The following is a 54,583-nucleotide window of genomic DNA, read 5'->3' as shown; positions in this document are numbered from 1 at the left end:
CTGGTCGAGGCGATGCTCGCGCTGCCGTCCGCCGACCTGGTGCTCGACGGCGAGGTCATCGCGCTGCGCCCCGACGGCCGTCCCGAGCCGTTCCAGGTGACCGCGAGCAGGGTCAGCAGCAAGACCGACGTTCCCAAGCTGCGCGCGCGGACGCCGCTCAGCGTGTTCTTCTTCGACGCGCTCCGGGTCGACGGCGCCGACCTGCTCGACCTGCCGTACGCCGAGCGCCAGGAGAGGCTGGCCGCCACCGTCCCCGCCGAGCTGCTCACCCCCCGCCTGGTCACCGGCGACCTGCCGGCCGCCGGGTCGTTCTTCACCGAGGTCGTACGGCGGGGCCACGAGGGCCTGGTCGCCAAGTCCCTCACCTCGGCCTACGCGGCCGGGCGGCGCGGCGCCGGCTGGATCAAGATCAAGCCGCGGCACACCCTCGACCTGGTGGTCCTGGCCGCCGAGTGGGGCCACGGACGGCGCGAGGGCAAGCTGTCGAACCTCCATCTGGGCGCGCGCGACCCTGACAGCGGCGAGTTCGTCATGCTGGGCAAGACGTTCAAGGGGCTGACCGACGAACTGCTCGCCTGGCAGACCGAGCGCTTCCTGGAGATCGCCGACGGTCCCACCGACGGCTGGACGGTCGCGCTCCGCCCCGAGCTGGTGGTGGAGATCGCCTTCGACGGGGTGCAGCGCTCGCCCCGGTATCCAGGCGGCATGGCGCTGCGGTTCGCCCGCGTGCTGCGCTACCGGCCGGACAAGAGGGCGGAGGAAGCCGACACGGTCGAGACGGTCCGCTCGCTGATGCTGTAGGGGCGCGGGCTCACGGGGATTCGCGACGAACTTCTGGCGACCGCCGTGGCCCGGATGCGCCGGGGCACGCCGCCACCGCCGTTCACCACGGCATCGCCGTCGGTCATCACGCCATCGGCGCCGGGCCGGTGGCCGGCCGCCCGCGTCACTGAAGCCGCTTCCGCTCCAGCCGCGCCTTGTCCATGTCGGTCAGCACCACGACGCCCTGGTCGCCTGACACAGCGCCCTCGGGCGGTCAGTGTGACGGGATGCGAGAACGGGCCACCTCATCAGGGCGTCGGTCGCCACGGGTGTCGTGTCCGCCGAGTGATCCCGCTGGGTCAGCGGGTCGATGCCGCACAGGGCGCAGAGCACCGCGTCCGGCGAACGGCAGGGATCGAGCAGGAGCCGCCTGACCGCCTGGTGGTCGTAGGCGTTGCGGTAGTAGCCCTCACCCGACTCCCGGTCGTACAGATGCCGGTCCCGCCACGGCTTCTTGAAGTCGTCAAGGGTCGCCCGCAGCACAGGGCGTCCCGCTCCACTGATCCGCTCCGCCAGCTCGTGTCCGAAGCTCGTCTTGCCAGAGGCGGTGAAGCCGTCGATCCCGACCAGCAGCCTGCCGTGGCCGAGGGACAGGATCCGCTGGGCGATCTGCTCGACGAGCGCGTCCCGCTCGGGAGACAGCCGAGGCGGGCGCGGCTGCTGCCACGTCGAGACCGACCGATGCACCTCTGCCCTCGGCGATCCCACCGTTCACCCTGATCGCTCCAGGATCACGAGTCACGAGCGGGACCGAGAGATCGACGTTAAACCGTTCGCAGTCGGCCACAGCCGCCGCCATGATGTGCTGATGCCCCCGAAGACCGCCTATCACGACGCGCTTGGAGACTACTTCGCCGAGCACGCCGGCATCAGCCCATACAACGCCTATACCGATCGGCCCGCGACGCTGGAACTCGCCGGTGACGTCGCCGGCTCGAAGGTCCTCGACGTCGGCTGCGGGGCGGGGCACTACGTGGCCGAACTCCTGGCGCGCGGCGCCCAGGTGGTCGGCGTCGACGGCAGCGGCACACTGCTGGGTCACGCGCGGGCACGGGTGGGTGAACAGGCCGAGCTCCTGCTCCAGGACCTGGAGGAGCCGCTCGACTTCGCCGATGACGCGTCGTTCGACGGCGCCGTCTGCGCGCTGGTGCTGCACCACGTCGCTCGTCGCGCGCAGTTGCTGCGTGAACTGCGCCGGGTGCTGCGGCCAGGAGGATGGCTCGTGGTCTCGACGACCCACCCGGCCGCCGACTGGCGCCATTTCGGCGGCTCCTACTATGCCGATGACTGGGTCGAGCTTCCCCTGCAAGACAGCGGGTTGTCGATCCGCTTCCAGCGGATGCCGGTGGAGACGTTCCTGGGCGAGCTGCTGGCCGCCGGGTTCGTCCTGGAACGGCTCGTCGAGCCGCGCCCGGTGCCCGGCCTGCGAGAGGTCGACGAGGCGGCCTACTGGAAGCTGCAGCAGGCGCCGTCCTTCCTCGCCGTGCGACTTCGCCGTCCTTGACGCACGGGGGACTTGGGCGTCCCGGGCCCCACAGGGACCTGAGCGTCCTTGCCAGAGAAGGCCTGAGCGTCCTTGCCAGACGGGGCCCTGAGCGTCCCTGGCCGCAGGAGGGCTTGGGCGGCCTCGGCCACGGCGGGGCTTGGGCGCCCTTGGCCACAGCGGGGCCTGGGCGTTTTGGCCACGGCGGGGGTGACCGGCGTGGTCCCGGCCGGATCGGGCTGCTCGGCCCTGCCTGGCACTGGTGAGTCGGCAGGACGCGGTTCCGAGTGGATGACGTCGGGCCGTACGGAGCCATCAACCCTTGGGTCCGGCCATGCACCAAAGATCATTTTTGGGATGATGGAGGGATGTCTCGTCCGCGAATCCGCGTCGCCGCCTACGTGATCCGCTACCGGTCCACCCCGGAACTCCTTGTCTTCGATCACGTCGGCGCGCCCGACGCCGGCACCCAGGTGCCGGCGGGAGGGGTCCGGCCTGGCGAAAGCCTGGAGCAGGCCGTCCTTCGAGAAGTCGAGGAGGAGACCGGCTTGACCGCGGTTTCCGTCGTCCGGCCCATCGCGGTGGATGACAGGCCGCGTGCCGATGACGGGCAGCCGCGGCGAACGACGTTCTTCCACCTCACCGCCCGTCCGGACAGCGCTGATGCCTGGCACCACCGCGTTCGCGCTGACGGCGAGGACGCCGGCCTTGAGTTCGCGTGCCGCTTCGTCCCACTACCTCCGGCAGGACCGTTGGCCGACGCGCAGGACGCGTGGCTGAGTCGCGTCGACTGACGAAGCCGACCTGGCCCCGGTGACGGTGTGACGTTCGTGGTGGCGAGCCACGCTCATCAGAGATGTCCGTGTCCGCGCGTCATTGTCGAGAGCGTCCGAGGGGACGGATTCCGGAATAATGGCCGCAATCATGCCCCGCTACCTCTACCTCACGCGCCACGGTGAGGCCACTCCTGACGAACAGGCCCTCACCGCGAACGGCCGCCGCCAGGCCGCGTTGCTCGGCGAGCGGCTCCGTGACGTCCCTTTCTCCGCCATCCATCACGGCCCGCTCCCCCGGGCCGCGCAGACCGCCCGTCTGATCGGCGAGCATCTTCCCGGCGTGCCCCTGCGCCCGTCGGAGGCCGCTGGGGACTACGTCCCCTACCGGCCGGACAAGAACGAGCTGCCGCCCGAGGCCGCCGAGCGTTACCTGGGCTTTCTGGAGCAGTTCCCCGCGGACGAGGGCGACGACCTTGCCGCGCACGCCCTGCGCGTCTTCACGGGTCCGGTGACGGAGGGGACCCGCCACGAACTGGTCGTCACGCACAACTTCCTCATCGGCTGGCTCGTCCGTGCCGCCCTCGATGCGCCGAAGTGGCGCTGGCTCGGGCTCAACCACTGCAACGCCGCGCTGACCGTCATCCGGTACGCGCCCGACCGCCCCGCCTCCGTCCTCTTCTACAACGACATGGGGCACCTGCCCGCCGAACTGCGCTGGACAGGTCTGCCGCCCGAGCTGCGCGTGTAAGCCCCGACCAGGGTGCGACCCCTTGGCGCGGGGTGCCCGGGTGCGGGCCGGGATCGCACAGGATCTCCCGGATCTTCTCGGCGGTCCCGGCCCAGACGAGCGTTGGGCGGGTTCGTCCAGGTGTCGCTCTCCTCCTGCCCTGGACGCTCTACCGGTAGGAAGGCCTGAACGACACTCCTCGAAAGCGCGCGGGCCGAGGGTGTCGTGCCGCAGGTCGGCATGTGCGCCTGCCACCGGCTTCCTTGGGTGACGACACCGGCCTTCGGACCCGCACAAGTCCAGCAGTGGATCGGCCTCAACGGGATGGCCCCATACTGCTGGTTCCAGTGGCCCGCCGCGCCGGACGCCGCACGCGATCACGGGCCCCCGATGGCGTCACGATCATGAGGGCTCTGCGGTGCTGCTCGACGGAGCACCGCCGCCTTCAGGCGGACGGAGAAGGGCGTCTCGGTGAACCAGGACGATGAACGCTCGGCCCTGAAGGTATGTCGCGGCCCGTTACCTGATCGATCCGCACGACACCTGGGCTTCGACGACCTGGAGACCACTTCCGGCCCCCTCCCGTGAAGGGCGGCTGTCGTGACGTCGGTGCGTGACGTCGGTGCGTTCGTCCGCGGACTGGCGCAGGGACGGGTCTGCGACTCGCCTTCCACCCTTCACCGACCGCGTGCGGTGCCCGCCGTTGCCGACAAAACCCAAGATCAAGGGCGTAGTGTCGATCGTCGGCAACCTTTCCATGGGCAAAGTGAGATATTTCACGGTATGTCCCATTAAATTGCCTTTACGCGCTCTTTGTCACGTAAGTTCGGGTCCATCGCGAGGCGTCACACGTCTCCCTCCAGGATCGGCCGACGCGCGTCCCCCATCCCTCACCCGTCTGGCCGGTCCCTGTCCTGTCCCCGATCTAGGACCGTGGTTTCCCTTGGGTCAGCATTCGAGCAAGCCGTCCCGCACGCGCCCGTTGGGCCGTCTCATGGCCCCCGGCAAGCGTCGCTGGACGACCACCGTCGCGGCGGGCGCCGCCGTCCTGGCCGCCGCCTCGACCACCGCCTGGGCCGCCGTCTCGACCGGCGACGCCCCGCAGACCTCCGCCACCGGCCTCGCCGCCGCGGACACCCGGCAGGCAGCGGCCACCCCGCAGGCCACCGCCACCTCGCAGGCCACCGCCACCGCAGCTCCGACGCTCAAGTCGCCCGGGACCAGCGCCTCGGCCACGGCGTCCGCCTCGCCGTCCGGGTCGCCACTGGTCGCCACCCCCGCCGCTCCCTCGTCGGCGGCGGTGTCAGGAGAGGGTTCCCGCCCTGCGGTGCCCGCGGACCGCGCGCCTGTCTCCGCCCAGGACCGCGCATCGTCCGCGGACGGCGAGAAGAACAGCACCGCCAAGCAGGCCACCTCGGTCGAGTCCGCGAAGGTCGCCACCAGGTCGAAGGCCCGCGTGATCGCTTCGGGCAGGTGCGGCGCCTCGTTCTACGACGAGCCCCAGATGACGGCCAGCGGCGAGCGGTTCAACCCCTCGGCGATGACCGCGGCGCACAAGTCGCTGCCGCTGGGCAGCAAGGTCCGCGTCATCAACCCCTCGAACGGCAAGGACGTCGTCGTGCGGATCAACGACCGCGGGCCGTACACCGGCGGACGCTGCCTCGACCTGTCCGAGGCCGCCTTCTCGGCCATCGGGAACACGGGGTCGGGCGTGATGACCGTCAAATACCAGGTTCTCGCGCGCTAGCGGTCTGCCCGCTCGGACACCGACTCGCGGCCGGGTCCCGCCGGACGGCGCACCATCGCCTCATTCCCCACCGGCGGCACCCGGCCGCGCCCCCTGTCCGACCTCCGTCCATCCGACCTCCGTCCATCCGGCCTCCGTCCATCCGGCCCCGGTCCATCCGGCCTCCGTCCATCCGGCCCCGGTCCATCCGGCCTCCGTCCATCCGGCCCCGGTCCATCCGGCCTCCGATCATCCCGCCTCCGGCCTCTGATCATCCCCTTCGACCATCCGGGCCAGGACGACCCCGAGAGGACGTCGCGGCGGTGGCCGCGGTGGACCTGAGGGTCCTTGTCACTCACCCTCACGCGCATGCACGGCGGCCGCCCCTGGTGACCGCGTCTCCGGTCGAGACGACGATCTCGGCGTGGTCGCTCTGGCTCGTACCCGCCTGGCGCGTCAACCAGTTGGCCGACTGTCCACCGTCCCCGCCCGCACGTCCAACGTCGTCCCCCGGGACCCTTCCACGCGCGACGGCCCCCGCGGTCGGACACCCTCACCCGGCCGACAGCCCCGCCCTCGGACACCCCCACCCGGCCGACAGCCCCGCCCTCGGACCCCTCACACACAGAGCTGCCGTGCCCCGTGACACGCCGCCGCCTACGCCTGGCGGCCGTCGGGCTGCTGGGCCTGGCCGTCACGTCACTTCCCCTGGCACATCCGACTGCCCCGCCCCGTGACACCCGCGTCTGACTGCCCCCGTCCGCGTGCATGCTCGACGCCCTCACGCCCCTGGACGTCTCACAGCACTCGGCTGTCTCTCCTCGCGCGCACCCTCCACATGCCGACCGCCCCCAGCGTCCGTGTGACTCGCTCGACACCACCCCGATGGCTCTTACGTCCGGCTGTGCCTTGCTGGGCACCCTCCACACGCCCACTGGCCCGCGTCCACATACGCCCCTGCGTCACTGCGTCCGGCCAGCCGTGTCTCCCCCGTTCACGCTGCACACGCCGACCGCCTCACCCCGAGCGTCCGCATGCTTCCCTGGCGTCACCCCTCATGGTCCTTGCGTCCGGCCGTCCCCCTGGCCACCGGATCGGCCCCGCGTCCATGCCTGGTCCGCGCCGGGTTCAGGGCCGGGTTCAGAGCCGGGTTCAGAGCCGGGTTGAGGGCCGGGTTCAGAGCGGCGCGTCCCTACTGGATCACTACTTCACGAGGCGGACCGTCAGCGGGTAGCGGAAGTCGTTCTCCGCCAGCGAGGACACCCCGCCGACGATCGCCAGGACGAACGCGGCCACCCAGATCACCGGCAGCAGGACGATCCCCACGATCGTGAACGGCAGCAGGAGCGTCGCGCCGAGCAAGGTCAGGTGGAAGTTCAGCGCCTCGACCGCGTGCTGCCGGATGTACGGCGAGGTCTTGCCACCCGCGAGCAGCATGATCAGCGGGCCGATGACGATCAGGCCGGGCAGGGCGAGCAGGTGAGCCGCGGCGCCCCCGAGGCGTTCGTTGCTGTCGGCCGGAACACCGTGCGGTCGGGGCGCCGGACGCGGAACGGCCCTGGTCGGCACGGCGATCGACTGCCAGTGGCGTTGCGGGCCGTACAGCTCGGTCATGATGGGCATGAGGTCGCCATGGGTGCGCGCGGTCATGGCCCGGTCGAGGCGCTCCTCGAACTCGTACTTGTCGAACCGTCCCTCGGCGTACGCGGCTTTGACGTGTTCGACGACATGCTCGCGGTCCTCGTGGGTAACGCGCATCTCCATCGGCGGCACCTTGCCGTGCCCCCTGTATGCCGGCGCTGGGGAATGTGCCGATGCCATGGCTGTCGTGCCTTTCGTCGATGGGCGTTCCGATGCCATCGTGCTCTTCGCGCTTCCAGAGATCCATCGGGAGAAACCCCGATCTCTCCCCGATAACACCCCGACGCAGACGAGCGCCGAACGATATAAAAAGGATCCATGAGATGGCGAGATCGCTACGGCTTGCGGCGCTGGCGGGGAAACAAGGTCGCGAAGTTCGACCGTGAAGCGACCGACGCCGATATCGAGGCGCTCATCGCTTTCGCCAAGTCTCGGCGCGGGGTGGAATTCTTCGTCGAACCCGAGACTTTCGCCACCGACACGACCGCTGTCGCCATCGCCGATGACGGCGAGTGGACCCGGCGCCGGGTGGGCTCGCCGCAGGTGATCCGCAAGGTGGCGCGTGACCTGGCGCTGCCCGTGTACGACGTCCAGCTGACCGGATACCCGCCCCGCATGCGGGCCTACAACGAGCGCCGCAAGCGCGAAGACCTGGACTGACGCCGTCCGGTGCACACCGCTCCGAGCGGTGGCTGACGCAGGCGCCTACCGGCGCCACGCCGCACCACAAACTGACGCATGCACGGACCAGTACGACACCGCACCACAAACTGACGCATGAGCGGACCAGCGCCACGCCGCCCCACAAGCTGACGCGTTCGTGGACCAGCGCCACGCCGCACCACAAGCTACGCGAACCAGCGCCACGCCCAACCACAAGCTGACACATACGCAGACCAGTGCCACCCTGCGCCACGGGCTGACGCATACGCGGACCAGTGCCACGCCGCACCACGAGCCGACGTAACCTACCGGATGCCGCTCCCGCTGCCGGATCGGCTGACAGAGCCCTTCTGATGGCGCCGGTCCGAGCCCGGGCCGGCCCGACCGCTCGTCGGCGTCGCGCCCGCGCCGGGTGAACTTCCATGCCGCCGGCCGCATCGAGGGTCGCTCCCCGGTAGGCCCGGACCCCGAACCATGCTGCCGGGGATGGCGATCCTGTAAGCCGGCGTGTACGGCTCGCCGCCGAACGGCCGGTCCCGTCCCTGCGCACGCCGGGCACCCAGAGGGTCCGCGCCGCGAAGGCACTGCCGATCCCCAGGTCCGGCCCGGCCCCGATCTCCGGCCATGAACACCTCCTCTCACGCTGACCCCACCTGCCCGTGAAGGGTCCCCTCGCGACGCCCGAAGCTCGACCCCCCCCGCGGCATCGTGCCGGCCAGCGCCCATCGCCGCATCTCCCATCGTGAGACCCTCTTGGCGCGAGGTCCTCGCGTGGCATTTGAGGACTCCTCCCGTGGCATCGGGGTCGGCAGCCATCCGGACATGGCAGGGCGTGCGGCGGGCACCGCCGGTGGCCGTCGCCGTCGCCGTCGCCGTGACCGTGACCGTGACCGTCGCCGTGACCGTGACCGTGACCGTCGCCGTGACCGTGACCGTGACCGTCGCCGTGACCGTGACCGTGACCGTCGCCGTGGCCGTGACCGTGCCCGTCGCCGTGACCGTCGCCGTGGCCGTGCCCGTGACCGTGGCCGTGCCCGTGCCCGTCGCCGTGCCCGTGCCCGTCGCCGTGACCGTGGCCGTGCCCGTGCCCGTCGCCGTGACCGTGACCGTCGCCGTGACCGTGACCGTCGTCGGTGTGCCGGTCTCGTCGAGGGGCGTGCCGTACGGGGCTACGGGGGCCAGGACGACGCCGCCTACCACCGCATCGGCCCGCCCGTGCTGCCACGCATGAGAACTCCACGTTACGAAGGGGTTGCGATCATCATGCCTCAGGGTGTTAAAAGACTACCAACTGATAGGTAGTTTTTGTTCGACGTCCTCACCCCCAGGGGGATCCATGCCGGTTTCCAGGCGCACGGCCGCCATCGCCGCCCTCACCGCCCTCACCCTCCTTGGCACGGCCTGTTCGGGCGGCGGTTCGGCCACCGCGCCCGCCGGCGAACGTGTGCTGACCCTGTCCGCCGCCGCCGACGTGTCGAGCTGGGACCCCGCCATGGGTGCGGGCGGCAACTCGGTTCTCTACCTGCAGGCCGTCTACTCCTCGCTCACGACCCTCAACCCCGACCTGACGATCACGCCCGGGCTGGCCACCGGCTGGACGTACGACAAGGGCAAGACCACGCTCACCATGAAGCTCCGCGCCGACGTCGTCTTCTCCGACGGCTCGAAGCTCGACGCCGCCGCCGTGAAGGCGAACCTCGACCGGGGTCGCGCCACCACCGGCCCCACCCAGTCAGCGCTGGCCTCGATCTCGTCCGTCGACGTCACCGACCCGGCCGAGATCGTGCTGAAGCTCAACAAGCCCGACCCCGGCCTGCTGTTCAACCTGAGCCTGGTGCCCGGCATGATCGCCAGCCCGAAGGCGTTCGCCACGCTCAAGACCCAGCCGATCGGCAGCGGGCCGTACCTGCTCGACCTCGCCGCGACTACGCGCGGCTCCTCCTACACCTTCACGCGCAATCCGACGTACAAGCTTCCCATCACGTACGGCTTCGACAAGCTGCAGGTCAAGGCGCTGCCCGACACCAACGCCATGCTCACGGCGGCCACCAGCGGCCAGGTCGACTCGGGCGGCATCCCCATGTCGGGGCTGAAAGCCGCGAAGGCGGCGGGCCTGCAGTTCAAGGAGATGACCGGGCTCATCCTCGGCATGTGGATGGTCGACCGTGCGGGCAAGCTCGCCCCGCCGCTGGCGAAGGTGAAGGTCAGGCAGGCCATCAACTACGGCCTCGACGCCGAGGGCATCCTCAGGTCGGTCGGCGGCGGGTCCGGCAAGCGGACGACGCAGATGTTCGCGGCGGGCTCCCCTGCCTTCGTCGAGGCGCTCAACTCGAGGTACCCCTACGACCCGGCGAAGGCGAAGCGGCTGCTGGCCGAGGCCGGATACCCGAACGGCTTCACGCTCACGATGCCCAGCGAGAACGCCTACGTGCCGACTCTCTACCCGGTCGTCGCCCAGCAGCTCGCCCAGATCGGGATCAAGGTCGTCTACAAGCCGGTGTCCACCAACCTGATCACCCAGCAGTACCTGGCGGGCACCTACCCGGCGTTCATGTACACCTACACCGCCACCCAGAACTGGATCGACGCCTCCCTGTTCCTCGCGGCGGGCGGGGTGTTCAACCCCTTCCACGTCGACGATCCGGCGATCTCGAAGCTGATGCGGCGGATCTCCGTCGCCGACGAGGCCGAGCAGGCGGCGCTGTTCAAGGAGCTGAACACCTACGTCGTCGAGCAGGCCTGGTTCGCCCCGCTGTACTCCTCGACGAGCCTGCTGGTCTGGGACAAGAGCAAGGTGAAGATCGACGTGCCCGACACCCAGCTCTTCGTCTTCCTCCGCGACTACCAGCCGGCGGTCTGACCGATGCGCGCGCTGCTGGTGCGCCGGCTGGTCGCGGCGGGAGTCCTGCTCGTCGTGATCACCGCGCTGACCTTCGTCCTCACCAGCCTGGTGCCCGACCCCACGCGACAACTGGTCGGCGTGACGGCCACCGCCGAGCAGTTGCTGGCCAAGCGCCACGAGCTGGGGCTGCACCGGCCGGTGGGCGAGCGCTACCTGGCCTGGCTCGGCGCCGCCGCCCGCGGGGACCTCGGGGTGTCGTGGTTCACCGGCGTGCCCGTGACCGACACGATCGTGGCGAGACTGCCGATCACCGCGTCGCTGGCCGTGCTGGCCACGCTGGTCTCGGCGATCCTCGGCATCACGTACGGCATGCTCGCCGCCATCCGCGGCGGCTGGGTGGACAGGACGGTCCAGGTGCTGGCGAGCCTCGGCTTCGCCGTACCGGGCATGTGGATCGCGCTGCTGCTCGTCATCGTGTTCGCGGTGAACCTGCCATGGCTGCCGGCCACCGGTTACGTGCCGATCAGCCAGGGCCCCGTGCAGTGGATCAGGTCGCTGGTCCTGCCGGTCACCGCCATCGCGATCGGGTCGGTGGCGGCGATCGCGGCGCAGACCCGCAGCGCGGTGGCGACCGTCCTCGCGCAGGACTACGTGCGCACACTGCGCAGCCGCGGGCTGCCGCGCAGGCGGTTGCTGTTGCGGCACGTGCTGCGCAACGCGGCGCCGACCGCGCTGACGGTCGTCAGCCTGCAGTTCATCGGCCTGTTCGGCGGTGCGATCGTGGTCGAGCAGGTCTTCGCGATCCAAGGTCTCGGCAGCCTCGCTTCCGCCAGCTCCAGTAGGTCGGACATTCCCGTCGTGCTCGGTGTCGTCGTGGTCGGCGTCGTCGTCGTGCTCGCCGTCAACCTGGTCGTCGACCTGCTGGTCGGCTGGCTCGACCCGAGGGTGAGGACTCGATGAGGCGCCTGCTGCGCCGGCCCGGCGCGCTGCTGTCGGCCGCCTTCCTGCTGCTGGTCTGCGTGGCCGCGGCGGCGGCCGACCTGCTCGCCCCCTACACCGCCGATTTCGTGGACCTGCCCGCCGTGCTCGCCCCGCCGAGCGGCGCGCATCCGATGGGCGGCGACGGCTCCGGCAGGGACGTGCTGAGCCGGCTGCTGTTCGGCGCCCGCGACACGCTGATCGGGGCGCTGCTGGCCACCGCCGTCGCGCTCGTGGCCGGTGTGACGGCGGGCATGTTCGCCGGGTACTTCGCGCGCTGGGTGGACGCCGTGGCCAGTTGGGTCTTCAGCCTGATGATGGCGCTGCCGGCCATCATCGTGGTGCTGGCGTTCGTCGCCGTGGTCGGGCCCGGGCTGGTGAGGATGATGGCCTTCGTCGGGTTCCTGGCGTCCCCTTCCATCTATCGGCTGGTGCGTGCCGTCACCCAGCGGGTGCGGGGCGAGCTCTACATCGACGCGGCCAAGGTGTCCGGCCTGTCGCATCTGCGTATCGTGCGCCGGCACGTGCTGTCGGTGGTCAGGTCGGCCGTCGTCGTGCAGGCGCCCCTGCTGTTCGGCGCGGCGATCCTGATCCAGGCGGGCATCGACTTCCTCGGCCTCGGCGAGCCGGGCGCGGCGAGCTGGGGCGCCATGCTGAACGACGCCGCGACCAACGTGTTCACCGCGCCGTGGTTGTCGATCTGGCCGGGGGCGGCCATCGCGCTCACCGTCCTGGCGGTCAACCTGCTCGGCAACGCCGTACGGGACGACTTGGAACCGCCCCAGCCGCGCGCCGCCGCGCCCCGGACCTCGGCGCCGCCCGCTCCTTCCGTGGACGCCCTGCTGACGGTCACCGACCTGACCGTCGCTCACGGGCCGGTCACGGTCGTCGACCGGGTCTCGCTGGCGGTACGGCCGGGCGAGGTGCTCGGGCTGGTCGGCGAGTCGGGGTCGGGAAAGACACAGACCGTGCTGGCCGCTCTCGGACTGCTGCCGGGCACGGGACGGATCACCGCCGGCGGAGTCGTGTTCGATGGCGCCGAGCTGACCGGAATGCCGGAGCGGGCGCTCAACCGGCTCAGGGGCAGGCGCATCGGGTACGTGTCGCAGGAGCCCATGTCGAACCTGGACCCGAGCTTCCGGGTCGGCAGCCAGCTCATCGAGCCGATCGTCGTCCACCTGGGGCTGTCGAGGCGTGAGGCGAGGCAACGCGCGCTCTCCCTGCTGGCCAGGGTGGGCATCGCGGACCCGGCGCGGATATACCGGTCCTTCCCGCACGAGATCTCCGGTGGTACGGCGCAGCGGGTGCTGATCGCGGCCGCCGTGTCGTGCGATCCCGACCTGCTGATCGCCGACGAGCCGACGACCGCGCTGGACGTCACCGTGCAGGCGGAGGTGCTCGACCTGCTGAGGTCCTTGCAGCGGGAGCGCGGGATGGCGGTGCTGATCGTCACCCATGATCTCGGCGTGGTGGCGGACATGTGCGACCGGGTGGCGGTCATGCGGAACGGGCGGCTGGTGGAGACGGCTCCGGTCGGCCGGCTGTTCGCGGCGCCCGCCGAGCCGTACACGGCGGCGCTGCTGGCCGCCAACCCGCACAACGCGGCTCCCCGGCGGCCACGTTTGGGGCTGGTCAGCGGGCCGGGCCGGGCGCTGGAGCTTGGACGTTCCGGCGCCGGTGACGGCGCGGACGCCGGTCGCGGGGACGCGACGCTCGCCGGCGCCGTGAACGGGATCCGGCAAGCCGGCCGGCCGCAGGTGGCCGCCGAACCAGAGGACGCATTCCGGGCTGAGAGCGGGGACGTCGTCCCGTCCGGCGGGTTCGCCCGGCCGCGGGTGATCGAAGGGCCGCGAAACGCGACTGCCCCGTTGCTCGAGGTGGACCGATTGTGCGTGGACTTCCCGCAGCGGGGCCGGCGCACCCCGCCCCTGCGGGTGTTGCGCGAGGTGAGCCTCGCCCTCACCGCGGGAGAGACGCTCGGCCTGGTCGGCGAGTCGGGATCGGGGAAGACCACGCTCGGCAGGGCCGTGCTGGGCTTGGCACCCGTCACCTCCGGAAGCATCCGGTTCGACGGGCGTCCGCTCGCCCCGCGCCGGGCCAGGGCGAGGGATGTGCAGGCGGTGTTCCAGGACCCGTACAGCTCGCTGAACCCGGCCATGCGCATCCACGACATCCTGGTCGAACCGTTGCTCGTGACCGCGGAACACACCGCCGCCGACGCGGACAAGCGCATCAGAAGCCTGCTCGACAGGGTCGGACTGCCGGCGGGCACCGGCGAGCGGCGCGCCCGCGAACTGTCCGGCGGCCAGCGCCAGCGGGTGGCCATCGCCCGCGCGCTGGCGCTGGGCCCGAGGCTGATCATCTGCGACGAGCCGGTCAGCGCGCTCGATGTCTCCACCCAGGCGCAGGTGCTCGATCTGCTCGTCGAGATCCAGCGGGACACCGGCGTCGCGTACCTGTTCATCTCCCATGACCTGGCCGTGGTGCGGCACATCAGCGACCGTGTGGCGGTGATGTCGCAGGGCCGGATCGTGGAGATCGGGGATGCCGAGCAGGTGACGACGGACCCCCGCGACCCGTACACGCGGCGGCTGCTGCTGTCGGCGCTCGTACCCGATCCGGAGGAGCAGGCCGCCAGGCGCGCGGCGCGGCTGGCGATGTTCCCGAGCTCGACGTGAGGTGACAGCGACCAGCCACTGCCCGATCCAGGCGGAAGGTGACGACCGGCGACGTCTCCCGGCTCGACGTGCGGAGACGACGGCGAGGCGCGGCACGAACCAGAGGGACGGTGACGGACGGGGATCGGGGACGATGACGTCGGCGTCCTCGATCCGCCGGAGGGCGACCTCTTCGGTCGTCGGGCGGGCCACGCGTTCGGCGGCCGGCCGTTCCACCCCTGAAGGCCGACGATCACGGTGAGCGTGCGCCCGGTGGGCGGGTGACGTCGCCGGAACCGGCCCGGGCGGCACGGAATGCGCGCGCCTCAACGGAGGCTGTCGTCCTTCTCGTCGAGGATCGCGGTCAGGGGAAGCAGCCAGCTCGCGTGAGGGGCGCCCATGGCGGCGTCGAGCTCGGCGGGACTGGGCATGCGGTCGCGCAGCGTGGTCGGCGAGAGCAGATGCTGGAGCGCGTGCATGAGGAGGTTGGCCATCGAGTAGCAGGGGTCGACGGCCAGAGCGCGTTCGAGGGCGATGGTCGCCAGGACGCAGTCGTCGCCGTGCCAGGCGGACATCGCCAGCAGGGATGCCGCCGGTGGGACGAAGCGCGGCTCGAGGCGCCGGGTGAGATCCCTCCACAGCGCGAGGTGGGCGGGTCGTGAGGCTTCGTCGATCAGGGTCCACGCCTCGTCTCGCACCCTGATCAGGGACAGGTCGAGGCCCAGGCGGGCGGCTTCGTCGTCGTCGACTCTCCCTCCTCTCGCGGTGGTCTCGATGGCGGCGCGCACCCGGGCCAGGCCGTCGGCGACGAACCGGTGGGCGAAGTGGTCGGCGTCGGGGGCGGTGGCCATGGCGGCGCGGAAGGCGGCGACCGCCCCGGCCGTGGCGCGGCGCATCGACAGCCGCACCGGGCCGGCGTGTGGCGCGATCGTCGCTTCCAAGGTGGCTCGGTCAGGAAGGGCGACCATGCCGTGCACGGTCGCTTCGGCGGCTATCGGACTGGTGGAGACGTCGTACGGCGTGCCGTCCAGGGGACAGCAGTCGGTCAGGTCGCACACGTAGGACCAGTAGCGCCCCTCGTGGGCGCGCAGGACCTCGCACGGGGTGACGCCGCACCACTGGGCGACGGAACGGAGCTGGTCGACGGCCGGGGTGACGTGGGCGCCCGTGCCGTAGCCGACGGCGACGAGATGGGTGATCGACTCTCGGGCGAACAGTCCGGTGAGGGGGCGGAGCGAGCCCGGCGGGAGCGGCAGGTTCCAGCGCGCGCAGACACGCATCTCGCCCTGGCCGACTCTGCCCGACATCCCGATGACGACCAGGCTGTCGGTGGGATGGAAGCCGACGATGTACGGCACGGCGGCAAGGATGTCGGCGGGGGTGGTCAGGGTGAGTGCGGGTGCGGTGACGTCGGTGCTCATGGGGCACGAGGGTGCCGGGCCAGGGGCGGGGACTTTTCGGGCGAGCGCGATTCTGTGGATGACGGGCGGACGTGCCGGTGGTCTGTGGATGAGGCGCGGGCGTGCCCGAAAGCCGTGGATGACGGGCGGACGTGCCGGTGGTCTGTGGATCAGGGGCGGACGTGCCGGTGGTCTGTGGATCAGGGGCGGGCGTGCCCGAAAGCCGTGGATGACGGGCGGACGTGCCGGCGGTCTGTGGATGGAGCGGCCAGGGGCTCACGTGGATGAAGAGCGGTGCCCGGTCGAGGCTCCCGAAGGTGTCGGGCGGGCTGCAGGTCAGGTCAGGGTGGCGCGGACGAGAGCGCCCTGCTCAGGGCCTGCCTGGGCGATCACGGTGCCGCCGGCGGACCAGATGCCCGACCGGCCCGCGGCCGCCGCGAACCCTTCACCCGACGACCCGGCGAAGCTCGCCACCGCGACCCACACCCCGTGCTCGGTGGCGATGCGCCGGGCGCGCTCGTCCTGGACCGCCGTGTCCTCGCGGTGCTCCAGGACGCCCCCGACGTAGGCGTCCATCCCCAGCGCGGCGGTGTCCGCCGCGTGCTGGGCAACGCCCGTGTCCTTGCAGATCGCCAGGCCGAGCCGCCAGCCGTCGACCTCGAGCACGGCGGGCTTGTCGCCGGGGGCGAACCGTCCGGCCTCGGTGGTGGACAGCCACAGCTTGCGGTACGCCACCACGACCCCGGTGCCGTCCACGGCCAGCGTCGAGATGTGCGGTCGGCCCGCCTCGCCCTGGACGGGCGCGCCGGCGAGGGCGATGGAACCGGTCTCGGCACAGGCCTCGACCACAGGCGCCAGACGCGGGTCGTCGGTCCCGATGGCGGCGGCGTCGAGGTGGTAGCCGGTCAGGGAGAGCTCGGGAAAGACCACCACGCGGGCGCCGGCGGCGCGGATCGCCGCCGCGTGCGTCACCGCGTTCGCCGTCACGTCGTACGGCACGCATTCCGGCTGAGCGACGGCGATGACCAGCGGTGCGCGCATCCAGACTCCCCCAAGGCCGATACCGAGGCACTGATGAGGAGCGATCGTACGGTGGCCGCGTTTCCTCCGCGTTTCCGGAAGCAGCGGCGACAGGGGCTCATGGCGCGTGCGGCGCGGGAGGGGCGGCAGGCCGGGCAGGCTCGGCGGGAAGCGGCACGAGACGGCTGCGGACCATCAGCGCGGCGCCCGCCACCGCCGCCGGCATGGCCAGGACCGCCACGAACGGCACCAGGAAGATCAGGAAGACCACCACGCCGAACCCCAGCGCGGGCGCCTTGTTCGCGCGCAGCACGCCGAAGCGGGCACGCCGGTTCATGCCGCGCCGTTCCATGGCCAGCGAGGTCAGCTCGACCGTCAGGAAGAATCCGGACACCAGGGCGCCCAGCACGGGCACCACCGTCTGCCCGACCACCGGCACGAACCCGAGGAAGAACAGCGGGATCGTGAACATCAGCGCATACAGCAGGGTGACCAGGCTGTCGCGGATCGAGCGTGGGATCGACCGCCACCACGGCACGTCGTCGGCCCCGTGCAGGGGGTCGACCTTCTCCGAGAGCTTCTCGTAGAACGGCTCCCCGATGGCCAGCGTGAGCGCGGTGAAGGTCAGCACGGCCAGCGCCAGGCCGCCGATGAACAGCAGCACCGCCAGCGCTCCCCTGAGGAAGTCACGCCACCCGGCGGCCCATCCGTCGGCGAACGGTGTCAGGAAGTCGGCGATCCCCGTGGCGTTGTTGCCGAGGTAGACCAGCGCGGCGACGTAGATCACGAACGCGATCAGTGCGGGAACGAGCCCGAAACCCCACCACTTGCCGTTCTTGGCGACCCATCTGAGCCCCTGGAAGAAGAACCCGACGCCACCGGCGAACTCACGCATTGATCGCATGGGGAGAAACTAGCGCCAGAAGTCGGTCACCGCGTAGCCGAGTTCGGCGAACAGCTCGCGTACGAGCGGCAGGGAGATGCCCAGCACGTTGCCGTGGTCGCCCTCGATGCCCTCGACGAACCAGCCGCCCAGCCCGTCGAGGGTGAAGGCGCCGGCCACGTGGAGCGGCTCGCCGCTGGCGACGTAGGCGGCGATCTCGGCCTCGGACGGCGTGCCGAACCGCACCACCGTGGAGGCCACCTCGGCGGCCTGCCGTCCCGTGGCGACGTCGATCACGCAGTGGCCGGTCAGCAGGCGGCCGGTCCTGCCGCGCAGCATCCGCCAGCGCGTCAGCGCCTCCTCAGCGGTGCCCGGCTTCCCGTACGGCCGGCCGTCGAGCTCCAGGATGGAGTCGCAGCCGATGACCAGGCCCTCGGTGAGGCCGTCGGCGACCGCCGAGGCCTTGGCGACGGCCAGCTTCAGCGGCAGGTCGGCGGGGAGCACCGCGGTGAACGCCTCCTCGTCGACCCCGCTCACGATCACCTTGGGATCGAGCCCGGCGCTGCGGAGCAGGGCGAGGCGGGCGGGGGAGGCTGACGCAAGCACGATCACCCGGTCAGTTTATCCGGGCTCCGTCCCCTGTCTGCCCGAACGCCCCTGCAGGTCCGCAAACGCACGAACCCGAACCTCCGCGGGACCAAGCACCCAGACCGAGGCCGTCTCGTCCACCACATCCACGCGCCGGGTCGACCCGGGCGTCACGCCGGAAGCCCGGCCAGACCCCGCCTCGAGGCGGGCGAGGACGTCGGCCGCGTGACGCCCCCGCCTGCCCCTCGGCGCGTCACAGGTGCGGCGTGGGCTCGATGGCGGGCCGGTTGGCGCGCGGCAGCCCCGCCGCGGCGTACGCGTCGGCCTCGTCCAGCGTCTCCTGCTCCAGCAGGGCCACGACGATCGCCTCCAGCCGGTCCCTGTTCTCGGTCAGCACCCGGACCGCCGCCTCGTAGCACTCGTCCACGATCCGCCGCACCTCCTCGTCCAGGGTGGCGAGCGTGTGCGGGGCGGCCTGCGGCTGGCCCTCGTTGGGCAGGATCGTCAGCGGGCCGATCCGCTCCGACATGCCCCACCTGCCGACCATGCCACGCGCGATCATGGTGACCTGCTCGAGGTCGTTCTCCGCGCCGGTGGTGATCACGCCGTAGATGACCTGCTCGGCCGCCATGCCGCCGAGCGCGCCGATGATGCGCCCCCTCAGGTACTTCTCGTCGTAGGCGTAGCGGTCGGTGTCGGGTGTGGACAGGGTGACGCCGAGCGCCCTGCCACGCGGGATGATCGAGATCTTCCTGACCGGGTCGGCGCCCGGCTGGAGCATGCCGAGCAGCGCGTGTCCCGCCTCGTGGTAGGCGGTCCTGGTGCGCTCCTCCTCCGGCATGACGATCGAGCGGGCGGCCCCGAGCTGCAGCTTCTCCAGCGCGTCGGCGAAGTCGGCGGCCGAGACCTTCTCCTTGCCGCGCTTGGCGGCCAGCAGCGCCGCCTCGTTGACGAGGTTGGCCAGGTCGGCGCCGGTCATGCCGGGCGAGGTCTTGGCCAGCTGCTGCAGGCTGACGTCGCCGTCGAGCGGCACGCTCCTGGTGTGGACCTGCAGGATGGCCACCCTGCCGGCCGCGTCGGGCGGCGAGACCATGACCGTGCGGTCGAACCGTCCGGGACGCAGCAGCGCGGGGTCGAGCACCTCGGGCCTGTTGGTCGCGCCGATCACGATGACGCCCTCGGCGCCGGAGAAGCCGTCCATCTCGGTGAGGATCTGGTTGAGCGTCTGCTCGCGCTCGTCGTGCCCGCCGAGGCCGCTGGCCCCGCCGCGGGCGCGGCCGATCGCGTCGATCTCGTCGATGAAGATGATCGAGGGGGCGACCTTGCGGGCCTCCTCGAACAGGTCGCGCACCCGGGAGGCGCCGACGCCGACGATCATCTCGATGAACTCCGACGCGCTGGCGGAGAAGAACGGCACGTTGGCCTCGCCGGCGACGGCGCGGGCCAGGAGGGTCTTGCCGGTTCCGGGCGGGCCCGCGAGCAGGACGCCCTTGGGCAGCTTGGCGCCGAGACGGCGGTACTTGTCCGGGTCCTTCAGGTAGTCGACGACCTCGACGAGCTCGTTCTCCACCTCGTCGATGCCGGCCACGTCCTCGAACGTGACCCGGATCTTGTCGCTCTCGATCGGCTTGGCCGCCTTGGACCTGCCGAGGCCGCCGAGGCCGCCGCCGCCCATCATGCCGGGGCCGCGGCGCATGACCCAGATCCACAGGGCCGCCAGGACGGCGATCGGCAGCAGCGACAGCAGCAGGTTGATGAGGAAGCCACGGCTGCCCGTGCTGATGGGCTCGGCCTTGATCTCCACGCCCGACGTGGTCAGCTGCTGGAAGAGCTGCTCGTCGTTGGCGAACACCGGGATCTCGGTGACGAACTTGGTGTAGGTCTTGTTGGAGCTGTCGGGGTCGGTCGCGGGCTTCTTGAGGTCTCCGGTGACGGAGTAGCCCTGCGCGTAGACCTCCTTGACGTTCCCGCCCGTCACCTGCTTGGTGAACTGGCTGTAGGAGATCGTCTCCACCTGGCCCTCGTCGAAGAACGACGAGATCAGGAAAAAGCCCGCGTAGACCACCAGCAACGTGACGACGAAACGCCACCAGTTGATTTTGGGTCGCCCGCCCGAGCCCCCCTTGGGCAGGCCCTCGGCACGCCAGGGCTTGGGCTGCTCCTTGTTCGGCTCCTTCTTCGGCAAGCTCGAACGCTCAGCCACGGCGTCACTCCCCCAAAAAAAATCGCCGTATCGTCGGTCGCTCAACAATAAGAAACGCGCGCCACTGACCGAGCCGTACGGTTTCAACGGTCTGGGCGCACGTTTCTCGTTCGTCAGCCTAGAACACGAACTCCCGACATGACGCGACGGATATCGGCCCATCTCTTCTTCTGGGTGTCGGGGATCGTGACGAACACCAGCGCGGGCCTGGCCTTGCCGGTGTCGAGCACGGCGACCGCCGCGACCGAGGCGCGCTTGCCGTACTTGACCTGGTAGTAGAGCGTCCAGCCCTTCTTGATCGGCTGGGCGCCGAGCCAGCGGATCACCGACCCCTTGGGGTGGTGGTTCAGCGTCCAGCGGGCGGCCAGCAGGGCGGTGTCGCGCAGCCGTTCCTGCGCCTCGATCGGCACGGGGCAGCTGACCAGCATCGCCCTCGGGCCGGCGCCCGCCTTGGGCAGCACCTGCCTGGAGGTGAAGGGCGCGGCGCCGTACCTCTTCCAGGGGGCGCGCAGGCGGGGCACCGACACGCCCGTCTTGGTGTCCTTGATCACGCCCATGGTCGCGACGGGCTTGCCGGTGAGCGCGCGCAGCCGGATACGGCCGGGCAGCTTCGGCACCCTGCGGTCGGCGGCCAGCGCCTCGAGCGCGGTGTATCCGGGGGCGATGGAGGCGCCGGGGCTCGGCGTCGCGGACGCGACGGGCGCCGCCACCGCCGACGGCACCACCGAGGGCGCCCCGGACGGCACCGCCGTAGCGGCCCCGGACGGCACGGGGGCGACGGCCGAGGGCGCTGTCGAAGGCGCCGTCGAAGGCGCGCCCGAGAAACCGGCCACGGTGGCCGCCGGCGAGGCGGCAGGGGAAGCGGTCGCCGGCGCGTCCGTGGATCCGGGCGAAGCAGCCGCCGAGGAGCCGGGAGTGGAAGCCGCCGAGGCGGGCGGCGAGGGGGCGGACGAGGACGGTACGGCCGGCGGCGCGGCGACCGGCCGGGCGGCGCCCTCGTCCGCGCCTCCTGACAGCGCGATGGCGAGCCCGCCGGCCACGAGCACGGCCAGCGCGGCCACGACGGCCAGCACCTGGTAGACCACCCGCATCCGCAGGTCGCCCAGGCGGCTGCGCCTGAGCGGAGAGCCCGCGGGCCTCGCCTGATATTTCACCTGAGGCCCCGCGGCCCCACTCTCCCCATCGAGCACGATCGGGAGCGTACGACATATCGCGGGATTGCGTGTAGAAAGCACGAATGGTGGAACTTCGATTTGACCAGGCGTCACGCGCCGCGCAGACGCACACGAACCTGTCCGCGGTGCGCGTCGACGGGACGGGCCTGTGGGTCGCGGGCGACGAGACCGCCACCATCGAGCGACTGACCTGGACAGGCGCCTGCTACGACCACGAGCGCACGTTCCACCTGGCCGACTACGTCGATCTGCCGGCGGGCAGGGACGACGAGGCCGACATCGAGGGCATCGCGGTGGCCGACGGCCGGCTGTGGGCGGTCGGCTCGCACAGCCTCAAGCGCAGGAAGGCCAAGCCGTCCGACCCGGCCAAGGTGGCCAGGCGCCTGGCCACCGTGGTCCGCGAGCCGAACAGGTACATCCTGGTACGGCTCCCGCTGGAGGGGCCCGACGCGGTGGGCAAGGGCGCCATCCTGACCGGGCTGGACGACGTGCTGGCCCAGGACCCGCATCTGGGCCCGTTCACCGCCGTCCCCGGCAAGGACAACGGGCTGGACGTCGAGGGCATCGCGGTGGTCGGCGAGCGGGTCTTCCTCGGGCTGCGCGGACCGGTGCTGCGGGGCTGGGCGGTCCTGCTGGAGATCGACGTGCGCGAGCACCGGCCGGACCGGCTGCGGCTGAAGGGCTATCGCAAGCACTTCCTGGACCTGGGCGGGCTCGGCGTGCGCGACCTGTGTCCAGACGGCGACGGCTCCCTGCTGGTGCTGGCCGGTCCCACCATGAGCCTGGACGGGCCGGTCAGCGTCATGCGGTGGGACGGGGAGGGGCAGCAGCCGGCGTTCGTGACCGACCTGCCGTACGGGGTGGGGTGCGACCACCCGGAGGGGCTGGCCGCGCTCGGCGACGGCAGGTTCATGGTCGTCTACGACAGCCCAGCGCCCGAGCGGCTCACCCCTGAGGGCGGGGTGCTGGCCGACGTCATCACGATCTGAGCCACAGCCTGGACCGGCCCGGGTTCACGACCTGACCCGCAGCCACGGCACGTCGGCCACGAACGTGCACGACCCCGGCGCGATCTCGGTGAACCCCGCGTCGCGCACGACGGGCAGCCCGCTGCCGGCCAGGGCGTCGAAGTCGGCGGCCGGCCGTACCGACACGCGCAGGCCCTGGGCGCGCCAGGCCGCCCGCTGCTCGGGGGAGCTGGCCCACCAGGCCAGCTGGGCGGCATGGCCCGCCTGCGCCATCGCCTTACCCGCCGACATCTCCAGCGCGGGGTTCTCCCACAGCACCGGCGGCTCGGCGGGGCCCGGCCCGTCGGAGTCGGCCAGCTCGGTGCCGCCGACCTGCAGCCTGGCCAGGTCCTTCGGCCAGTCGTCCAGCGGGACGGGCGGGTAGACGCGCACCTGCGCAGTGCGGTGCTCGATCATGCGGCCGGGCAGCGCCAGCGCCCTGCGCCATTCGGCGCCGCGCGCCCTGCGCACCACCTTGCGGATCCGGCCGGTCGACTGCCAGGCCTCCAGTTCCCCTGACCACTCGCCGGGGTCGGCGAGCAGGTCGAGCACGGCCATGGCGGTCGCTTCGAGCGCGTCAGTGCGCTCGGGAGGGGTGGCCCGTTCGATCCTGACCACCAGCGGGAGCACCATCATGGGCTCCAGCATGCCGTATGGCGGGCAGCGCGGCTCGCGACGAGATGGCCACGGACATGGCCGCCGCCACGAGGCACAGCGCGCCGGCGACGTACCAGGCCAGGTCGTAGGCGCCCAGGTGGTCGCGGGTCAGGCCGGCGCCGACCGCCGCGATGGCGGCTCCCACCTGGTGGGAGGCGAACACCCAGCCGAACACGACGGCGCCGTCCGCGCCGTAGATCCGCCGGCACAGCGCCACCGTGGGCGGTACGGTCGCCACCCAGTCCAGGCCGTAGAAGACCACGAACAGCAGCATGCTCGGCTCGGTCGTGGCGGCGAACAGGCCGGGCAGCACCATGAGCGACAGGCCGCGCAGCCCGTAGTAGACGCCGAGCAGCATCTTCGGGTCGACCTTGTCGCTCAGCCAGCCGGAGGCGACGGTGCCGACGACGTCGAAGACGCCGACGAGGGCGAGCAGCCCGGCCGCGGTGGCCTGGGGCATGCCGTGGTCGTGCGCGGCGGGGATGAAGTGGGTGCCGACCAGCCCGTTGGTGCTGGCGCCGCAGATGGCGAAACCGCCGGCCAGGAACCAGAAGGCGCGCGTGCCGGCCGCCGAGCGCAGCACGGTCAGTGCCCTGACCGCGGCGTTGACCTTCGGCGGTTCGGGCCGGACGGCGGTGGCGGCGCCGAGCGCGGTGGTGCCCACGTCGGCGGGGTGGTCGCGCAGGAACACCCACACCAGGGGCACGACCAGCAGCGCCGAGCCGGTGACCGTGAGGGAGGCGACCCGCCAGCCCGGACCCTCGGCCAGCCAGGCGAGGACGGGGAGGAAGACGAGCTGTCCCGTCGCTCCCGCGGCGGTCAGGATGCCGGTGACGACGCCGCGGTGCCGGACGAACCAGCGGTCGGTCACCGTGGCCACGAACACCAGCGCCATGGATCCGGTGCCGAGGCCGACCAGCAGGCCCCAGCAGAGCACGAGCTGCCAGCTGGCTTCCATGAGGACGGTCAGGCCGCTGCCGAGGGCGACCAGGGTGAGCGCGGCGGAGACGACCCTGCGCATGCCGAAGCGGTCCATGAGGGCGGCGGCGAAGGGCGCGGTCAGGCCGTACAGGATGAGGTTGAGGGAGACGGCGAGCGAGATCTCGCCGCTGGACCAGCCGAACTCCTCGTGGAGCGGGGTGATCAGGACGCCGGGGGTGGCGCGGAACCCTGCGGCGCCGATGATCGCCACGAAGGCGACCGCCGCCACCAGCCACGCGCGGTGCACTTTCATGCCGCCCATCATCCACAGTCACTGGAATCAGCCGTGAGTGGCCGGAAAGCCAATATGTGAAAGAATCGGGCCATGGCCCATCGCGTCGCCGTGCTCGTCCTGGACGACTTCGCCCCGCTCGACCTGGGCATCCCCGGCCAGGTCTTCTGGGCCGCGCGTGACCGCGACGGCAGCCATCTGTACGAGGTGGTGACCTGCTCGCTCGACCGGGCGCCGGTCAGGACGAACGCGGGCTACAGCGTGCTGCCCGACCACGACCTCGACATCCTCGACAGCGCCGACACCGTGCTGGTGCCCGGCGTCCACGGCGGGCCCACGATGCGCTCGGGCACGATCCCGCCCGCGATCGCCGCGGCCCTCCAGAACCGTCCGCGGGTGATGTCGATCTGCACGGGGGCGTTCGTGCTGGCGGCGGCCGGGCTGCTCGACGGGCGGCCCGCGACCACGCACTGGATGAACGCCGACCGCTTCCGCGCCCTCTTCCCGAAGGTGCGACTCGACCCTGACGTCCTGTTCGTCGACGACGGCGACGTGCTCACCTCCGCCGGCGTCGCCTCCGGGCTCGACCTGTGCCTGCACGTGATCCGCCGCGACCACGGCAGCGAGGTGGCCAACAGGACGGCCCGCCGCTGCGTGATGCCCCCATGGCGGGAGGGCGGCCAGGCGCAGTTCGTGGACCGGCCGCTTCCCCAGCCGTCCGGCAACGGCACCGCCGCGACCAGGGGCTGGATGCTCGAGCGACTGGAGGACCCCCTCGACCTGGCCACCCTGGCCGCGCACGCCCGGATGAGCGTGCGCTCCTTCACCAGGCGCTTCCGCGAGGAGACCGGCCTGAGCCCGGCCAGGTGGCTGGCCCACCAGCGGGTCGAACACGCCCGCCACCTGCTGGAGACCACCGATCTGGCGGTGGCCGAGGTCGCCAGGCGCGCCGGCTTCGGCACCGCGGTCTCGCTGCGCCAGCACCTGCACTCCGCCGTGGGCGTGTCCCCGTTGGCCTACCGGCAGACGTTCAGACAGCCCTAGTGGCGATACTTCGCAAGAAGACCCCGCCACGACAATCCCGGGGTCGACGCGGCGACCTGCCGACCCGGCGACGCGACCCTCCCCTGGCCCCCTTGACGGGAGCTGGCCTCGCTCATCGGGGTCTGACCTCGCTCACCGGGAAGTGGCCGCTCATCGGGGAGTGGATCGCGAAGGCGTCCTCGTCGACGTGGCGGCGCCCCGCGTGCTCTCACTCGCGTACGGCACGCCGATCACGCGGGCGCGGACCGCCGTCACCAACGCCTCCCCCGCCAGCCCCACCCCCATCGACAGCTGGATCGGCCGGGCCTGGGCGGGCACGCCGTACCGGGCGGCCAGCATGCCCACGCCGAGACCGGCGGCCGCCGAGACGACCCACACGACCAGGGTGCGCCAGGTGTAGCGCTGGCACAGCACGCCGTCGCGCTCGAACAGCGCGGTCGTCGCGGCGCGGAGCGCGCCGAAGCCGAGAGCGACCAGGCCGCCGGCGACGAGCCAGAGCACGTCGACCGGCCTCAGCGCGACCTTGGACAGCGCGTGAATCCCGATGCCGGTCAGGACCAGGGGCGGAACGTAGACGTCGCGCGCGTTCAGCGGCTCGCCGATCAGGCGCCGGACCACGACGTAGCCGACCAGTCCCACGATCAGCAGAGTATTTAGCATGGTCATGCTAAATAAATTAGCAGAGGCGTGCTATAACGGCAACGTGCCGAAAATCGTCGATCCCGAGGCCCGCCGCGAAGAGGTCGTGGAAGCCGTCTTCCGCGTCGTGCGCCGCCACGGCCTCGAGCAGGCCTCGCTCCGCAACGTGGCCGAGGAGGCGGGCCTGGCCATCGGCTCGGTCCGGCACTACTTCGCCGGGCACACCGAGCTGATGGTCTTCGCCATGCAGGCCATGGCCGAGCGGGTGGAACGGCGCCTGCTCGAGCACGTCGAGCGGCTGGCTGCCGCCACCGACCGCATGCCCGTCGCCGAGTCGATGCTGGCCGAGCTGCTCCCCCTCGACGAGCGGCGGCGCGACGAGGCCACGATCTGGCTCGCGTTCGCGACCGCCGCGCGCACCCGCCCCGAGCTGCGCCCGCACGCCGAGGAGGCCTTCGACGGCATGCGCCGCCTGGTGCGCAGGGTGCTGGACGGCGCCCGCGCGCTCGGCCGCCTGCGCGAGGACGCCGACCTGGAGGTGGAGACCGACCGGCTGTGCGCGCTCATCGACGGGCTGACCGTGCAGGCGGTCCTGCACCCCGACCGCGTGGACGCCGGCACCATGACGCGCGCGCTGCGCGCCCACCTGGCGAGTCTGACCCGCTGATCCGGGGCGCGGAGCGGGCGACCCCGCTCCGCGCCCTCCCTGGGAACGCACCCACTCGGCGCCCTCGCCAGGAACGCACGCTCTCGGCGCCCTCCGTGGGAACGCAGCCGCTCCGCGCCCTCCCTAGGAACGCACCCGCTCCGCGCGCTCGGCGCGCGCGAGGTCGACGGCCAGCGGACTGGCCGCGTAGGTGATGCGCGCGACACCGTCGGGATGCGCGGCCACCTCCCCGACCACGCCGAAGACCTCGCTCAGCACACCGGGCGTCAGCGCGTCGAGCGGAGACCCCGCCGCGGCCACGCGCCCGTCGCACAGCACGACGAGCGCGTCACAGCTGCGCACCGCGAGGTCCAGGTCGTGCAGGACGGCGAGCGTGGTGACGCCGAGCTCCCGCACCAGCGCCAGCAGCTCGAACCTGGCCCTGATGTCGAGATGGTTGGTCGGCTCGTCGAGCACGAGCAGCACCGGGTGCTGCGCCAGCGCCTTGGCCAGCAGCACCCGCTGGCGCTCCCCGCCCGACAGCGCGCCGAACGGCCTGCCCGCCAGCGCGAACGTCCCCGTGCGCCGCATCGCCTCCTGGACCGGCGCGCGCCCGTCGCCCTTGTGCGGCGTCCGGCCCAGCTCCACCACCTCCGCGACCGTCATGCCCGCCGGGATGGTGTTGTCCTGGAGCACGGCGGCGGTACGTAGGGCCGACTCGCGCGCCGACATCGCCCACACGTCGGCCTCGCCCAGCCGTACCGCGCCGCGGTGCGGGCGCAGCGACCGGTAGACGGTCCGCAGCAGCGTGGACTTGCCGCTGCCGTTGGGCCCGACCAGGCCCACGATCGTGCCCTGCCCCACCTCGACGGACACGCCGCGCAACACGGGAGTGCTGTCGAGCGTCACGGCGACCTCGTCGACGACCAGCCTCATGACGCCGCCACCTGCCGGTCGCGGCGCAGCAGCCACAGGAAGAACGGCGCGCCGAAGACCGCCGTGAGAATGCCGAGCGGCAGCTCGTTCGGCGCGTCGACGGTCCTGGACAGCAGGTCGACCAGCACCAGGTAGGCCGCGCCGACCAGCGCCGAGACGGGCACGACCCTGCGGTGGTCGGTGCCGAAGCACAGCCTGACCACGTGCGGGATCATGAGGCCGACGAAGCCGATGCCGCCCGCGACCGCGATGACCGCCCCCACCAGCAGCGAGGAGGCGGCCAGCAGGCCCGCGCGGGCGCGCCGTACGTCGAGGCCGAGCGCGGTGGCCGACTCCTCGCCCGTGACCAGGGCGTTGAGGCGCCTGCCGTACAGGGTGAGGACCAGCCCGCAGCAGGCCACCAGCGCGGCCAGCGGGCCGAGCTGGTCCCACTGGGCGCCGGCCACGCTGCCCAGCATCCAGAACATCACCGCGCCGAGCTCGTTCGGCGTCGCCTGGAGCTGGATGTAGCTGGTGACGGCAAGCAGGACGTAGCCGACCGCCACGCCCGCCAGCACCAGCCGCGTCGGGGTGAGCCTGCCGCGTTGCTGGCCGAGCAGGAACACCAGCACGGCGGCGCCCAGCGCGCCCACGAAGGCCGCCGAGGAGACGCCGAGGCCGCCGGCCGCGCCGGCGCCGAACGTGATCACCAGGACGGCGCCGACCGAGGCGCCCGACGAGACGCCGACCACCTGCGGGTCGGCGAGCGGGTTGCCGGCCAGCGCCTGCAACACCACGCCCGCGGCCGACAGGCCTGCTCCGGCGAGCGCCGCCAGCAGCACCCTGGGCAGGCGGTACTCCCAGATGATCTGGTCCTGGATCGGGTCACCGCCGGTGCCGGCGGTCAGGATGTTCCAGGTGTCGGCGATCGGCACGTTCACCGAGCCGATGCCGACCGCCACCACCATGGCGACGGCCAGCGTGACCGTGAGGACGACCACGCTGGGCAGCAGAGGCAGGCGCATCTCAGAACGCCTCCGGGTGGATGACCTTGGCGATCTTCTCGACGGCCGTGGCGTTGTTCGGCGCCACGTAGGCCGAGTCGGCCAGCACGACGTACTTCCTGCCCCAGTGGGGGAACTGGGCGAACAGCTTCCTGGCCTCGGCGTCGGGGTCGGGGTTGAGCCAGTCGACGATGACGACCGCGTCGACCTTCGTGGCCGCGACCTGCTCCTTGCTGAGGTTGGTGAACAGGTCGTCGGACGTGTGCTCGAAGGCGTTGACGGCGCCGGCCTTGGCGAAGATGTCGTTCCAGATGCCCTTGGCGCCGATGGAGCTGAAGGCGTTCGACCCCATGCTCATGCCGGGGATGATCAGCATCACCTTGGGCCTGGGCCGGCCGGCGACCTTGGCGGAGACGGCGGCGATCCTGCGCCTGGACTCGGCGACCAGCTTCTCGGCCCGGTCGCTCACGTGAAAGATGCGGCCCAGGTGGCGCAGGAGGGTGTAGCTGTCCTCGATCGACTGGTCCTGCCGGACGCCGACGCCGCAGGTGCTCTCGGGGGTGTACGTGGCGGCGCCGGCCGCGCGCAGCTCCTCGCGGGTGGCGAAGCCGTCCCGCGGTTCGAACTGGCGCCCCGAGGTGGCCAGCACGAAGTCGGGCCGCAGGCCGAGCATCGACTCGCGCGGGATGTCGTTGAAGCTGGTGCGCTTGAAGCCGCCGCTGGGCAGCGCGGCCACCGCCTCGACCCAGCCCGGCTCGTCGGAGGCGCCGTAGGACTGGGCGTTGGCCACGATCCTGTCGCCCAGGCCGAGGGCGAGCAGCGAGGACACCTCGCCGATCGACCCGCCGTTCATGACGACGACGCGGCGTGGGGCGGCGGTGAAGGTGTAGTCCTTGCCGCAGTTCCTGATCGTCACCGGATAACCGGCCTCGGCCGCTGCGGCGGAGGAGGAGGGCTGGGGTCGCGCCGTGGGGGTGGTGGTTCCGCAGGCCGCCAGCATGAGGCAGGCGGCGGCGAGCATGGCGAAGCGAGACATGAACGTCCTTGGTTTCGGGGTACGGCGAGCGCCGGGCCGGCCTGATCGGCCGCCCGGATGGCGTTATCGAGCCCTCGCCGGAGGAGGTCCTCGCTCGCTGATCCCGCGATGGAGCATCGCCGTGCGCAGCACGGCAGGCTCGGCGAAGCCGGCCGACGCGCGCCGCGGGCCGGGAATCGCCGGCCAGACGGCCAGCAGGCGCACCAGGCGCGCCCCGAGACGGCGCAGCATCCCCCACAGCGCGGCCTCGCCCTTGGCCAGCCACACGGCGACCATGACGACGGCCCAGCCGTGCATGAGCAGCATGCCGAAGCCCGGGGTCAGGCCGTGGGCGTGACCGGTCAGCACCTGGACCGGGTCGGGGGCGTGCGCCGTGGAGAAGATCACGTGCAGCACGGCCTGCACAGCGGTCAGCAGCGGAAGGATCACCCGCAGCCCGCGCTCGCGACCCGCGATCGGCAGGCCCGCGGCCATGGACAGCGCGAGGCCGACCGCCGCGGTGCGGCCCGCGACGGGGCCTCCGGCCACCACGTGCGCCACCACGCCCATGAGCACGCACACCACGGCGAAGACCGCGGCACGCGCGAGGCGCAGGGGGAGGCCGGCTGACACGCCGACGATCATCCCATGGAATAGCGAATGGCCGGTGATGGTTTCACCGGCCATTCGTGGGTGGTGGAGCTAAGGAGACTCGAACTCCTGACCCCCTCCATGCCATGGAGGTGCGCTACCAACTGCGCTATAGCCCCTTTGCGCTCTCGGCGCGAAGCCAGTCTATAGGACTCCGGAGGTGGTCGGTGACGGGAATACCGGCCGCGTGTCGCGAGTTGCAACGATTACCATTTTCGATGGCGAGGAGACGTGAGATGGCCAGAAACGACCAGCGGCCCGTGATCAAGCTCAGGTCCACGGCGGGCACCGGCTACACCTACGTGACCACCAAGAGCCGCAGGAACGACCCCGACCGGCTCCACGTCCGCAAGTACGACCCGGTCGTCCGCCGCCACGTCACCTTCAGGGAGGAACGATGAAGAAGAACCTGCACCCCGCCTACCGCCCGGTCGTCTTCAGGGACGCCAGCGCCGGCTACGCCTTCCTGACCCGCTCCACCGCGACGAGCGGCAGGACCGTCGAATGGACGGACGGCAACGTCTACCCCGTCGTCGACGTGGACGTCTCCTCGGCCAGCCACCCGTTCTACACGGGACGCAACCGCGTGCTGGACTCGGCGGGCCGGGTCGAGCGCTTCAACCAGCGGTACGGCAAGCGCTGACCGCCCGCCCGTGACGAGCGTGCGCCGGTCGCGCGCCCGTCACGGCACCCCTCCACGCGGCAGGCCGCCGGCCGGGCCGGGACCGACCACGGGGACGGCAGGACAGCTCTCTCCGGACTCGGGCAGGTCCAGGGCAGCATGGCGGACTCGTGCGAGGCCACCACGATGTCAACCGGCTGCGCCGGCCCGGCCGATCAGGTCCGCCAGTTCGGCCACGGCGGGGTCCTCGGTCGTCTCCGCCAGCCTGCCCGCGTGCTCGCGCAGCGTCGGCAGGTCCATGCCGAACGCCTCCCGGTCGCGCAGGTACAGGGCGAAGGCGGCGGCCACGACGTCGACCTGCAGCCGGGAGGGCGCCTCCTTCCACAGGGCGCCGCCCAGGTCGGCGGCGGCCACGGAGCCGGTGGCCTCGGCGGGCCTGCGGGTGTCGGGCTCCTGCCAGCGTACGGTGGCCGAGGCCAGCTGACCGGACGCGCCCGCGCGCAGCCGTACGGCGTAGAGGGCCGTGACGGAGTGTCCTGGGCCGACCTCGCCGCCGTCCTTGGCGTCGTCGCGGAAGTCCTCGGCCGCGAGCGCACGGTTCTCGTAGCCGACGAGCCGGTAGCTCTCGACCGCCGCCGGGTTGAAGACGACCTGCGCCTTGGCGTCGCGGGCGCGCAGTTCCAGGGTGGCGGGCAGCTGCTCGACGAAGACCTTGCGGGCCTGCTCGGGGGTGCTCACGTAGACGGCGGCGCCGTCGCCGTTGTCGGCGAGCTGTTCCATGAGCTCGTCGCCGTAGTCCCTGCCCACGCCGACTGACAGCAGCGTGATCCGCTTGCCGGCGTGCTCCTTGACCCGGTCGAGGATGGCCTGCCAGGTGGTGCTGCCGGTGTTGGCCAGGCCGTCCGACAGCAGCACGACCCTGTTGGTGGCGGCGGCGCGGAAGGCGCGCGCGGCCTCCTGGTAGCCGGTGAGCAGGCCGTCCTCCACGTTGGTCGATCCTTCGACGGCGAGCCTGTCGATGGCGGCGCGCAGGTCGGCGCGGGCGGCCAGCGGGGTCATCGGGGCCACCAGCGTGGCCTGGTCGCTGAAGGAGACGATCGACACCTGGTCGCCGGGGGCGAGCTGGTCGACCAGCGTGTGCAGCGCCTGCTTCACCAGGTCGAGCCGGCCGGGCTCGGCCATGGAGCCGGACACGTCGACGACGAAGGTCAGGTTCGCGGGCCGTCTGGCGGCGGCGTCGGCCGCCCTGGTCTGCAGGCCGACCCTGAGCACCGCGGTGTTGTCGTCCGGCAGCCTCGCGCCGTCGACATGGACGGTGAACCCGTCGTCGGGCGGCTGGGCGTAGTCCTGGCGGAAGGCGTTGACGAACTCCTCGGGCCGCACCCGCCCCGGCTCGGGCCAGCGGCCCTCGGCGAGGGTACGGCGGGCGTAGCCGTAGGAGGCGGTGTCGACGTCCAGCGCGAACGTGGACACCTGCGCCGCCTCGGTGTCGGTCTCCCCGCCGTTCTCCTGCGTGGCCATGGCGGCCTTGCCGGCCGGGCTCTCGTGGACGCCGCCTCTGCTTGCCCGGGGGGCCGCGGACGCGGTCGCGCCGGACGGCTCGCGTGGCGCCGCCCGATCGTAGGTCGCCGTCGTCGACCCCTCGGGACCGCTCCCGCAGGCGGCCACCGTCAGCAACATCGCGATCACGACCAAGGGTCGGAGTCTCATCCCAACCACCTCCACCGCCTACGACGGGAAGGGCCGCGGCATGGCCGGGCGCGTGACGCAAGCGAGCATGATCCGTGTTCGATCCGTGATGGGCGGTGTCCAGCCCGGATCCCCCCCGGCGAGGCCGAGCAGCAGGTGGGCGATGGCCGGGTCCCTCGCGGACTCCAGGAAGGCACGCCGTACGATCCAGCCATGCTGGTTCCGCTCCCGGCCCGGTCGCACGCGGTGGCCGCGCTGGCCTTCGACGGCATGTCGCCCTTCGAGCTCGGCTGCGTCGTGGAGATCTTCGGACTGCCCCGGCCCGAGCTGCGGGTGCCGTGGTACGACCTCAAGGTCTGCGCTGAGAGCGCCGAGCCGCTGCGGGTGGTGGGCGGCTTCAGCATGCGCGCCGACCACGGCCTCGACGTGCTGGCCCGGGCCGACACGGTGATCGTGCCGGGAGTGGCCGACGTGCGGGGCGAGGTCTCCCCCGCGCTGGTCGGTGCGCTACGGGCGGCCCACGCCCGAGGGGCCAGGATCGTCTCGATCTGCTCGGGCGCCTTCGCGCTGGCCGCCGCCGGCCTGCTCGACGGCAGGGAGGCGACGACCCACTGGAAGTACGCCGACCTGCTGCAGCTGCGCTTCCCCGAGGTGCGGGTCAACCCGGACGTGCTCTACGTCGACGGCGGGCGGATCCTGACGAGCGCGGGCAGCGCGGCGGGGCTCGACCTGCTGATCCATCTGGTCCGGACCGACCACGGCGCGAACGTCGCCAACGCCGTGGCCCGCCGCCTGGTCGTCCCGCCTCATCGGGAGGGTGGTCAGGCCCAGTTCATCCAGGCGGCCGTGACGGCGGTGGAGGACGACGACGCGGTGGCCAGGGCGATGGAGTGGACCATGGCGCACCTGGCCGAGCCGATCACCGTGGGCGACCTGGCCAGGGTGGCGCACCTGTCCGAGCGCACGTTCATCAGGCACTTCAAGGCGCAGACCGGCACCTCGCCGCTGCGCTGGGTGATCTCGCAGCGGGTCGCGGCCAGCCTGCCGCTGCTGGAGTCGACCGGCGCCCCGGTGGAGGAGATCGGGGCGGCGGTCGGGTTCGAGAGCCCGGTCACCTTCCGCCACCATTTCAGCCGCGCCATGCGCACCTCGCCGTCGGCCTACCGGCGGGCCTTCGGCGCCACCCGCTGAGACCGCCGCGAGCGCCCGGCGCGTGATCCCGGGGCGGCGGGCCACGGCTGACGGGGTCGGTCTATCCTGCTTTTGAACACGTTCAAAAGAGGAGGCGCTTTGAGCACGCTGGTCGGCGTCATCGTCACCCTCGGCATGCTGGTCGTCATCCCCCTGGGCCTGCGGCTGCTGGAGGTGCGGCCCTGGCCGTTCCTCGTCGGCGCCGCGGCGGGTGCGGCGTCGCTCTGGCTGCCCCGCGGCCCCGTCGCCGTCGCGCTTGCGGCGGTGTACGGCCTGGCCACCCTCTACCTGTCCGCGCACGCGCTCCCCCGCCTGCGCAGACCCGATCCCGTCCGGCTCGCGGCCGCGACCGCGCTGGCCACACCGTCGGTCGCCGCCGTCTCGCTGGTGGCCGAACGCGGCGGCCACCAGCTGTTCGGCTACTCTCCCCAACTGCTCGCCCTGACCGTCGCGCACTTCCACTTCGCCGGGTTCGCCGCCGCGCTGGTGGCGGGGCTGGTCGGCAGGGCGGCCGGGTCGCGGGTCGCGGCGCTGACCGTCCCCGCGGGCACGCTGCTGGTCCTCGGCGGCTACTTCATAAGCGACTGGGTCGAGCTGGCCGGGTCCGCGGTGCTGACGGCGGGCATGTGGTGGGTGGGCTGGCTGGCGTGGCGGCGCTTCCGCGGCCTCTTCCTGCTGTCGGGCGCGGTGCTGGCCGTCACCATGATGCTGGCCATGGCGTGGGCGCTCGGCCAGGCCACCGGCCTGCCGCACCCCTCGATCGAGGTGATGATCGCCACGCACGGCGTCGGCAACGCCTTCGGATTCGCCCTCTGCGCCGTCGCCGCGCTGCGCCGGCTCGACCCCATGTGAGGCCGTCATGGAGTTCACCTATCCCGACGTCGGCGCGACACTGACCGGCGAGTTGCCCGCGGGTTACCGCCACCTGCGCCACTCGCGCGTGCTCAGGGCGCCCTTCGAGGTCGCGGCGGAGGCGCTGATGACCTGGCAGCCGCACCGCCGCCTCGGCCTGCGCCCGCGCGTCTCGGCGCCGCGCGCCGCGCCAGGTGTCGAGATCACCGTACGGCTGGCCGTGCTCCACGCCCCGTGCCGGGTGGTGTGGACGATCGAGGAGCCCGACCGGGCCGGCTGGGCGTACGGCACGCTGCCCGGCCATCCGGCCAGCGGCGAGGAGAGCTTCCTCCTCGAACGCCTGCCCGGCGGCGGGGCCAAGGTCACGATCACGGCGTTCAGCCGGCCGGCGAGCCCGCTCGCCCGGCTCGGCGGGCCGCTCGTCCCCGCGGCCCAGCGCGCCTTCCTGCGCCTGTACGCTCGCACGCTGGACCTTTACTGACAGGCCGCGGGCGACCAGGATCGGAGGGGTGAGCCACACCGGACGCCGGGGCCTGACGTGATGAAGGTCGTGCTCGCCGTCCTGACGGCCGGCACGGTGGCGCTGGCCCTGCTGTGGGTGTTCCAGCGCCATCTGATCTATCTGCCCGACCCCGGCCCTGTGCCGTCCGCCCGGTCGGTCCTGCCCGGCGCCCACGATGTCACGTTCACCACCTCCGACGGCCTCACGCTGGCGGCCTGGCACGTCACCGGCGGACGCCGCGGGGTGACGGTCCTGGTGACGGGCGGCAACGCGGGCAACCGCCTGCACCGGGCGCCGCTGGCGGCCGCCCTGGCCCGCGAGGGCTTCGACGTGCTGCTCATGGACTATCGCGGCTACGGCGGCAATCCGGGCTCCCCGTCGGAGGACGGCCTGCTGCGCGACGCGCTGGCCGCGCGCGCCCTGGTGAAGGGGCCGGTCATCTACTTCGGAGAGAGCCTGGGCGCCGCCGTCGCCACCGCGCTGGCGGTCCGGCAGCCGCCCGTGGGCCTGCTGCTGCGCTCCCCCTTCACCGATCTGACGGCGGCGGGGCGGCACAACTACCCGTTCCTGCCGGTCGGGCTGCTGCTGCGCGACCGCCTGCCCGTCGCCGGGCCGCTGGCGTCGGTACGGGTGCCCACCACCGTCGTCTACGGCTCGCGCGACACGATCGTCCCGCCCGAGCTGAGCCGTGCGGTGGCCGCCTCGGCCGGTGGACCGGTCACGCTGGTCGAGGTCGAGGGGGCGGGACACAACGACAGGGCCCTGCTCGACGGGCCCGAACTCGTCGCCGCCGTCGTGGCCCTGGCGCGGTGAGCGGTCAGGGCAGCTCGTAGTCGAAGACGTAGGAGTGGGCGCCGTCGGGCGCGATGTGGATCTGGAGCGCGCCGCGCAGGCCCGCCAGCCGCCCGGTGCCGGAGCCCGGCACGACCGTGCAGGTGAGCGAGTCATCGCCGGAGTCGCTGACCGCGTTGTGCTGCAGGACGAACGTGCCCTCGCGATCCTCGATCCTGCCGGTGACCCGCTCCATCGCCACGTAGGACCGGGACACGTCGTGCTCCGACGATGAAACGATCATGGTGACGGTGCTCGACCCCTTCAGGTCGCCCTCGAAGGTCTTGCCGAGGGTGACGACGGCGAGCGTGACGCCGTCGACGGCGTCGTAGGGCTCCTGCGGGGTCCAGTCGAACGTGACGAAGCTTCCTTGTGCGGTCATGGACGCAAGCCTTCCGCCCATACCTGCCACCCTCTGTCAGGTACCGGCGAGAATCCGCACCACCGGCGCGAACGCCTCCAGGTAGTAGGCGTTGATCGAGATGTAGGAGACGCCGAGGCGATCCCGCCGCTTGCGCAGGGTCTCGGCCATCTCCTCGGGCGTCCCCTTGAGGAATCCCACACCGTGCGGCTCGCCGCCGACCTGCTGCCGCAGCCATGGCGGCAGCTCGTCTCCGATGGCGGCCACGTTGAGGTTGATCTCGAGCCGGGGGAAGCGGTCGCCCGCCACCTCGTACAGCTCGTCCAGCTTGGCGGCCAGCTCGTCCTCGGTGGCCTGGGCGGGCAGGGCGAGGGCGATGGTGTCGGCCCTGGCGGCGGCCAGGCGGAGCAGCCGGGCCCCTCCGGCGGCGACGAGGAGCGGCACGTCCCCGACCGCGTCGATGGTGTCGGCGAGGCGGGCGACGCGCTCGGCGGGCGTGCCGTACGGGACGCCGAGCACGGCGGTGTCGGCCTCGGCGCCAGGACGGCCCGCGCCGAGGCCCAGCTGGAAGCGGCCGTCCGAGAGGGTCTGCATGGTGCGCGTCTCCCAGGCCACCTGGCCCGGCGTACGGTTGGCGGCGCTGAGCACGTAGGTGCCGAGACGCAGCCGGGTCGTGGCGGCGGCCGCGGCGGCGAGCGCGGCGAACGGCGCGAACGTGCCCAGCGTGTCAGGGATCAGCAGGCTGTCGTAGCCGAGCTGCTCCGCGCGGCGGGCGAGCCCCGTCCATGCTTCGCCGCCGGGCGCCTGGCCCGCGACGGCGCCGAACCTGAAAGGGCGCGTGGTCATCTGGATCTCCTTCGTCGGATGTGCCCCCACGATCGCCCGCCGGCGGCCGGTGCGGCATCCTCCAGGAGTTGACGGTCCGGGTACTCCGTCAGGAGGAAGGCGGGGCCACGATCTTCACCGGAAGGCCCCAGGAGGAGAAGCGGATGGTGCTCTTCTTGGAGACGTCGCCAAGCGTGCCCGGCGGCTCGGTCCATCGGGTCACCAGCTTGGCCGGCCGTCCTGCGCTGTCGGTCGACAGCTTCCAGAAGATGAAGGCCGGGGCCTGCTGCGCGCTGCCCACGGTGGCGCGGTAGGAGGGCGAGGCCTGGTAGAGGGCGCTGCCGGTGATCATGCCCTTGGTGGCGAGCATGGCCTTCGTGGCGGCGGGGTCGAGGACGAGGACGGGGCTGAAGAAGGGGGTGCGCGCGCCCGGCCTGCTCGCCGACCTGACCCACTTCTTGCCGATCACGCCGCCCCGCTGGTAGGTGGCCGAGCCGGCGGCGATCGTGCGGACGACCCCCTCGGCCAGCCCCGACCTGGCGCGGAAGTCGTAGGCGACCACTCCCGACCGGTCGAACTCCACGACGCCCCTGCGCTTGCTGACGCTGAAAAGATCGCCGTCGATCGCGGTCTCGGCCCGCTCGGTGAAGCGCACCCCCTGGCCGGGGACGAACTGCTGCTTGAGCGCGGTGACCGGATCAGGAGCGGCGATCATGAGTAAGACGCTTACCGCGGCTGTCATCATGACGACTCATCGTAGTGATCGAGGTGATATCCGCCCGGACAGATCACCATAATGGTCCGCCATGCGGGAGCTTGCGGACTATGCGGCGACGATCGCCCCGCTGATCGACGCCGTCCACATCGACGTGCACGCCACCAGGCGGGACAAGGGGCTGGAGTACGTGCGCCGGTCCGGGCTGCGCGCCGGCTTCCTCATCGACCAGCGGTACGTGCTGCCGCTGCGGCCACTCACTCGCGCGGGGCTGGCGGCCGTCTACCGGTACGGCACCGCCGGCGAACAGGCCGACGAGGTGGCGGCACAGCTGCGGCAGGGCGCCCTGCGCGAGGACGAGCACGGCAGGCTGCACGCCACGCCCGCCACGCTGGCCTTCATCGACGGGCTCTACGACCTGCACGGGCAGGCCACCGCCCTGCTGTGGAGCGGGCGGGAGGGCCTCGTGGCCGAGGTCGCCGCGCTGCTCCGCAGGCTGCTGGACGGGGCCGAGCGGATGCCGGGCGGGGCGCTGGAGCTGATGGCTCCGCCGTACGAGCCGGAGGGCGTGCCCGGCGGGGTGATGCTGTTCAACCGGCTTGCCGCGTTCCGCTATCACCGGGCCGACGCGCACGCCGCCGCGTGGCAGGCGGCGGGCCTGACCGCCGGGGAGGTCACCTCGCTGCGCGAGGGGCCGCTGTGGGAGGCGGTCGAGCGGGACACCAACCTGCGGGCGGCGGTGCCGTACGGGTTGCTGACCGGGGCGGAGCGGACGCTGCTCCTTCAGGGCCTGCGGACGCTGGCCAAGGTCTGAACCTCGCCCTGCTCGTCGCTGACCAGTGCGTCGATCGCGGCGAAGAAGGCGGCGATGCCGGGCAGGTCGGCGCCCTTGGCGCGCGAGGCGGCGAAGTCGTCGGCCGAGCGCCAGTCGACGATGTCGAGCCATTCGTCGTCGGCCAGGCGGACGAGCCTGGCGCCGAGGAAGCCGGCGCGGTCGGCCGCGAAGTCGGCCTCCATCCCGGGCCGGGCGGCCAGCAGGTCGGCGGCTCGGGTGGCCTTGAAGCGGGTCAGTTCGACGAACATGACGAACTCCTCTCGAGGTTCCTGCCGCCATAATAGTCAACATTAGTGACTATTTCCATTTTGCTCTGGATTGTGCCGCTCCGACCCGCCAGGATGCTGCCTGGAATCGCGGGTTTCGCCACTGGGAGAGCAATGGAAGCCGCCGAGATCAGGCGCGCAGTAGAACTTGAGGACCGGCACTGGTGGTACCGGGAGCGGCGGGCCATCCTCGCCCGCGAGCTTCGCAGGATCGGACGTCCGGGACGCGCCCTCGACGTCGGCGCTGCGGGCGGCGGCAACACCCGGGTCTTCCAGCGGTACGGCTGGCACGCCCTGGCCGTCGACCGGTCCGGCACCGCCGTCGCCCACGCCAGGCGGCGCGGCGTCGCGGCCGTCATGGCCGACCTGTGCGGGCTGCCCCTGGGCGAGGCGGAGTTCGACCTGGTGACGGCGCTGGACGTGCTGGAACACATCGACGACGACCATGCCGCGGCGGCCGAGATCGCCCGGGTGCTGAAGCCCGGCGGCACCGCGTTCATCGCCGTGCCGTGCGACATGCGCCTGTGGTCGGCGCACGACGTCGCGCTCGGGCACGTGCGCCGCTACACCCGCCAGGGCCTCACCGAGGTGATCGAGGGCTCCGGGCTGGTGATCGAGCGCCTGTGGAGCTGGAACGTGCTGCTGCGACCCGTCGCCGCCCTCCGCCGGCGCAACGCGACGGGCTGCGACCTGCAGGCGCTGCCGGGGCCGGTGAACCTGGCGCTGACCGCCGTCGTCATGGCCGAGCGGTACCTGCCCGTCTCCGGCCTGCCCGGCGTCTCCCTCATGGCCCGCGCCCGGCGGCGGCCATGACCGCCACCGTGGAAGGGGTGCCGTTCGTCACCGACGGCGCCACCGGGGGCGCCGGGGCCGCCGGGGTCCCCGGAGGCCCGAGGGCCACCACGGTCGACGTCATCATCCCGGTGCTCGACGAGGAGCGCGCCCTGCCCGGCTGTATCGAGACCGTGCACCGGTTCCTGCGCGAGTCCTTCCCGCTGCCGTGGCGGATCACGATCGTCGACAGCGGCAGCACGGACGGCACCTGGGAACTGGCCCGCCGCCTGTCACGCGACCTGCCCGGCGTGGCCGCCGTCAGGCTCGAGACGGTCGGCAAGGGGGCGGCGATCAGGGCGGGCTGGTCGGCCAGCGGCGCCGACGTGGTGGCGTTCATGGACGTCGACCTGTCGACGGAGCTGCCCGCCCTCCTCCCGCTGGTCATGGCCGTCGTCTCCGGCCACTGCGAGATCGCCATCGGCAGCCGGCTGCTCGGCGGGGCGCGCATCCGGCGCAGCTTCCGCAGGGAGGTCATCTCCCGCGGCTACAACGGGCTGCTGAGGGTGGGCTTCAGGGCCGGGTTCACCGACTCGGCCTGCGGTTTCAAGGCGGCCAGAGCCGAGGTGATCCGACCGATCCTGGCCAAGGTCGCCGACGACGCGTGGTTCTTCGACACCGAGATGCTGCTGATCGCCGAACACAACGGCGCCAGGGTGCGCGAGGTGGCCGTCGACTGGACCGAGGACGCCGACTCCAAGGTCCGCCTGTGGCGCACCGCCTGGGCCGACCTGCGCGGCATGGTGCGGGTGGCGCGCGCCCTGTCCTCGGGCGCGGCCACCGTCGAACTGCCCCGGCCGCCCGACCCGGCGCCCGCGCCCTCCCCACCGGCCCGGATCGCGCTGGTCCGCAGGCTGGTGTCCTTCGGGCTCGTCGGGCTGGCCTCCACCGTCGTCCACGCGTCCCTCTACCTGCTGCTGCGGACGGCCCTGCCGGTCGAGGCGGCCAACCTGCTCGCGCTGGCGGCCACCGCGGTCGTCAACACCGAGGCGCACCGGCGGTGGACCTTCAACCGGCGCGCGGGCCGGCGGGTCGTCGCCCACGCCCGCGCGGGACTGCTGTTCCTGCTGAACTACGCGGTCACCACGACCGCCATCGTCGTGACCGGGGCGGGCCCGCGCTGGACGGAGGGCCTGGCGCTGGTGTGCGCGTCGCTGGCGATGACCGCGATCCGCTTCACACTCCTGGACCGCTGGGTCTTCCCCCGCCGCTAGCCATCGACCATGCCCGCCCGCGCGACGTCCGGATGCCCGAACGGCGGGCCGCACGTCCCCCGCGGGCCCGGCCGGCGACGCCCTCCTGACGATCCGGGGCAGCGCTCTCCCAAGGAGCGCTCTCCCGAGGACGGCAGGACCCCGAAGCCGGGGCCGGGGCCGGGGCCGAGGCCGGGGCCGGGGCCGGGGCCGGACGGAAGCGGCACGGCGTCGCTCCGGCCCGCCGTTCCCGGTCGTTCAGCGCGGACGGCAGACGCGGCTCGACGAGGACCAGAGCGGACCCCGGCAGGAGAGCGCGCAGGCAGACCGGGCAGAAGGCCGCAAGCGGGCCGGAGAGGATCGAAGGCCGGCCGGACAGAAGACCCGAAGCGAGCCGGAGAAGATCGAAAGCGGGCCGGACAGAAGACCCGAAGCGGACCGGGCGAGGATCGCGAGCGGGCCGGTCACGGGAGCGTCTGACGGCCCTGCGCCCGTGCCGGTGGCCGAAGGGAGGTCCGCACGATCTCCGGCCGCGGCGGGAAACGCGACAGCGGCGGTGTCCGGATGGACACCGCCGCTGGTCGGTGGAGCTAATCGAGGCTTACTCGAACACGGCACAGCAGATAGATGGGCTCCGACGTGCCCTCGCATGACGCGACGAGTTGCCCATCGACGGCAGGTTGATCATCCTGCGGGACCGTACGGCTAGCGCTAGGGCCCCCGCCTCGCTGAGCAAGAGGATATAGATCTACCGCGCTACCGTCCCATAGGTACGCCTCCCTGGACAGCACTACCGCAAGAAAGAGCGCCCCATTTGATACTAAATCAGGCCCTGTGGGCCTGTTGTCACAATAGCCTCACTTATCAGCGAGGATGCGCCGCGATGTGCCGGAGAGTATCATTCCCACAACCGAGGAGGCGCATTGGGGATACTGGAAGAGCTAGGCCACTTCTGGTTGCCAGAGACGCCAGATAGGTCAGTGCCAGGAATACTCCGGTTTGATCCAGAAGACGGAGGAAGGTTAGATCTAATAGATAAGCCGGGAGAGGGAGTGCTACCTTTCGGCCGCCATCCTGGCATGTATCGGATTCTCGGAATAGCCGCAGGCAAGGCATACACGCTTGAAGATTGCTTTCAAACCAGGCGTCAAATTCGTATGAACGGGCCGCTAGAAGAGAGATTCTATGTAAATAGAATTCTTGAAGGAGCACACTTTGAACCAGGTGAAGCATTCGAGTTCATTGGCGCGTCCACCGGCCTAAAGAATCTAGCCTATTGGATGCAACTCTCTGGCTTGAAGGAATCATGGGAGTCAACAGACTCACATGGGAAGCCTAACAAAATCTCTGTGGAGCTAACACAACTCGACGACCTTCTCGTTGAAATGATTGGCGGAAGAATAGCTATACGACACACATGGAGCATCCGGGGCGATACCACTCTCGAACGAAACATCGGGCAAAATTTTAGCGTAGGGGTGGAACTACACCGCATTACACCACTCTCTGAATTAATGGATATTCTGGGGGACATTCAAGATTTGGTTTCAATAGGAGTGGGACGCACAGCCGCATTCGATCAGGTCCACCTCTACCATCCGGATGTCACACGAAAAGATAGCACGGGAGCAGGCATTCCCATTCCACTAAGCCTGATAGCCTCTTGGCAAGCAAAAGAGAAATCGTACAATAACCCTCCTGCGCCATCAGAGATGCCGTTCACCTTTAATCATATTGATGGCACTGCTGGGCTACGTCGCTGGATGGGGAAAGCGGCCGAGCGGCGCGGATTGCTGGGTACCGTGATGGGTACCCGTTACTCCGAAAAAATGTATGCGTCCGATCGACTCTTGAACCGCGTAGCTGCCCTGGAAGCGTTGCATCGCCAGTGTTTTCATCCTGGCCAAATGCCACTGCGAGTGAGACTTGAAGAGCTTGCTAGCTATGCGGGTGAACCATTTATTGGGCAGGCGGGCAACGTTAGTCGCTGGTGTCAGGTTGTAAAGAATGAAAGAAACAATGTGGCCCACCATCTCGGGCGGAATGCACATATAAATCAAGGCACAATCCACTACCTGGCAGAGTCGTCCTATTGGCTGTTCGTCATTTGCTTCCTCCGCGAATGCCAGATGCCGCAAGCGGTGTTCGACAGCATTGGCGAACATTCTGAATTCAACTGGATTAAGACTAAGCTAATAGACGTTCTAAGTTAAGCCGCCGAGAATCCCGGAGTCGATGCATCTTGCAGCACGCATCTTGTGGACGAGGTGCATCGCTAGCGAAAGAATCCATCACCTAGGCAAGCCCCGAAGGGAATGTCAGCAATGGCCGGCTACGTGCAGGTACTCACAACAGCACCAACAGCAGAAGAAGCAACGACGCTGGCTCATGGGCTCATTATGGAGAAGCTGGGGGCTGGCGCTCAGATCATTGGGCCAATCCGTTCCATTTATTGGTGGCAAGGGTCTAAGCGAGATGAGATGGAGTGGCAGTTGGTTATCAAGACGACGGCTGGTCTGTTCTCCGCACTTGAGACTTATATCAAAGCGAATCACAGCTACGTGACGCCCGAGATAATCGCCACCGAGATAGTTGCAGGTAGCGCCGAATATCTCGATTGGATTAGCGCTGAGACGACCCGAACTGACGCTTCGTCATAGCCATATCTTCTAGGAATTCCCGCACGAGTTGCTGCCTGCTCCATCGGGTGAGCGACTTTGCCATTTCCTCGAACTTGGGCAGCCAGATGACAGACTCGGTCTCGCGCGCTATAGCTAGTCCCTCCTTCGCGAGCTTGGCTGCTTCGGTAATCGACCCTTGCACGATGTGAGCGGTCGCGATGTCGCCGAGAATGATGCCTGCTCGTTTGCGATCCACTTCCGGAAGGCGGGCAATTACGTTGCGCGCTAGCTCTTCAGCTTCGCCGAGCTTGCCGATTTTTGAGAACGTCGCGATGTGGAACGAGTCGAACCTGTCCTGATCAAGGAATCGGGTCCACACTCGATCCTCGTCTGGATCGGTGATTGCGAACGCTTCCTGAGCGTGCGCCCAGGAAGCGATGGCAGTTTCCTTGTCACCCAGCGCCGCACTCTCTTCTGCGTGCCGTGCGGCGAGCCATGCCAAAGTCCCTGGCGATTCGTTCTTCGAGAGCAGTTCGAGCGCGCTGCCCAGCAGAGCGCGAGCACGTCCGTGAGCGCCTTTCCCACTTGGAATGTAGCTGCGGTAGCCGAATGCGCACGCGACAATGCTCGGATCTCCCGCTTCCTTAGCGGCCTTCTCGGCGGTGTCGTAGAACTGTCGTGCAGTTGGCGCGCTCCCCATGTCGCTGGCCAGCCATCCCGCAAGGACGCTGCTCTCGCCAGCGGCGACTATCAGGCGCGTCCGCAGTGCGTCCTTCGGATCGATCGTGGTCCCGTTGAGGATCGTGCCGATTTCACGAATGTGCGCGGCAAGTCCCTTGTAGATGGTCTGTGCAGGAAGGATTTCCTCAAGGCGGTGAAATCCTGCGGACCTGGCTTCCATCTCCCGGACGATCGCCTCATCGATGGCAGATGGCCTCGTAAGCGCGAATGACACCTTTTCCCAGACATCGTTCTGGGCGATTGCGGTTGCGGCGCCGAGTTGGCCGACGAGTCCCAGTAATTCGCGGCGCTTCAACGCTTCACCTCTTTTCCCGATCGCTTCGGCGAGTAGCTGCAAGTCGAACGTGTCGGTAGGGATTTGCATCCCCTCGTTCGCAGCCTGAGCGCCATCGACGCCGTTCGTGGGGGCCAGCCCCAGCGAGCGACGCAAGTGCGCAGGCATGCCCAAACCGTTCGCTATTGCCTCAAATGTAGACTTCGCGGTCGGGATACGCTTGCCCGTCTTGTACTCGCTGATGCGCCCTTGGGCGATGCCCGTGAGGCTTGCTATCTGCCCTTGAGTGACGCCGTACTTGCCGAGAATGCGGATAATGCCGCCTACGTCCCTCCGCTTGCAGACATCATCCATGTCTTGACGTGCGAAAACGCCGTCAAGAACATGCCGGGCTTGCTCGTGATCCAACACCATGGCGTGCGTCCGCTCCCGTGAGTGCCCGCCTGCGGGGGAAAGGTGAAGCTCTCTCAGTCCATCACATCGTGAGATATCACGGTGAGTTTTGCTAGGGGTCATCAACTTGGGAGCCTCACTCTCGACGTGAGGCGCAGGTCAGGACCCCTAGGAGCAAGAACGCGCCCCACACATCAGGCGACGACGTGGGGAGCAAGGATGCTCGTTCCTGCGATCAACCCCGGCAAGAGACCGGACAGTGCGGCGCAAGCGGCGGAGTGGCTACGTGGAGCTCTCTCCGACCTGGGCGTGGGTGCTGACATTCATGTCGGCGACAGGGTGGCGCTCCTATCCGTGTGGGTGGATCTCATCGTTTGGACGGACGGCACCGCCTATTCGTGGTGGTCAGGCAAGATCTCGGCGAGAACTGGACGTCGGGTGTACGCCTTCAGTCCCGTGAACGACCCCGCGACGACAGCTCAGCGAGTGGCAATGCGACGCGAGGAACTCAAGGCAAGTTCCATGCGGTCAGGACAACTTCATAGCATCGCGGCCCAGGCCCCCGAGTAATGAAGACAAGCGCCTCTATAATTGATCGCGCCATAGCTCTTGGCAGATCAGATGCGCAGCATCCGCCGCTCACAAGGATTGCCTTCTTTGATCACTTCTGGCTTGACGTGAATGATGTCGTTGAAGGCTATGACGCAAAGAGCCTCTATTTCAGCTATCTGAGAGCCCGTATTAGTGAGCGGCTACGCGAGCAATCGTCAGCCGGAGTATCCGCCCCCCAATGACGACGTGGCGGCGCGGTTGACCCTTCTCTAGCCGTCGGAGATCACGTCCCGCGTCGTCACGTCCCTCTCGCCCCCGGCAGAGCTGTCAGCACTCCCAGTGTGCTCGTTCCCCAGCTCTGTCGGGGGTCTTCGCTGTCTCGGTCAGCCTCTTCCGACCAGCGGCGTATCTCACGATCAGATATAACTGATCTCAACACAAGATCAAATCCCTCTCATCGCACGATCCCAGCTTGTGATGGGGACTCCCCTTCCTCCGGACCTACCTTCGCATTTGCAAGGACAGTCGGAATGCGGAAGGGAGTGATCCTTATGGGAATCGCCGAACGGAATCGCCGCGAAACGCTGATTTCTGGGATTCGCGAGCTTGCGAACTTCCTGGAGAACCATCCAGACATCCCAGCCCCGTATTCGCTGGACGCTATCGCGTTCCCTGGGCCCAACAGGCGCTACACCAAACAGTGCGCCGAGATCGACCGCGTCGCGGACGCGACGAACGCCAACGTCCAGGACCGCGCAGGACACTACACGGCGCAAATCGAGTTCGGTCATGTGCGTTATCGCCTGGTGGCGATCTCCGACCAGGCCCGCGCCGAGTACGACGCGCTGATGTCCTACAACGGCTCCGTCACTCCCGACCACGCTGATGCGGACGCTCCCACCGCCGACATCTACGGGGGCAAGTGCTCCTGTGGTGCGCTGACCGCCAAAGGCGCTCGTCGGTGCCGGAAGTGCGCCAACCGTGGTCGCTGGAACCGCCGCAAGGCTCCCTTCGGCACAGAGGAAGGGCAGCAGTGATGATCGCGGTAATCGCCGGACTCGTCGGCCTGGCCGCTACCGCTGTGCTGTTCGTCTGGGTCGTGGTGAGCATCCGCGCCGGCGATCGCGCCACCGTCGCTCGTCACATCCAAGCCTTGCACGCTCGGGGGCACTGATGTGCCTCATCGCGATCGTCGCGCTGGTGATCTCGAACTGCTGTGAGAACCGCCGCCGCACGCTCGCTGCCACGCGTGCTTCACGCCTGGGCATCCACGCCCGTCAGTGTCAGCCCCTCTGCTCGGAAGGAGGTGAAGCTCAATGACGCTTGCCCTCTCCGACTCCCTGATCAGCGGTTGCCGATGCGGCGCTGCCGTCCAGCCCGGACACAAGCGGTGCGTCAAGTGCCGCGCCCGTGCCCGCTGGCACCGCCGTAAGGCCCTGCACGACGGCATCTGACCGCCGTCCTACTGCACGTAAACCGCTCACGTGGAGAGGAGGTGAAGCCCATGACGATCAGCATTCCGCTCGTCGTCCTGGTGGGCGCAGTGGTGTTCATCGCCTGGCGCTATCTGGGACTCCGCTTCTGGCACGCCCTTGCCGCGCTGCTGTTCGGCTTCCTGCTGGCCGCCACCACCCTGGCCCCCGACATCCGCCGTGTGATCAGCGCCGCGCTCGGCTGGATCACCGGCCACTAACCCCTGTCTCCGACCGGAAGGAGGGATGCCTAATGACCCAACGCCACCCCTACCCGCACGCAGATCTCCAGGAGGTCATCTCCCGCAACCACACCGCCACCCACCTGCTCGACGCGCTCACACGATCAGCCCCCGCCAACGCATCGATCTGGGAGCATCTGGCCACCGCTCTGGCCGACACCCGCACGCTGATCGCCGAACTCACTCAGCTCCGAACCGAACTGTCCAGCATCCGCCACAGCCGCGCCAACCTCCTGGCCGCCGCTCAAGCGACGCTGGCCGCCCACTACGACGGTGAGCCCGACTCGCTGTACTACCTACGCGACGAGATCGCCGCACAGCGCACCTCCCCGCGTGGGGAGGGGGGCGATGCCCAGTGAGCCGACACCGGACCTCACGGCACCAGATGCGGCGCAACGCCCGTCGCATGCGCCGATACGGTGTTCAGCCCATCGCCTCGATCACCGATGATCTCGACTTCGCGCCCCTGATCATCGCATCCATCGCCCGCGTGCTGTGGCGCTACCGCTCCGAACTCGCCCCGTTCACCCTGGCCGGGCTATGCCTGGTCAGTGGGGTGATCCTGCATGCGGCCTACCCGACGTGGTGGCCTGCCGTACTGGCAACCACAGTCAGTACGGCGGGCGCGCTGCTCATCTTGGGGCGCTGGGTCAACCTCACGCGCCCGATCGAACGGGGCTATGCCGCCGTCACCACGGCGTTCACCGGATGCTGGCTCACGACGGCTGTCAGCCTGGGTTCGTTTACACCGCCCATGCCCGCCGTACTGGGCATCGGTGGTGTGCTGCTGGCCGTGCCGTGGTGGGCGCATCGCCGCCGCCGTGCCCGCGTCCGCGTCGAACGCACCCTGGCCGCTTGGCCGGAGATCGCCGACGCTGTCGGCCTGGCTGGATCACGCGTCCAGTCGGCGATCGTGGACCTGTGGGGGTACCGCTTCCGCCTGGCACTGGGACGCGGCCAAACGGTAGAGGACGCCGTCAACCGCGCCCCCGCGCTGGAATCGGCGCTCGGCTCCAGACGGGGCGCCGTCCGCATCCAGCCAGTGCCGACCAAGCACGCCAATCGTGCCGATGTTCGGGTGATCGAGACTGACCCGCACGCCGACGCGATCGCCTGGCCTGGGCCGTCCATCACCTCGATCACCCAACCCGTCAAGCTGGGCCTGTACGAGGACGGCAGTCCCGTGCGGGTGTCCCTGCTCCGCCGGCACGCCCTCATCGGCGGCGTAGCAGGGGCAGGCAAGAGCGGCGGCGTGAACGTCCTCCTGGGGGAGCTCACCGCATGCCCCGACGCAATCATCTGGGGTATCGATCTCAAGCGCGGCATGGAGCTATTGCCCTGGTCATCGTGCCTGGATCGGGTGGCCACCACCCCGCAGGAGGCGGAAGCGCTGTTGGCCGATGCTGTCGTCATCCTCGACGGCCGCGCGGACCACATGGCTCGGCAGGGGGAGCGGGTGTGGGAGCCCTCCTCTGACGCCCCCGCACTGATCATCCTGGTTGACGAGTACGCCGAACTCGTCGATGACGCCCCGGCAGCGGTACGGCACGCCGACTCCATCGCCCGACGTGGCCGTGCCGTCGCCGTCCAACTGGTGGCCGCTACCCAACGCCCCTCCCAGAAGGCGATGGGCAAGGGCGCGGTGCGCTCCCAGATGGACGTACGTCTGTCCTTCCGCGTGCGCGAACAGCGCGACGTGGATCTGATCTTGGGTCAAGGGATGCTCAAGGCCGGTTGGCATGCCCACCGCCTCGATGCCCCCGGCAAGTTCATGATCAGCGCACCCGAACACGACATCCCCCGCCGCGCCCGCACCTACCTACTCGACGACGACGGCGTCCAGCGCACTATCACCCGCCATACACCGCATCGCCCTCAACTCGATCTCGTCTCCGTGGCCGCCTTGGAGGCTGCCATAACCGCTCCTGAGGAGACCACGAACCCGGCCTCAGGCAACGGGACATCCGCACGACACGCACGCTCTGAGGCTGCTCAGGACGCAGAGAAGGCCCTCGCAGCGGCTCTCGCCGGTGCCCCCGCCGAAGGGGTGTCGATGGACGAGCTCATGCGCCTGACCGGAATGGGCCGACGCTGGGTCTACTACCGCCTCGACGAACTAACCCGCGCTGATCGCGCTGCCCAGGTCTCCCGTGGCCGATGGCGCGCCATCCCTCACAGTCCGTAACCGCAATCGAGTTCGTGCACGTGCACGCCTCGCACGCGTCTGCACCTATGGGCCGCATGCACATCGTGCACGTGCACGAACCACAACCACGGAACGTGATGACCGAAGATCGGCCAGAGGAGGTGAGGATGCCTGTCACGAATCAGAGTCCATGCCAAACGGCGCACACCCGTAGACGCCCACGTGCTCACGCAAGCCTTGGCGCTCATCGCGCGAGAGCTAGCGGACAGCGAACGGTCAAAGAGTGTTCCGAAGTCGGAACATTCGAGGTAGCTTGGAGATCCAGCCACACTGCGGAGCACCCGATGAGCCACGATCAGCAGCCCGCCCCCACCTTGGGCCAGTACCTCGATGCGGCCCGCAAGCACGCCCGCTACAGCCTGCGGCAGCTCGCCCAGGAAAGCGGCATCACCCTGTCGTCGCTCTATAGGCTGCTCAGTGACGACGTGGACCGACCCTCCACGGTCAACCTGATGCGCCTCGCGCAGGTGCTCGACCTCAACCCCGCAGACGTGTTCGCCCGCGCAGGAGTAAACGCGCCGTCCCCCGACCTAGACACGCTCCTTCGCTCCGAATACGGCCTGCCCGACCAGGCCATCGCCCAGATCCACGCCATCATCGCCGCCCACGCCCCGCAGCAGGGAGAGCCCTCATGAACCTCCTCAAGCAAGCGGCCCAATCAACCCCCGCCTCGACCAAGCGCGCGGTGCTCTACCTGCGGGTCTCCTCACGCGGTCAGGTCGATACCGACTACGACCCTGAGGGCATCTCCCTGCCTGCCCAACGCGCCGCGTGCGAACGCCGTGCCGTCGAACTCGGCGCTGAAATCGTCGATGAGTACGTGGAGCCCGGACGTTCCGCCACCACCGTCGAGAACCGCCCCAAGTTCCAAGAGATGATGGCCAGGATCAAGGCACAGCACGACGTGGACTACGTGATCGTCTACGCCCGCTCCCGTATGCATCGCAACGGCATCGACGCCGCCATCACCAAGCGCGACCTGCGCACGGCGGGCGCACAGCTCATCTCGATCATGGACTACACCGAAGACTCGGCCATCGGCGACCTGGTCAGCACGGTCATCGACGGCGTCAACGAGTACCAGTCGCGCGCCTCAGGCGCGGATATCTCCTACAAGATGGGCCAGAAGGCCACCCATGGCGGCACCTTGGGCCGGGCCCCGCTCGGATACGTCAACGCCCGTGAGCGCTACGAGGGACGCGAGATCCGTACTGTCGCCATCGACCCCGAACGCGCCCCACTCGTGCGGATGGCCTTTGAGCTGTACGCGACGGGAACCTACTCCTTTGCCGATCTCTCCGACGCTCTTACCGACGCGGGCCTGCGCATGAAGCCCACCAAGCAGCGCCCCGCTGGCGCGCGCGTCTCAGTCGCCAAGATCGGAAAGATGCTCCGTGACCGCTACTACCTGGGATACGTCACCCACAAGGGCGTCGAATACCAGGGCCGTCACGAACCGATCATCAGCCCCGAGCTGTTCAACCGCGTCCAAGAGGTGCTGTTCACCCAGCGCGGCGCAGGCACTCGCGCCCGCACCCACCACCATTTCCTCAAGGGCTCGATCTGGTGCCACCGCAGCAAGCATCGCTTGATCATCATGCCGGGGAGGGGCAAGAACGGCACCCAGTACCTCTACTTCATCTGCCGTGGCCGCCAAGACCGCACCTGCGACCTGCCCTACATGCCCGTCCTCGACGTCGAGGCGGCCATCGCAGACCACTACGCCACCCTTGCCCTGCCCACTGACCTCCGCAAGCGCATCACCGCCAGTCTGGACGCCACTGTCGCCGACAACGCCGTCACCAGCGACACCCTACGCATCGAGATCAAGAAACAGCTCGCCAAGATCGACGCCCAAGAAGATCAGTTCCTTGACCTCGTCGGCGATCCCGACTGGCCACGAGAGAAGATCGCCAAGCGCCTACGCGGCATCCGAGACGAACGCGCCCGCCTCGAAGCACAGCTCACCCGCACCGAACATCCCGACCTCGACACCGGCCGTGCGGCCCTGACAGCCGTCCTCGACTTGCTCACCAACCCGCGCGACCTGTACGGCATCGCAAGCGACACGGCCCGCCGCCTTCTCAATCAAGCGTTGTTCCATCGGCTCTACGTCGACGCAGACGAGCACGACAGCACACCTCGCGTCAGCTCCGACGACCCCACTGACCCGATCGCCCCACTCCTGCACGTCACCAGGGCCGGAAAACGCAAGAGCGGCGGTGTCATCACTGACACCGCCGCTACTGGCACCTCGGCGCTACTCGCCACCGCCCTCGAAGAGGGGTGTTCGAGTAACACCACTTGGGTGGAGCTAAGGAGACTCGAACTCCTGACCCCCTCCATGCCATGGAGGTGCGCTACCAACTGCGCTATAGCCCCTTGCGATGTTGGACAGTGTAGCCGAATCCGCCACCGACCACGAATCGGCGCCGTGCCAGGCTCTGTCCATGTCGATCGAAGTTTTCGAAGATCATCGCAAACTCCTGACAGGGGTGGCCTACCGGATCCTGGGCAGCGTCGCCGACGCCGAGGACGTGGTGCAGGAGGCGTGGCTGCGGTGGGCGGGGGTGGAGCACGAGACGGTCGAAGACGCCAGGGCCTACCTGATCCGCGTCACCTCGCGCCTGGCCGTCGACCGGCTCAGGTGGGCGCGGTCCCGGCGCGAGTCCTACGTGGGGCCGTGGCTGCCCGAACCGATCGGTACCACGCCGGACGCGGCCGAACGCGCCGAGCTCGCCGACACGGTGGAGCTGGCCCTGCTGGTGGTGCTGGAGACGTTGTCGCCGCTCGAACGGGCGGTGTTCGTGTTGCGGGAGGCGTTCGACCTGCCGTTCCCCGAGATCGCCGAGGTGATCGGCCGGAGCGAGGCGGCCACCAGGCAACTGGCCAAGCGGGCCCGGGACCACGTGCACGACAGGAGTCGCAGGTTCGACGCCGACCGGAGGCGGCGGCGGGACATCACCGCGCGGTTCCTCGAGGCGGCGGCCGGCGGCGACCTCGACGGGCTGATCGCGCTGCTGGCGCAGGAGGTGACGCTGGTCGGCGACGGCGGCGGCAAGGCTCGCGCGCCGCTGAGGGTGCTGGTCGGCCAGGACAAGGTGGCCCGCTTCCTCGCCTCGGTCGGCAGGCCTGGCGAGATGGACAAGTTCATGGCGTCGGTCGGCGCGCAACCGGAGGCTGAGCTCGCGATGGCGGTGACCGAACTGAACGGGGCGCCCGCAGCGGTGTTGAGCGCGGCGGGCCGCGTGGTCACGGTGGTGTCGCTGGCGATCTCGGACGGGAAGATCCACACGATCTACCTCATCGCGAACCCCGACAAGCTGGGCCACCTCCGCCCCGCCTGACCGGAGCCCGGGTCCCGGGCGGTGGTCGCTGCCTGCGACACCGCGGACGGGCGGCGATCTCCAGCCGTCAAGCAGGAGTGTCGGCCCGTCGTACATGCAGGTGGCCGTCCCTCGGGAAAGGCGGCCGAGCCGGAAGGACCTGGTGAAACTGGTATCTCGCCTTCTCCGCGACCCGGCACGAGGCGAGATTGTCCACCTGGTGGAGCAGGTCGAGACGTTCCAGGCCTTCGACCGCGAAGACGTCGAAGGCCCACGTGGTGAGCGCTTCGAGAGCGCGGGGGGCCACGCCCAGGCCACGGGCATGCGCTGCCGTCCAGTAGCCGACCTCCGCGGATTCCTTGCCGGGACCGGTCCGCTTCATGACCACGTTGCCGACCAACCGCATTCCGTCGGTGCCAGGATGATCGTCATGCACGGCGAAACTCAGCCGTTCTCCGGTCTCCCAGCCACGTCTCTGGAGCTCCAGCCACTCCGCCGCATCCTTGACGCTCTCGACCGGGAGCCTCGTCCAACGACGCAGCGTGGGATCGCGATAGGCCTTGATCAGCGGTTCGACGTCGCCATCATTCCAGGGGCGCAGGAAGAGCGCGGAGGCGGACGGCGTCGCGTCCGCCCACAAGGTGACATTCATCAAGGCCCTCCCTGAAAGATCCAACTGATCATCTCTCATCCGCGACCCCGCGACCGCGCCCCCGCGTGAAGCACCACCTCGACGAGAGGGGCGACCCGCTCCAGGCCGTACGACCAGTCAGAGCTCCCCACGCCCGCGGGGTGAGGAACTGGTTCTCGGCCTGCTCGATGACGCTGCGGTCGATTTCCGGGTCGTATGTGGCGACGCCAGGCAGCTGTGAGCTCTCGGTATGCCGTGATGGCCGAGGTCGCGGCCGAGGCGAGGATCGCTCTGAGGTGCGGGGGTGGGGCAGGCGGCGGACTGGCGGCCACCGAGGGGGCGGTTCAGGCGGTACGGCGGGGCCGGTGGACGGGGATGCCCGCGGCCCGCACCAGCGCGGGCACGTCGGCTCCGCAGCGCCGCAGAAGGGCGGCGGTGCCGTCGGCGCCGTCGGCCAGCAGCCCCCACAGCAGCCGCTCGCCCGTCACCGGACCTGGCTTCCACATCGCCACCTCGATGACCTTCCGCGCGTGCGGCTCGAGCGCCAGCATGCCGAGCGGGCCCGACAGCGTGACGCGCAGCGGGTTGACGCGGGAGCGGCCGAGCCGCCAGCGGGCGGGGTCGTCGGCGCCGTGGCGGGTGCGCCGCCGTACCTCGTCGACGTCGATGCCGATGGCGGCGAGCAGTTCGCGGGTGCGGCCGGTGTCGAGGTGCGGGCGCAGCGTCTCGGCGGCGGGCAGGTGGGGCAGCGGGTGCTCCTCGGCCAGGCCGAGGAGCATCAGGTCGGGGGCGAGGGCGGTACGGCCCGCGTCCATGGACAGGATCCCGGCGCGCATCACGGCACGGCGGGCCGGTTCGGTGAATCTCTCGAACATCGAGAACACGGCTACCTCCCGATCCTGCGGGCGTGCTTGCGGTGCGCGGACTGCCGCCTGACGCCCAGCGCGTCGGCGATCTGCTCCCACGACCAGCCCTGTGCCCGCGCGTTGGTGACGTGGACGGCCTCCAGCTCCTCCAGCAGGCCGCGCAGGGCCGCC

At 70.2% G+C, this 54,583-nt stretch carries 56 protein-coding genes, 2 tRNA genes and 1 pseudogene (2 of these 59 only partly in view); 31 read left to right on the top strand and 28 right to left on the bottom strand.

The window, feature by feature from the left end:
* On the top strand, positions 1-801 hold the 3' portion of the coding sequence (locus ACWENQ_RS40030; protein WP_449931295.1) for an ATP-dependent DNA ligase. It extends 726 nt beyond the left edge of the window; the window shows 801 of its 1,527 coding nt (coding positions 727-1,527); its start codon lies off the left edge, out of view; its stop codon occupies positions 799-801.
* A gap of 189 nt (positions 802-990) precedes the next feature.
* Here the strand turns inward: ACWENQ_RS40030 and ACWENQ_RS40025 are convergent, their stop codons facing one another.
* Positions 991-1,530 (bottom strand): hypothetical protein, encoded by a 540-nt coding sequence (locus ACWENQ_RS40025; RefSeq protein WP_452418934.1) that lies wholly within the window; start codon positions 1,528-1,530, stop codon positions 991-993.
* Between the two features lie 100 nt (positions 1,531-1,630).
* On the opposite strand from ACWENQ_RS40025, the gene ACWENQ_RS40020 reads away from it, so the two are divergent.
* The 4 genes from ACWENQ_RS40020 (at position 1,631) to ACWENQ_RS40005 (ending at position 5,555) form a co-directional block, all read left to right on the top strand.
* Complete coding sequence (locus ACWENQ_RS40020) at positions 1,631-2,326, top strand: class I SAM-dependent methyltransferase (RefSeq protein ID WP_452418933.1); 696 nt, start codon at positions 1,631-1,633, stop codon at positions 2,324-2,326.
* A 347-nt stretch (positions 2,327-2,673) separates the two neighbouring features.
* Complete coding sequence (locus ACWENQ_RS40015) at positions 2,674-3,099, top strand: NUDIX hydrolase (RefSeq protein WP_452418931.1); 426 nt, start codon at positions 2,674-2,676, stop codon at positions 3,097-3,099.
* A gap of 130 nt (positions 3,100-3,229) precedes the next feature.
* Positions 3,230-3,829, top strand: a complete 600-nt coding sequence (locus ACWENQ_RS40010; RefSeq protein WP_449931303.1) for a histidine phosphatase family protein — start codon at positions 3,230-3,232, stop codon at positions 3,827-3,829.
* A 973-nt stretch (positions 3,830-4,802) separates the two neighbouring features.
* Positions 4,803-5,555 (top strand): septal ring lytic transglycosylase RlpA family protein, encoded by a 753-nt coding sequence (locus ACWENQ_RS40005; protein ID WP_452418929.1) that lies wholly within the window; start codon positions 4,803-4,805, stop codon positions 5,553-5,555.
* A gap of 1,182 nt (positions 5,556-6,737) precedes the next feature.
* Here the strand turns inward: ACWENQ_RS40005 and ACWENQ_RS40000 are convergent.
* Positions 6,738-7,298: a DUF4870 domain-containing protein gene (locus ACWENQ_RS40000; protein ID WP_452418928.1), complete on the bottom strand. Its 561-nt coding sequence runs from the start codon at positions 7,296-7,298 to the stop codon at positions 6,738-6,740.
* A 195-nt stretch (positions 7,299-7,493) separates the two neighbouring features.
* Between ACWENQ_RS40000 and ACWENQ_RS39995 the strand changes: the two genes are divergently transcribed.
* The 5 genes from ACWENQ_RS39995 (at position 7,494) to ACWENQ_RS39975 (ending at position 14,336) form a co-directional block, all read left to right on the top strand.
* Positions 7,494-7,835 (top strand): hypothetical protein, encoded by a 342-nt coding sequence (locus tag ACWENQ_RS39995; RefSeq protein ID WP_449931307.1) that lies wholly within the window; start codon positions 7,494-7,496, stop codon positions 7,833-7,835.
* A 796-nt stretch (positions 7,836-8,631) separates the two neighbouring features.
* A complete protein-coding gene (locus ACWENQ_RS39990; RefSeq protein ID WP_452418927.1) occupies positions 8,632-9,069 on the top strand; it encodes a hypothetical protein in 438 nt (145 codons plus the stop codon).
* Positions 9,070-9,174: 105 nt separating this feature from the next.
* Complete coding sequence (locus tag ACWENQ_RS39985; protein WP_452418925.1) at positions 9,175-10,698, top strand: ABC transporter substrate-binding protein; 1,524 nt, start codon at positions 9,175-9,177, stop codon at positions 10,696-10,698.
* A gap of 3 nt (positions 10,699-10,701) precedes the next feature.
* On the top strand, positions 10,702-11,640 hold the full coding sequence (locus ACWENQ_RS39980; protein ID WP_452418924.1) for an ABC transporter permease: 939 nt from the start codon (positions 10,702-10,704) through the stop codon (positions 11,638-11,640).
* The gene (locus ACWENQ_RS39975; RefSeq protein ID WP_452418923.1) at positions 11,637-14,336 is read left to right on the top strand and encodes a dipeptide ABC transporter ATP-binding protein; all 2,700 of its coding nucleotides are present in this window, start codon (positions 11,637-11,639) and stop codon (positions 14,334-14,336) included. The genes ACWENQ_RS39980 and ACWENQ_RS39975 overlap by 4 nt, the downstream gene beginning before the upstream one ends.
* Before the next feature lie 305 nt (positions 14,337-14,641).
* On the opposite strand, the gene ACWENQ_RS39970 is transcribed toward ACWENQ_RS39975, so the two are convergent.
* The 6 genes from ACWENQ_RS39970 to ACWENQ_RS39945 form a co-directional block, all read right to left on the bottom strand.
* A complete protein-coding gene (locus tag ACWENQ_RS39970) occupies positions 14,642-15,736 on the bottom strand; it encodes a DUF4192 domain-containing protein (protein WP_452418921.1) in 1,095 nt (364 codons plus the stop codon).
* Positions 15,737-16,051: 315 nt separating this feature from the next.
* Complete coding sequence (locus ACWENQ_RS39965) at positions 16,052-16,756, bottom strand: carbon-nitrogen hydrolase family protein (RefSeq protein ID WP_452418919.1); 705 nt, start codon at positions 16,754-16,756, stop codon at positions 16,052-16,054.
* A gap of 97 nt (positions 16,757-16,853) precedes the next feature.
* The gene (locus tag ACWENQ_RS39960) at positions 16,854-17,639 is read right to left on the bottom strand and encodes an EI24 domain-containing protein (protein ID WP_449931321.1); all 786 of its coding nucleotides are present in this window, start codon (positions 17,637-17,639) and stop codon (positions 16,854-16,856) included.
* Between the two features lie 9 nt (positions 17,640-17,648).
* Positions 17,649-18,230 (bottom strand): Maf family protein, encoded by a 582-nt coding sequence (locus tag ACWENQ_RS39955; RefSeq protein WP_449931323.1) that lies wholly within the window; start codon positions 18,228-18,230, stop codon positions 17,649-17,651.
* A gap of 229 nt (positions 18,231-18,459) precedes the next feature.
* Positions 18,460-20,409 (bottom strand): ATP-dependent zinc metalloprotease FtsH, encoded by a 1,950-nt coding sequence (ftsH, locus tag ACWENQ_RS39950; RefSeq protein ID WP_449931325.1) that lies wholly within the window; start codon positions 20,407-20,409, stop codon positions 18,460-18,462.
* A gap of 113 nt (positions 20,410-20,522) precedes the next feature.
* A complete protein-coding gene (locus ACWENQ_RS39945; RefSeq protein WP_452418917.1) occupies positions 20,523-21,599 on the bottom strand; it encodes a hypothetical protein in 1,077 nt (358 codons plus the stop codon).
* Positions 21,600-21,646: 47 nt separating this feature from the next.
* Here ACWENQ_RS39945 and ACWENQ_RS39940 point away from each other — a divergent pair, with 47 nt between their 5' ends.
* Positions 21,647-22,573: a DUF3616 domain-containing protein gene (locus ACWENQ_RS39940; RefSeq protein ID WP_449931329.1), complete on the top strand. Its 927-nt coding sequence runs from the start codon at positions 21,647-21,649 to the stop codon at positions 22,571-22,573.
* A 24-nt stretch (positions 22,574-22,597) separates the two neighbouring features.
* On the opposite strand, the gene ACWENQ_RS39935 is transcribed toward ACWENQ_RS39940, so the two are convergent.
* Positions 22,598-23,227 carry an aminoacyl-tRNA hydrolase gene (locus tag ACWENQ_RS39935; protein ID WP_354916568.1) on the bottom strand — a complete coding sequence of 210 codons (630 nt, stop codon included), beginning with the start codon at positions 23,225-23,227 and terminating at the stop codon, positions 22,598-22,600.
* Positions 23,169-24,491 carry an MFS transporter gene (locus ACWENQ_RS39930; protein ID WP_452418951.1) on the bottom strand — a complete coding sequence of 441 codons (1,323 nt, stop codon included), beginning with the start codon at positions 24,489-24,491 and terminating at the stop codon, positions 23,169-23,171. Before ACWENQ_RS39930 ends, ACWENQ_RS39935 begins: the two co-directional genes overlap by 59 nt.
* A gap of 63 nt (positions 24,492-24,554) precedes the next feature.
* Here ACWENQ_RS39930 and ACWENQ_RS39925 point away from each other — a divergent pair, with 63 nt between their 5' ends.
* Positions 24,555-25,505: a GlxA family transcriptional regulator gene (locus tag ACWENQ_RS39925; protein ID WP_452418916.1), complete on the top strand. Its 951-nt coding sequence runs from the start codon at positions 24,555-24,557 to the stop codon at positions 25,503-25,505.
* A 150-nt stretch (positions 25,506-25,655) separates the two neighbouring features.
* Here ACWENQ_RS39925 and ACWENQ_RS39920 read toward each other — a convergent pair whose 3' ends face one another.
* Positions 25,656-26,171 (bottom strand): hypothetical protein, encoded by a 516-nt coding sequence (locus tag ACWENQ_RS39920; RefSeq protein ID WP_452418914.1) that lies wholly within the window; start codon positions 26,169-26,171, stop codon positions 25,656-25,658.
* A 37-nt stretch (positions 26,172-26,208) separates the two neighbouring features.
* Between ACWENQ_RS39920 and ACWENQ_RS39915 the strand changes: the two genes are divergently transcribed.
* The gene (locus tag ACWENQ_RS39915) at positions 26,209-26,811 is read left to right on the top strand and encodes a TetR/AcrR family transcriptional regulator (RefSeq protein WP_452418913.1); all 603 of its coding nucleotides are present in this window, start codon (positions 26,209-26,211) and stop codon (positions 26,809-26,811) included.
* 123 nt (positions 26,812-26,934) lie between these two features.
* Here ACWENQ_RS39915 and ACWENQ_RS39910 read toward each other — a convergent pair whose 3' ends face one another.
* The 5 genes from ACWENQ_RS39910 to ACWENQ_RS39890 all read right to left on the bottom strand — a co-directional run bounded on the left by ACWENQ_RS39910 (position 26,935) and on the right by ACWENQ_RS39890 (position 30,494).
* Positions 26,935-27,726 (bottom strand): ABC transporter ATP-binding protein, encoded by a 792-nt coding sequence (locus ACWENQ_RS39910; protein WP_452418911.1) that lies wholly within the window; start codon positions 27,724-27,726, stop codon positions 26,935-26,937.
* Positions 27,723-28,730, bottom strand: a complete 1,008-nt coding sequence (locus ACWENQ_RS39905) for a FecCD family ABC transporter permease (RefSeq protein ID WP_449931339.1) — start codon at positions 28,728-28,730, stop codon at positions 27,723-27,725. The genes ACWENQ_RS39910 and ACWENQ_RS39905 overlap by 4 nt, the downstream gene beginning before the upstream one ends.
* 1 nt (position 28,731) lies before the next feature.
* Positions 28,732-29,745, bottom strand: a complete 1,014-nt coding sequence (locus ACWENQ_RS39900) for an ABC transporter substrate-binding protein (RefSeq protein ID WP_452418909.1) — start codon at positions 29,743-29,745, stop codon at positions 28,732-28,734.
* Between the two features lie 63 nt (positions 29,746-29,808).
* Positions 29,809-30,357, bottom strand: coding sequence for an MFS transporter (locus ACWENQ_RS39895; protein WP_452418907.1), 549 nt, complete (start codon positions 30,355-30,357; stop codon positions 29,809-29,811).
* A 61-nt stretch (positions 30,358-30,418) separates the two neighbouring features.
* A tRNA-Ala gene (locus ACWENQ_RS39890) sits at positions 30,419-30,494 on the bottom strand.
* Positions 30,495-30,611: 117 nt separating this feature from the next.
* On the opposite strand from ACWENQ_RS39890, the gene rpmG reads away from it, so the two are divergent.
* Together rpmG and ACWENQ_RS39880 are read left to right on the top strand one after the other, a co-directional pair.
* On the top strand, positions 30,612-30,776 hold the full coding sequence (gene rpmG, locus ACWENQ_RS39885; RefSeq protein WP_452418906.1) for a 50S ribosomal protein L33: 165 nt from the start codon (positions 30,612-30,614) through the stop codon (positions 30,774-30,776).
* On the top strand, positions 30,773-31,018 hold the full coding sequence (locus ACWENQ_RS39880) for a type B 50S ribosomal protein L31 (protein ID WP_452418905.1): 246 nt from the start codon (positions 30,773-30,775) through the stop codon (positions 31,016-31,018). Before rpmG ends, ACWENQ_RS39880 begins: the two co-directional genes overlap by 4 nt.
* Before the next feature lie 168 nt (positions 31,019-31,186).
* Here ACWENQ_RS39880 and ACWENQ_RS39875 read toward each other — a convergent pair whose 3' ends face one another.
* Complete coding sequence (locus ACWENQ_RS39875) at positions 31,187-32,707, bottom strand: YfbK domain-containing protein (RefSeq protein WP_452418904.1); 1,521 nt, start codon at positions 32,705-32,707, stop codon at positions 31,187-31,189.
* Between the two features lie 192 nt (positions 32,708-32,899).
* Here ACWENQ_RS39875 and ftrA point away from each other — a divergent pair, with 192 nt between their 5' ends.
* The 4 genes from ftrA to ACWENQ_RS39855 all read left to right on the top strand — a co-directional run bounded on the left by ftrA (position 32,900) and on the right by ACWENQ_RS39855 (position 36,044).
* Positions 32,900-33,877, top strand: a complete 978-nt coding sequence (ftrA, locus tag ACWENQ_RS39870; protein WP_452418902.1) for a transcriptional regulator FtrA — start codon at positions 32,900-32,902, stop codon at positions 33,875-33,877.
* Positions 33,878-33,976: 99 nt separating this feature from the next.
* Positions 33,977-34,729 carry a YndJ family protein gene (locus tag ACWENQ_RS39865; RefSeq protein ID WP_449931353.1) on the top strand — a complete coding sequence of 251 codons (753 nt, stop codon included), beginning with the start codon at positions 33,977-33,979 and terminating at the stop codon, positions 34,727-34,729.
* 7 nt (positions 34,730-34,736) lie between these two features.
* Positions 34,737-35,210 (top strand): DUF1990 family protein, encoded by a 474-nt coding sequence (locus tag ACWENQ_RS39860; RefSeq protein WP_452418901.1) that lies wholly within the window; start codon positions 34,737-34,739, stop codon positions 35,208-35,210.
* A 60-nt stretch (positions 35,211-35,270) separates the two neighbouring features.
* Complete coding sequence (locus tag ACWENQ_RS39855) at positions 35,271-36,044, top strand: alpha/beta hydrolase (RefSeq protein WP_452418900.1); 774 nt, start codon at positions 35,271-35,273, stop codon at positions 36,042-36,044.
* 4 nt (positions 36,045-36,048) lie between these two features.
* Here the strand turns inward: ACWENQ_RS39855 and ACWENQ_RS39850 are convergent, their stop codons facing one another.
* From ACWENQ_RS39850 to ACWENQ_RS39840, 3 genes are all read right to left on the bottom strand, one after another.
* Complete coding sequence (locus ACWENQ_RS39850; protein WP_354916507.1) at positions 36,049-36,444, bottom strand: DUF3224 domain-containing protein; 396 nt, start codon at positions 36,442-36,444, stop codon at positions 36,049-36,051.
* A 36-nt stretch (positions 36,445-36,480) separates the two neighbouring features.
* Positions 36,481-37,269, bottom strand: coding sequence for an LLM class flavin-dependent oxidoreductase (locus tag ACWENQ_RS39845; protein ID WP_452418898.1), 789 nt, complete (start codon positions 37,267-37,269; stop codon positions 36,481-36,483).
* An 88-nt stretch (positions 37,270-37,357) separates the two neighbouring features.
* Positions 37,358-37,963, bottom strand: a complete 606-nt coding sequence (locus ACWENQ_RS39840; protein ID WP_452418897.1) for a hypothetical protein — start codon at positions 37,961-37,963, stop codon at positions 37,358-37,360.
* A 91-nt stretch (positions 37,964-38,054) separates the two neighbouring features.
* Here ACWENQ_RS39840 and ACWENQ_RS39835 point away from each other — a divergent pair, with 91 nt between their 5' ends.
* A complete protein-coding gene (locus ACWENQ_RS39835; protein ID WP_452418896.1) occupies positions 38,055-38,777 on the top strand; it encodes a hypothetical protein in 723 nt (240 codons plus the stop codon).
* Here ACWENQ_RS39835 and ACWENQ_RS39830 read toward each other — a convergent pair.
* Positions 38,747-39,046 carry a hypothetical protein gene (locus ACWENQ_RS39830; protein ID WP_449931365.1) on the bottom strand — a complete coding sequence of 100 codons (300 nt, stop codon included), beginning with the start codon at positions 39,044-39,046 and terminating at the stop codon, positions 38,747-38,749. The two genes, ACWENQ_RS39835 and ACWENQ_RS39830, sit on opposite strands and share 31 nt — an antisense overlap.
* A gap of 132 nt (positions 39,047-39,178) precedes the next feature.
* On the opposite strand from ACWENQ_RS39830, the gene ACWENQ_RS39825 reads away from it, so the two are divergent.
* The 4 genes from ACWENQ_RS39825 to cutA all read left to right on the top strand — a co-directional run bounded on the left by ACWENQ_RS39825 (position 39,179) and on the right by cutA (position 43,748).
* Positions 39,179-39,877, top strand: a complete 699-nt coding sequence (locus ACWENQ_RS39825; RefSeq protein ID WP_354916493.1) for a class I SAM-dependent methyltransferase — start codon at positions 39,179-39,181, stop codon at positions 39,875-39,877.
* Positions 39,874-41,109 (top strand): glycosyltransferase, encoded by a 1,236-nt coding sequence (locus ACWENQ_RS39820; RefSeq protein WP_452418894.1) that lies wholly within the window; start codon positions 39,874-39,876, stop codon positions 41,107-41,109. Before ACWENQ_RS39825 ends, ACWENQ_RS39820 begins: the two co-directional genes overlap by 4 nt.
* A gap of 902 nt (positions 41,110-42,011) precedes the next feature.
* The gene (locus ACWENQ_RS39815; RefSeq protein WP_452418892.1) at positions 42,012-43,301 is read left to right on the top strand and encodes an ApeA N-terminal domain 1-containing protein; all 1,290 of its coding nucleotides are present in this window, start codon (positions 42,012-42,014) and stop codon (positions 43,299-43,301) included.
* Between the two features lie 111 nt (positions 43,302-43,412).
* Positions 43,413-43,748: a divalent-cation tolerance protein CutA gene (cutA, locus tag ACWENQ_RS39810; RefSeq protein WP_452418891.1), complete on the top strand. Its 336-nt coding sequence runs from the start codon at positions 43,413-43,415 to the stop codon at positions 43,746-43,748.
* Here the strand turns inward: cutA and ACWENQ_RS39805 are convergent.
* Entirely contained in the window at positions 43,711-45,138 is a 1,428-nt protein-coding gene (locus ACWENQ_RS39805; protein ID WP_452418889.1) for a helix-turn-helix domain-containing protein, read from the bottom strand. The two genes, cutA and ACWENQ_RS39805, sit on opposite strands and share 38 nt — an antisense overlap.
* A gap of 1,082 nt (positions 45,139-46,220) precedes the next feature.
* On the opposite strand from ACWENQ_RS39805, the gene ACWENQ_RS39800 reads away from it, so the two are divergent.
* From ACWENQ_RS39800 to ACWENQ_RS39775, 6 genes and pseudogenes are all read left to right on the top strand, one after another.
* The gene (locus ACWENQ_RS39800) at positions 46,221-46,706 is read left to right on the top strand and encodes a hypothetical protein (protein WP_452418887.1); all 486 of its coding nucleotides are present in this window, start codon (positions 46,221-46,223) and stop codon (positions 46,704-46,706) included.
* Between the two features lie 467 nt (positions 46,707-47,173).
* Entirely contained in the window at positions 47,174-47,362 is a 189-nt protein-coding gene (locus ACWENQ_RS39795; RefSeq protein ID WP_452418885.1) for a hypothetical protein, read from the top strand.
* 32 nt (positions 47,363-47,394) lie between these two features.
* On the top strand, positions 47,395-47,742 hold the full coding sequence (locus ACWENQ_RS39790) for a hypothetical protein (RefSeq protein WP_452418883.1): 348 nt from the start codon (positions 47,395-47,397) through the stop codon (positions 47,740-47,742).
* A 47-nt stretch (positions 47,743-47,789) separates the two neighbouring features.
* Positions 47,790-49,568, top strand: a complete 1,779-nt coding sequence (locus ACWENQ_RS39785) for an FtsK/SpoIIIE domain-containing protein (protein WP_452418882.1) — start codon at positions 47,790-47,792, stop codon at positions 49,566-49,568.
* A gap of 305 nt (positions 49,569-49,873) precedes the next feature.
* Positions 49,874-50,224 carry a helix-turn-helix domain-containing protein gene (locus tag ACWENQ_RS39780; protein WP_452418881.1) on the top strand — a complete coding sequence of 117 codons (351 nt, stop codon included), beginning with the start codon at positions 49,874-49,876 and terminating at the stop codon, positions 50,222-50,224.
* Positions 50,221-51,030 (top strand): annotated as a pseudogene (locus ACWENQ_RS39775) (recombinase family protein); the annotation flags it as partial. The gene ACWENQ_RS39780 and the pseudogene ACWENQ_RS39775, both read left to right, overlap by 4 nt.
* Here ACWENQ_RS39775 and ACWENQ_RS39770 read toward each other — a convergent pair.
* The 3 genes from ACWENQ_RS39770 to ACWENQ_RS39760 form a co-directional block, all read right to left on the bottom strand.
* Positions 50,956-51,174: a hypothetical protein gene (locus ACWENQ_RS39770; protein WP_452418879.1), complete on the bottom strand. Its 219-nt coding sequence runs from the start codon at positions 51,172-51,174 to the stop codon at positions 50,956-50,958. The pseudogene ACWENQ_RS39775 and the gene ACWENQ_RS39770 sit on opposite strands and share 75 nt — an antisense overlap.
* A gap of 336 nt (positions 51,175-51,510) precedes the next feature.
* Positions 51,511-51,720, bottom strand: coding sequence for a hypothetical protein (locus tag ACWENQ_RS39765; protein ID WP_452418878.1), 210 nt, complete (start codon positions 51,718-51,720; stop codon positions 51,511-51,513).
* A 178-nt stretch (positions 51,721-51,898) separates the two neighbouring features.
* A tRNA-Ala gene (locus tag ACWENQ_RS39760) sits at positions 51,899-51,971 on the bottom strand.
* Between the two features lie 68 nt (positions 51,972-52,039).
* On the opposite strand from ACWENQ_RS39760, the gene ACWENQ_RS39755 reads away from it, so the two are divergent.
* The gene (locus ACWENQ_RS39755) at positions 52,040-52,936 is read left to right on the top strand and encodes an RNA polymerase sigma-70 factor (protein WP_452418876.1); all 897 of its coding nucleotides are present in this window, start codon (positions 52,040-52,042) and stop codon (positions 52,934-52,936) included.
* A 67-nt stretch (positions 52,937-53,003) separates the two neighbouring features.
* Here ACWENQ_RS39755 and ACWENQ_RS39750 read toward each other — a convergent pair whose 3' ends face one another.
* The 3 genes from ACWENQ_RS39750 to ACWENQ_RS39740 all read right to left on the bottom strand — a co-directional run.
* Positions 53,004-53,567 (bottom strand): GNAT family N-acetyltransferase, encoded by a 564-nt coding sequence (locus ACWENQ_RS39750; protein ID WP_452418875.1) that lies wholly within the window; start codon positions 53,565-53,567, stop codon positions 53,004-53,006.
* A gap of 323 nt (positions 53,568-53,890) precedes the next feature.
* Positions 53,891-54,430, bottom strand: coding sequence for a Clp protease N-terminal domain-containing protein (locus ACWENQ_RS39745; RefSeq protein ID WP_449931192.1), 540 nt, complete (start codon positions 54,428-54,430; stop codon positions 53,891-53,893).
* Positions 54,431-54,432: 2 nt separating this feature from the next.
* Positions 54,433-54,583: the 3' portion of an RNA polymerase subunit sigma-70 gene (locus ACWENQ_RS39740; protein ID WP_452418874.1), read on the bottom strand. It continues 65 nt past the right edge of the window; the window shows 151 of its 216 coding nt (coding positions 66-216); its start codon lies beyond the right edge, outside the window; it ends in the stop codon at positions 54,433-54,435.

It is taken from the genome of Nonomuraea sp. NPDC004354 (genome assembly GCF_053602555.1).
The sequence above is the reverse complement of the archived record's forward strand: the minus strand, read 5'-3'. Positions and strand labels throughout refer to the sequence as shown.

Excerpts from the sequence above, each read along its gene's own strand:
- ACWENQ_RS40020 (WP_452418933.1), top strand. The coding sequence starts at position 1,631 with ATGCCCCCGAAGACCGCCTATCACGACGCGCTTGGAGACTACTTCGCC.
- ACWENQ_RS40015 (WP_452418931.1), top strand. The coding sequence starts at position 2,674 with ATGTCTCGTCCGCGAATCCGCGTCGCCGCCTACGTGATCCGCTACCGG.
- ACWENQ_RS40010 (WP_449931303.1), top strand. The coding sequence starts at position 3,230 with ATGCCCCGCTACCTCTACCTCACGCGCCACGGTGAGGCCACTCCTGAC.
- ACWENQ_RS40005 (WP_452418929.1), top strand. The coding sequence starts at position 4,803 with ATGGCCCCCGGCAAGCGTCGCTGGACGACCACCGTCGCGGCGGGCGCC.
- ACWENQ_RS40000 (WP_452418928.1), bottom strand. The coding sequence starts at position 7,298 with ATGGAGATGCGCGTTACCCACGAGGACCGCGAGCATGTCGTCGAACAC.
- ACWENQ_RS39995 (WP_449931307.1), top strand. The coding sequence starts at position 7,494 with ATGAGATGGCGAGATCGCTACGGCTTGCGGCGCTGGCGGGGAAACAAG.
- ACWENQ_RS39985 (WP_452418925.1), top strand. The coding sequence starts at position 9,175 with ATGCCGGTTTCCAGGCGCACGGCCGCCATCGCCGCCCTCACCGCCCTC.
- ACWENQ_RS39980 (WP_452418924.1), top strand. The coding sequence starts at position 10,702 with ATGCGCGCGCTGCTGGTGCGCCGGCTGGTCGCGGCGGGAGTCCTGCTC.
- ACWENQ_RS39975 (WP_452418923.1), top strand. The coding sequence starts at position 11,637 with ATGAGGCGCCTGCTGCGCCGGCCCGGCGCGCTGCTGTCGGCCGCCTTC.
- ACWENQ_RS39970 (WP_452418921.1), bottom strand. The coding sequence starts at position 15,736 with ATGAGCACCGACGTCACCGCACCCGCACTCACCCTGACCACCCCCGCC.
- ACWENQ_RS39965 (WP_452418919.1), bottom strand. The coding sequence starts at position 16,756 with ATGCGCGCACCGCTGGTCATCGCCGTCGCTCAGCCGGAATGCGTGCCG.
- ACWENQ_RS39960 (WP_449931321.1), bottom strand. The coding sequence starts at position 17,639 with ATGCGATCAATGCGTGAGTTCGCCGGTGGCGTCGGGTTCTTCTTCCAG.
- ACWENQ_RS39940 (WP_449931329.1), top strand. The coding sequence starts at position 21,647 with ATGGTGGAACTTCGATTTGACCAGGCGTCACGCGCCGCGCAGACGCAC.
- ACWENQ_RS39935 (WP_354916568.1), bottom strand. The coding sequence starts at position 23,227 with ATGATGGTGCTCCCGCTGGTGGTCAGGATCGAACGGGCCACCCCTCCC.
- ACWENQ_RS39930 (WP_452418951.1), bottom strand. The coding sequence starts at position 24,491 with ATGGGCGGCATGAAAGTGCACCGCGCGTGGCTGGTGGCGGCGGTCGCC.
- ACWENQ_RS39925 (WP_452418916.1), top strand. The coding sequence starts at position 24,555 with ATGGCCCATCGCGTCGCCGTGCTCGTCCTGGACGACTTCGCCCCGCTC.
- ACWENQ_RS39920 (WP_452418914.1), bottom strand. The coding sequence starts at position 26,171 with ATGACCATGCTAAATACTCTGCTGATCGTGGGACTGGTCGGCTACGTC.
- ACWENQ_RS39910 (WP_452418911.1), bottom strand. The coding sequence starts at position 27,726 with ATGAGGCTGGTCGTCGACGAGGTCGCCGTGACGCTCGACAGCACTCCC.
- ACWENQ_RS39905 (WP_449931339.1), bottom strand. The coding sequence starts at position 28,730 with ATGCGCCTGCCTCTGCTGCCCAGCGTGGTCGTCCTCACGGTCACGCTG.
- ACWENQ_RS39900 (WP_452418909.1), bottom strand. The coding sequence starts at position 29,745 with ATGTCTCGCTTCGCCATGCTCGCCGCCGCCTGCCTCATGCTGGCGGCC.
- rpmG (WP_452418906.1), top strand. The coding sequence starts at position 30,612 with ATGGCCAGAAACGACCAGCGGCCCGTGATCAAGCTCAGGTCCACGGCG.
- ACWENQ_RS39880 (WP_452418905.1), top strand. The coding sequence starts at position 30,773 with ATGAAGAAGAACCTGCACCCCGCCTACCGCCCGGTCGTCTTCAGGGAC.
- ACWENQ_RS39875 (WP_452418904.1), bottom strand. The coding sequence starts at position 32,707 with ATGAGACTCCGACCCTTGGTCGTGATCGCGATGTTGCTGACGGTGGCC.
- ftrA (WP_452418902.1), top strand. The coding sequence starts at position 32,900 with ATGCTGGTTCCGCTCCCGGCCCGGTCGCACGCGGTGGCCGCGCTGGCC.
- ACWENQ_RS39860 (WP_452418901.1), top strand. The coding sequence starts at position 34,737 with ATGGAGTTCACCTATCCCGACGTCGGCGCGACACTGACCGGCGAGTTG.
- ACWENQ_RS39855 (WP_452418900.1), top strand. The coding sequence starts at position 35,271 with ATGAAGGTCGTGCTCGCCGTCCTGACGGCCGGCACGGTGGCGCTGGCC.
- ACWENQ_RS39850 (WP_354916507.1), bottom strand. The coding sequence starts at position 36,444 with ATGACCGCACAAGGAAGCTTCGTCACGTTCGACTGGACCCCGCAGGAG.
- ACWENQ_RS39845 (WP_452418898.1), bottom strand. The coding sequence starts at position 37,269 with ATGACCACGCGCCCTTTCAGGTTCGGCGCCGTCGCGGGCCAGGCGCCC.
- ACWENQ_RS39840 (WP_452418897.1), bottom strand. The coding sequence starts at position 37,963 with ATGATCGCCGCTCCTGATCCGGTCACCGCGCTCAAGCAGCAGTTCGTC.
- ACWENQ_RS39835 (WP_452418896.1), top strand. The coding sequence starts at position 38,055 with ATGCGGGAGCTTGCGGACTATGCGGCGACGATCGCCCCGCTGATCGAC.
- ACWENQ_RS39830 (WP_449931365.1), bottom strand. The coding sequence starts at position 39,046 with ATGTTCGTCGAACTGACCCGCTTCAAGGCCACCCGAGCCGCCGACCTG.
- ACWENQ_RS39825 (WP_354916493.1), top strand. The coding sequence starts at position 39,179 with ATGGAAGCCGCCGAGATCAGGCGCGCAGTAGAACTTGAGGACCGGCAC.
- ACWENQ_RS39820 (WP_452418894.1), top strand. The coding sequence starts at position 39,874 with ATGACCGCCACCGTGGAAGGGGTGCCGTTCGTCACCGACGGCGCCACC.
- cutA (WP_452418891.1), top strand. The coding sequence starts at position 43,413 with ATGGCCGGCTACGTGCAGGTACTCACAACAGCACCAACAGCAGAAGAA.
- ACWENQ_RS39805 (WP_452418889.1), bottom strand. The coding sequence starts at position 45,138 with ATGGTGTTGGATCACGAGCAAGCCCGGCATGTTCTTGACGGCGTTTTC.
- ACWENQ_RS39800 (WP_452418887.1), top strand. The coding sequence starts at position 46,221 with ATGGGAATCGCCGAACGGAATCGCCGCGAAACGCTGATTTCTGGGATT.
- ACWENQ_RS39795 (WP_452418885.1), top strand. The coding sequence starts at position 47,174 with ATGACGATCAGCATTCCGCTCGTCGTCCTGGTGGGCGCAGTGGTGTTC.
- ACWENQ_RS39790 (WP_452418883.1), top strand. The coding sequence starts at position 47,395 with ATGACCCAACGCCACCCCTACCCGCACGCAGATCTCCAGGAGGTCATC.
- ACWENQ_RS39785 (WP_452418882.1), top strand. The coding sequence starts at position 47,790 with ATGCGCCGATACGGTGTTCAGCCCATCGCCTCGATCACCGATGATCTC.
- ACWENQ_RS39780 (WP_452418881.1), top strand. The coding sequence starts at position 49,874 with ATGAGCCACGATCAGCAGCCCGCCCCCACCTTGGGCCAGTACCTCGAT.
- ACWENQ_RS39770 (WP_452418879.1), bottom strand. The coding sequence starts at position 51,174 with ATGCTTGCTGCGGTGGCACCAGATCGAGCCCTTGAGGAAATGGTGGTG.
- ACWENQ_RS39755 (WP_452418876.1), top strand. The coding sequence starts at position 52,040 with ATGTCGATCGAAGTTTTCGAAGATCATCGCAAACTCCTGACAGGGGTG.
- ACWENQ_RS39750 (WP_452418875.1), bottom strand. The coding sequence starts at position 53,567 with ATGAATGTCACCTTGTGGGCGGACGCGACGCCGTCCGCCTCCGCGCTC.